This is a genomic window from Micromonospora sp. NPDC051196 (genome assembly GCF_040682415.1).
In the GTDB taxonomy this organism is placed as follows: domain Bacteria; phylum Actinomycetota; class Actinomycetes; order Mycobacteriales; family Micromonosporaceae; genus Micromonospora.
On the sequence record NZ_JBFBAY010000016.1, the window covers coordinates 1 to 56,119 of the forward strand.

Consider the following 56,119-nt stretch of genomic DNA (forward strand, 5'->3'; position numbering starts at 1 on the left):
ACGCGCGGGTTGAGCGGTGCGTGCGGCGTGGGGGGTGGGGGTGGGGGGGTGTTAGGGGCGGGGAGGGTCGGTTAGGCGGTCCAGGTGGGCGGCCAGTTCGTCGGTGAGGAGGAGGTCGGTGCGGATCTCACCGTGCGGGTAGCCGGCCCGACCGACCATGTGGGCGGCGACCGGTGCGGTGGCCAGCTGGAAGACCCCGATCAACACCAGCGTGGTGATGTCCACCCCGGTACGCAGCCGTAGACCGCACCCGACCAGCACCAGCAGCAGCCCGAGGACCTGTGGCTTGGCTGCGGCGTGCATGCGGGTGAGCAGGTCGGGAAAGCGCACCAGGGCCACCCCGGCGGCGAGACTGAGCAGGGCACCGCTGATCAGGCAAACGGCGGCGACGATGTCGAGTACGGCGTCGAGGCTCATTTGCTGTTTCTCCGTGCGGCGAAGCGGGCGACGCTGACCGACCCGACGAAGCCGAGGACGGCGAGCACCACCAGCACCGGCAGCGCGGTGGCGTCCCGGCTGTAGGCGGCCTCGGTGGCGATGGCGGCGACGATGATGGCCAGCAGCACGTCGGTGGCCACGGCCCGGTCCAGAATCGACGGGCCACGGATGATGCGGGTGAGGGTGAGCGCACCGGCCACGGCGAGCAGCGCGGTGACGGTCACGGCGACGATGGTCATGCCGCTGCCCCTTCCAGGTCTAGCGGTGGCGGTGGGGTCTCGCGGACGCGGCGTTGCTCGTCCGGTGAACCGATGGCGGCGACGATGCGCTCCTCCAACTCCAGCACCCCGCGCCGGAACTTCTCCACCTCGGCCAGGCTGTCGACGTTGATGACGTGGATGAACAGGGTGCCGGTGGCGCGGTCGGCCTCCAGGATCAGGCTGCCCGGCACCAGGGACAGCGCCTCCGCGGCGAGGGTCAGGTTGAGGTCGGTGTTCACCCGCAGGCGTACCGCGATGATGGCGCTGCGCGGCACGTGCCGGGGACGCAGCGCCATCCAGGCGATCTGGACGGAGGCGACGACGAGGTCACTCAGGAAGCGCACCAGGAACCGGGCCGCGCCGAGCGGGTGGATGCGCCCCGCGAAGGTGACCGGCGGCAGTGGGAAGACCGCCAGCAGGACGGCGGCCACCACCAGCCCACTGATCACGTTGGCCCAGGACAGCGTGCCCCAGAGCAGCACCCAGACGACCACCAGGAAGATCACTGCGGTGATCCGGTTCCGGCGTCGGGCGGTAGGGCTCAGTGGTGGGTTCGGCGGGTCGGTCGGGTCCGCCGGGGTCATCGAGTCGGGCCTCACGGCGCACCTCCCGGGAAGACTGCGTCGACGTACGGGGTGCGTTGCAGCAGGTCGTTCGCGGCGTCCGTGCTCAGGTCGAACAGCGGACCGGCCACCACCGTCAGCACCAGGCCGAAGACCACCAACGCCACCGTCGGCGCGATCATCAGACCGGGCAGCACGGCACCGGTCTGCGCGGCGGCGCCCGACTGCTGCGGTTGTATCGCTCCGTCGGTACGGGCCGCCTGCTCCGAGTCGTCGGCCGAGGGCATGTCCGGGTGCGGCGCCCGCCAGAAGGCCAGGTTCCACACCCGCGCCACCGCGTACAGGGTGAGCAGGCTGGTGAGCAGGCCACCGGCGACCAGGATCCAGGCCAGCACGCCACCGTCGTCGATGCCGGCCTGCACCAGGCCGAGCTTGCCGAGGAACCCGGAGAACGGTGGGATGCCGGCGAGATTCAACGCCGGTACGAAGAACAGCACGGCGAGGATCGGCGACAGCCGGGCCAGGCCGCCGAGGCGGTCCATGGCGGTGCTGCCACCTCTTCGTTCGACCAGGCCGGCGGCGAGGAACAGGGTGGTCTGGATGGTGATGTGGTGCACCACGTAGAAGATCGCCGCGGACAGCCCGAGTGACGAGGTGAGCCCGACGCCGAAGAGCATGTAGCCGATATGGCTGATCAGCGTGAAGGACAGCAACCGTTTGATGTCGGACTGGGCGACCGCGCCGAGGATGCCGACCACCATGGTCAGCACCGCTGTCACCAGCAGCAGGGTCGCGGTCCGGCCGCCGGGGAACAGCAGCGTCTCGGTACGGATGATGGCGTACACGCCGACCTTGGTCAGCAGGCCGGCGAAGACCGCGGTGACCGGGGCGGGTGCGGTGGGGTAGCTGTCCGGCAACCAGGCCGACAGCGGGAACACCGCGGCCTTGATGCCGAAGGCGAGCAGCAGCATGCCTTGCAGCAGCAGCCGGATGTCGTCGGGGAGGGCGTCGAGCCGGTCGACGAGCTGGGCCAGGTTGAGCGTGCCGGTCGAGGCGTACACCAGACCGATGGCGACCAGGAAGATCACCGACGAGAGCAGGCTGACCACGACGTAGGTGGTGCCCGCCCGGATCCGGGTCTCGGTGCTGCCCAGGGTGAGCAGCACATAGCTGGCGACCAGCAGGATCTCGAAGCCGACGTAGAGGTTGAACAGGTCGCCGGAGAGGAAGGCGTTGCACACGCCGGCGGTCAACACCAGGTAGGTGGGGTGGTAGACCGACAGCGGAGTCTCCTCGTCGCCGTCGGCCATACCCTGCCCGATGGAGTACACCAACACGCAGAGGGTCACCGCGGCGGAGACCACCAGCATCAACGCGGCGAGTTGGTCGGCCACCAGGACGATGCCCAGCGGGGCGGCCCAGCCACCGACCTCCACCACGAGCGGCCCGTTCAGGCTGGACTGGATCAACAGCGTCGCGGCCACCGCCACGGTGGCGGCGAGCACAGTGAGGCTCACCCACCGCTGGGCGCGGGGCCGGCCGAGCAGCAGCAGGGTCAGGGCCGCGCCGAGCAGTGGCATCACCACCGGCAGCGGAACGAGGAACGTCATCCGGCCCTCCCCCCGTTCGCCGTGGCGGACAGCCGCCGCTCGTCCTCTGTCGGTGGATCATCGTCATCGTCGCCGTCGACGTCGTCGTCCGGCACCTCGTCGCGGTCCGCGAGATCCATGATCCGGCGGTCCTCGACGTCGTCCTGGACCTCGTCGTGCCCGTTGAGATGCCAACTGCGGTACGCCAGGGCGAGCAGGAACGCGGTCATGCCAAGGGTGATCACGATGGCGGTGAGGATCATCGCCTGTGGCAGTGGATCGCTCATCTCCTCCTGCGGAGTGGTGCCGACGATCGGCGGGCCACCGGCGCGCCCACCGGTGAGCAGCAGCAGGTTCGCGCCGTTACCGAGCAGGATGACGCCCATCAGGACCCGGGTGAGGCTGCGTTCCAGCAGCAGCGTCACGCCGGCGGCGACGAGCACGCCGACCACGATGACGTAGGTGAGATTGGGGCTCACACCAGCTCCTTTTCCCGTACCTCGTCGTCCTCGGTCTCGTGCTGGCGGTCCATCTCGGCGCCGAGGCTGCGCAGGATGTCCAGCACCAGGCCGACGACGATCAGGTAGACACCGACGTCGAAGAAGGCCGACGTGACGAAGTGGATGTGACCCAGCACCGGTAGGTGGAAGTCGAGCAGGGCGCTCTGGAGGAACTCCCCGCCGAGCAGCATCGCGGCCACGCCGGTGCCGACGGCCACGAACAATCCGGCGCCGAGCACCACACCGGCGTCGACGGGTGCGGCGCCGTTGAGTTCGGTGCGACCGCCGGCCAGGTAACGCACGGCCAGGGCCAGGCCCGCGACCAGACCGGCGGCAAACCCGCCACCAGGGGCGTTGTGACCACTGAACAGCAGGTAGATGGAGAACAGCACGATGGCGTGGAACAGCAGCCGGGTGATCACCTGGAGGATGACCGACTGGGACCGTGCGGTGGCGCCGGTGGTCAACCAGCGGGGCCGGTTGTACTCCGTCCGGCCGCCGCCGGGGATGTCGCCACGCCGGTCGAGGTCGCGGGCATGGCGGAAGATCAAGCTGGCCACGCCGGTGGCGGCCACCACCAGCACCGCGATCTCACCCATCGTGTCCCAGGCCCGGATGTCGACCAGGGTCACGTTGACCACGTTCTTGCCGCCGCCGTAGGACACCGCCTCGTTGGGGAAGTCGACGGAGATCGGGATGGCCTGGCGGGCACCCGCCGCGACGTAGGCCATGCCGGCGGTGACGGCGCCGACGGCCACACCGATCGCGACTCTCCCGCGCCGGCTGGAGCGGATCGGGCGCTCTGAGAACTTCGCCGGCAGTCGACGCAGCACCAGCACGAACATCACGATCGTGACGGTCTCCACCAGGAACTGGGTCAATGCCAGGTCGGGTGCGCCGTGCAGGATGAACATCAGCGCGATGCCGTAACCGGCCACGCCGACCAGGATCATCGCGGTGAGCCGACGCAGGGCGCGGGCGGCCATGACGGCGGCGATCACCACCATTGCTGCGGCGACTCCCTGCAACGGGGTGTCCCACAGATGGAAGCGCTGTGGCCAAGGGCTGCCGGCCAGCAGCGCACCGCCCGGCAAGACGACCATCACCACCAGGATGACGCCGAGGTAGAACGGCAGCGAACCACGCTGGGTCCTACCGGTCAGCTCGACGGCGAGCCGGTCGATGGCGTTGATGCACTTCTTGTACGCCACGGCACCGTCGAACGGCAGCCGCATGGTGGCCCGGACCCGCTCGCGACGCATCAGGGCGAACAGCCCGGCACCGCCGGCCACGGCCAGCACGGAAAGGCCGAGCGCCGGGGTGAGGCCGTGCCACAACGCCAGGTGGTAGCCGGGCTCGGCGGACTGGTAGAGGTCGGCGTACGGGGCAAGCAGGCGATCCACCGCCGGGGCGAGTACGCCGACGGCGACCCCGGCGAGGGCCAGCACGGCGGCCGGGGTGAGGATCGCCCAGGACACCGGGCGGACCGTGGTGACCGCGACACCGGGCTTGTCGGCGAAGGCGCCCCACAGGTACCGCAGCGTGTACGCCACGGTCAGCACCGAGCCGAAGATCACACCGGCCAGCACCACCAGGTCGGCGGTGCCGCCGTGCAGCAGCGCCTCGACCGCGGCCTCTTTGGCGACGAATCCGGCCATCGGCGGCAGACCGGCCATGGAGGCCGCGGCGAGCCCCGCCACCACGGCCAGGGCGGGGGCGCGGCGCCCTACACCGCTGAGTTCACGCAGGTCACGGGTGCCGGTGGCGTGGTCGATGACGCCGACGGTGAGGAAGAGGGCGGCTTTGAACAGCGCGTGGGCGAGCACCATGGCCACGCCGGCCAGCGCGGTGTCCCGGGTCCCGGCGCCGAGGATCACCATGAGCAGGCCGAGCTGGCTTACCGTGCCGTAGGCCAACAGCAGTTTGAGATCGACCTGGCGCAGCGCGGACCAGCCGCCGAGGAACATCGTGATCAGGCCACCGACGAGCAGCACCGGCCGCCACGGGGCGACTTCCGCGACGGCGGGGCCCATCAGGGCGACCAGGAAGACGCCCGCTTTGACCATGGCTGCGGCGTGCAGGTACGCGCTGACCGGCGTGGGCGCCGCCATCGCGCCGGGCAACCAGAAGCTGAACGGGAAGATCGCCGACTTGCTCAACGCGCCCAGCAGGACCAGCACCAGGGCGGTCGCCAGATAGCCGCCGCTGGGCAGGTTCTCGGCGACGGAGGACCAGCGGTAGCTGCCGGCGTGCTGGCCGAGCATGATGAACCCGGCGAGCATCGCCAGGCCGCCCAGCGTGGTCACCAGCAACGCCTGCATGGCGGCCCGTCGACTGGCCCGCTTCGCCGGGTCGTAGCCGATCAGCAGGTAGGAGAAGACGGTGGTCAGCTCCCAGAACACGTACAGCAGCAGCAGGTCGTCGGAGACGACCAGGCCGAGCATCGCACCGGCGAAGGCCACGAACACCGCGGCGAAGCGGCCCAGGCCCGGGTCGTCGGAGCGGAAGTAACGGGCGCTGTAGGCCAGCACCAGTGCACCTACGCCACCGACCAGCACGACCATCAGCCAGGACAGCGTCCCCATCCGCAGCGCGAGCTCCAGGCCGAGCTGCGGCACCCAGGTCACCGTCTCGACAACTGGCTCGCCGGAACGGACTCCGCCGGTGTGTGTCAGCGCCCACGCCAGCGTCGCTCCAGGGACCAACGCGACCACGTAGAGGGCGTGCCGTCCCCAGAGTCGCACCAGCGCCGGGGCGATCACGGCTGTCAGCGCATGGACCGCCACCAGAACCAGCACACACCCTCCTCGGGAGATCATCAGTCGGTGCAACGACCCTATCCGGTAAGGACCGCTGTCTGCATCTGCCGTGATTTGGATCAAAGGTGTGTCCGGCGACAGAGCACTCAGAACGTCGTTCGAGTTCACCGGTGTTTCACAGTTGGAATCACGGCCGAAACCCGCCGTCGATCGGCGAGTCCGCTTCGGTCAAAAACGTTCGTTCAGTCCTTTAACACCCGGCGTCCCCGCCCGTCGTCGCGATCGATCCGCAGCTCCCGCTCAAGCTCGACGATGAGGGTGCGCAGATCGTCGAGGCGCTGGCTGATCGCGATGCGGTCCAGCTCGTCGGGGACCCCGTCGCCATCCTCGTCGTAGCCGGGGGCGAGCCCTTCGGTCATCTCCAACCGGCGCGCCTCCTCCATGGAGTTGACGAAGACGGCGATCAGAATGTTGAGCAGCAGGTTGACCGTGATCACCACGAAGCTGCCGTAGTAGAGCACCGTCCACGGCGACACCGCCATGCCCTGCTCGATGAGGTCGGGCAGGGTCTCCAGGGACAGCAGCACGAACAGGGTCAGCAGGGACCGTCCGATGTCCCCGTACTGCTCCGGGTAGACCTTGCCGAAGATCAGCCATCCGGCCATGCCGTAGACGTAGAGGGTCACCACGGCCAGGGCGAAGAAGCCACCGATGCCCGGCAGACTGCGCCACAGCGCCGCGACGATCGTGCGCAGGCCGGGTGAGAACCGCACCAACCGCACCATTCGCAGCACCCGTACGACGCGCAGCAGCGCCGAGTCGCCGTGCAGGCCCGGGATGAATATCGCCGCGATCACCATGAAATCGAAGACGTTCCAGCCCTGCCGGAAGAAGTCCTGCGGTCGGCGTCCGTAGGCCAGCAGCCGGATGGCGATCTCGATGACGAAGATCACCCGGAAGCCCCACTCGACGGCGTGCAGGGCGGTGCCCGCCGCACCCAGGTCGGGGTAGGTCTCCAGCCCGAGGACCACGCCGTTGGCCAGGATCACCGCGACGATGGCGAGCTCGAACGGACGGGAGGCGGCGATCCGCGCGCACGCGTCGACCAGCCCGGACCGTTGTGAGTCGACCGGCCCGCGTCGCTGGGCCGGTACAGGCGCACCATGACTCACCGGACAGCTGACCTCGGCACGAGCGCTGGGGCCGGCTGCGCCAGCCACCGTGCGTCACTTAGGCATCGACGTACGGCAGTCATGGCCGACAGCCTACGGGGCGACTCCGGCCAACATCACCCGCCCAGCCGACGAACCAGGTTCATGATATTTCGCACACCGCTTCGGAAGTCGCGGTTGCACCTGCCGGCGGCGCCTGCGCAGGTGAGTGGAGCGTCCGGGGTCGGGGGCGTCAGCCGGCCGAGGAGCGGGCGACCGGCAGGTCGAAGTAGGTGTCCGGCCAGGGTTCGTCGCGGTAGCGGAAGTGCCACCACTCCCGGTCGTAGCCGACGAACCCGCCGTCGGTCATCAACTGCCGTAGCAGCTGTCGGTTCGCTCGGGCGGTCGCGCCGACCCCGGTGGCGTCGGTGTGCGCGAGCGGGTCGAAGCAGTCGTAGCCGGTACCCATGTCGACGCTGTTGTCGCCGAACCGCTCCGACTGCCCGGCGGTGCAGGCCACCAGGGGCTGGCCGGGAACGTATTCAGCCTGCCGGGGCGCGGGTAGGTCGACCAGCGTGACGTCGACCGTGCTGCCCCGGCTGTGGGCGGTGGGGGCGCCGAGATAGCCCCGGTCGAACAGGTCCGACTTGGCCACCCTGGGGTAGAACTCGCCCTTCATCTGCTGGTCGTCGAGGCGGCGCGCCCAGGTCAGGAACTCGTCCGCGGCTGACTGGGGGCGGTAGCAGTCGTACACCTTGAGGGTGTGGCCGGTGGCGAGCGCGGCGTCCTGCACCCGACGCAGCGCCTCGGCGGCCCGGGCGGTGAGCAGGCACACCGGCTCGGCGTAGCCGGTGACCGGCCGGCCGACGAAGTTGTGCGGACCGGCGTACCGGATGTCGGTCAGGATGCGGGAGTCCACATCGGACAGCACGACGAAACCCGGCCCCGTCGGTGCCGGCGACGGTTGTGGTGCGGACGGTTGCGGTGCGCTCTGCGGCCGGCTGCACCCGGTCACCGTCACCAGGCCCACCACCAGCGCCGCAACCACCTTCGACCAGCCCAGCTGGCGGCCGACGGGCGGTGCCGGCCGCCGCCGTCTGCCGGTCAACCGCGCGAGGTGGGTACGCGACCCGCGGCACGCAGCCGGCGACGACGCCCGATCAGAGCGCCGACCAGTACGGTGAGGCCGACAGCGAGGAGCAGGTACGAGACCGACCGGAGCTGGTCGGCCAGCGCCTGCCGGCCGGTCGTCTCGCCACCGGACGCGCCACCGGGCAGCGCCTGTGGTGGCATCGTGGTGGGCGGTGCGGAGGCGGTGGTGGCGCCGGGGCGCACCAGCACACCGACCGAGGCGTCGCGGGGCAGGGCGAAGCCCCAGTCGAGCAGCGCGGCGCCCTGTTGCCAACCACGCTGGTCGATCACGTCAGCGCCGAGCAGGGTGACCACGAGCCGACGTCCGTTGCGCTCGGCCGCACCGACGTAGGTGTGCCGGGCGAGGTCGGTGTAGCCGGTCTTGCCGCCCAGCGCACCCGGGTAGCGGTAGAGCAGCTGGTTGTCGTTGTCGATAGTGAAACCCTTGGCGCGCTGCTTCGGCTGGGCCGGGATGTCCGCCTCCTGAGCGGCCACGTACCGCCGGAAGTGGTCGTCAGCGAAGCAGGCCCGGGCGATCAGGGCCAGGTCGTACGCGCTGGTGAACTGCCCCGGACCGTCCAGCCCGGAGGGGGTCGCGGCATGGGTCTGGTACGCGCCGAGCAGCCGGGCCTGCTCGTTCATCGCACGTAGGCCACCGGCCATCCCGTCCGCGCCGCCGCCGAGGCGGGCCAGTGCGTTGGCCACCTCGTTGCCCGAGCGCAGCAGCAGTCCCAGCCAGAGCGTCTCGATCCGGTACCGGCCACCCTCCACCAGTCCCACCGCCGAACTGCCCGGCTCGATGTCGAGGTCGCCTGCGGTGATGGTGACGACCTCGGCCGGGTCCAGCCGGGGCAGCATGGTCGCGGCCAGCAGCAGCTTCTGCACGCTGGCCGGGGTGGCGTACTCGTGTGGACCGCAACCACCCAGCACCTCCCCGGTGTCCAGATCGGCCACCAACCACGAGGTCGCGGCCACCTTCGGCGGCGCCGGCACCTGCGGCGGTACGGCGAGACCGGCGGTCGCCAGTTGGGCACCGCCGACCGCCCGCGCAACCGGGTCCGGAGACGGTGTCGCCGACGGTGTCGGACCGGGTGCGGGAGGCGCTGGGCGCGGGCAGGGCACGGGTGCCGCCGCGGCGGCACCCGTGACGGGCACCAGCGGTGATGTCAGAAGCGCCGCGGTCACCGCCACGGCCAGGCCGGAGACTCTCACAGCCATTGACACTATCGGGTGAATTCCGACGGGTCCGGCGAATCGACCAGCACGGAGGTCTCCCGAACTGTCAGCGCGAGGGCGAGGTACGTCGCGGGGCACCTTCCGACCGGTGAGTCACCGCCGTCGGCGATCGGCGGCGCGACTGCGTCGTGCGGCGAGCACGGCCAGTGCGATCGCGGCCGCACCCACGGCCAACGCCACATACATGCCCGCGCCCGGAGCGTCACCGAGGGCGGCCGAGGTGGTCACGTTCACCGGCGGCACCCGGTCGACCTCCGGCGTCGGCGACGCCGGTCCGGCAGCCAACTCCCCCGGCTCGACCAGGCGGCCCACCGTGGCGTCGCGCGGCAGACCGAATCCCCAGTCGAGCAACGCGGCACCCTGTTCCCAGCCACGCAGCGGCCGGGGCTCGGCACCGAGCAGCGTGACGACCAGGCGGCGGCCGTCACGCTCGGCGGCCCCGACGTAGGTGTGCCGGGCATAGTCGGTGAAGCCGGTCTTCCCGCCGAGCGCGCCGGCATAACGGTAGATCAGCTGGTTGTTGTTCTGGATCTGGAAGCCCTTGGCGTCCAGCGCCTTCTGGGCCGGGATCCGGGTCCGCTCGGTGCGCACGTACTTGCGGAAGGTGGGGTCGGCGAAGCAGGCCCGAGCGATCAGGGCGAGGTCGTACGCGCTGGTGAACTGCCCCGGGGCGTCCAGCCCGGACGCGGTGACCGCGTGGGTCTGGAGAGCGCCGAGTAGGCGGGCCTGCTCGTTCATGGCCCGCACTCCGCCGGCCAGACCGTCCGGCCCGCCGCCGAGGCGGGCCAGCGCGTTGGCCGCCTCGTTGCCCGATTGCAGCAGCAGCCCCAGCCAGAGCTTCTCCACCCGGTACCGACCGCCGGGAAGCAACCCGACCGCTGAACTCCCCGGCGCGATGTCCAGGTCCGCCCGGGTCACCTCGACGACCTCGGTCGGGTCGAGTCGCGGCAGCATGGTCGCGGCCAGCAGCAGCTTCTGCACGCTGGCCGGGGTGGCGTACTCGTGCGGACCGCAACCACCCAGCACCTCCCCGGTGTCCAGATCGGCCACCAACCACGAGGTCGCGGTCACCTTCGGCGGCGCGGGCGCCTGCGGTGGCACGACGAGACCCGGGGTGGCGAGGGCTTCCCCGCCGACGACCCGGTGCTCCGGTACCGCCGCCGGCGGAGTCGGGCGCGGCGACCGTTGCACCTTCGGCGCCTTCGCCTTCGGGCAGGGTGTCGCGGTGGGCACGGGTGCGACACCCTGCGTTGTCGCCGCCGCACCAGGAGTCACGGGAACGAGCACCATCGCGAGGACGGCGAAGACGGTGGCCAGCGCCCGGAGATCCATGAACACGCAGACTAACGGCAAGATCCCGGACGTCCCACCCCGCCGGTGCGGTCCCGACGCCGGCCTTGCGCGGCGAACTGATTGAACCGATCGCTCACGCACCCCGTATCCACGAGCGAACCACACCCAACGCCCGGACCTGCGGCGGGAGCGCTCCCGAAGCACGTCCGGCCATACCCGGAAGCACGACGCGCAGGCGGAGTCATCGCCGTCGTCGGGCTGCCCTCCGGGCAACCACGGCACATCAGCCGGGCGGGTGGCCGACCTCGTCGACCCGTCCGGCCGGTCAATCATGAGGAGAGATGCATGGTCAGGCGTACGCTACGACACCGGAAGCACGCGGCCTTGAAGGTCGGCGGGGTCGGCCTCCTCGCGGTGGCGCTGCTCGGGGCCGGCCTGACGCTGGCTTCGGCCGACGACGGTGCCCGCACCGGCGCGCAGACGGCGAACTGCCCGACGGTACGGGACAAGCTCAGCAACGTACCCGCCGCCGCCATCGCCGGTGTCGAACAGGAACTGGCCAACCTCGACAAGCAGATCGAGGAGGCCAACGCCCGGCTCGCCCAGCAGGCCGCCAACCCACAGGGTGGCGCCAACTTCATCCGCAACGCCATCCTCGGCCCGTTGGCCAGCAAGCGCGTCGCCGCACTCGACCGCATCGGCATCAACATCAACCGTGTCGGAGGGCAGCGGCCCGACCTCAACAGCCTGGCCACCTGTGACCTCAACCCCCCGGGCACTCCCAGCGCCCTCAACCGCGACGCCGGCAACGGCAACGGCAACGGCAACAACGCGGGGAACGGCAACGCGGGCAACAACAACGCCGGGAACGGCAACGCGGGCAACAACGCCGGGAACGGCAACGCGGGCAACAACGCCGGGAACGGCAACGCGGGCAACGGCAACGGCGGGGTCGGCGTCGCACAGACGGTGAGCTGCCCGAGCGTCGCAGACCGGCTGCCGGCCGTACCCGCACGGGCCGCCGCCGAGGTCCAACGCGAACTGGCCAACCTGGACAAGCAGATCGCGGACGCCGACGCCCGCCTGGCCCAGCTGGCGATCCGGCCCGAGGGCGGCCCGAACTTCGTCCGGAACGCCGTGATCGGCCCGCTGGAGGACCGGCGTGTCGCCGCCATCAACCGGATCGCCACCGCGATCGGTCGGGTCAACGGCGACCGGCCGGGCAACCTGGTCAATCTGGCCCGCCCCTGCTCGGCGCGCTGAGCCCGATCGGCCCGGGGTGGGCGGGGTTGCGACCCCCGCACCCCGGGCCGTGCCACGTTCGGCGGCGGGGTCACGGCAGGTCGCGCTCGCGCAGGTAGTCGTGCAGCTGCGGCGGAGGCCGCTCGGCCTCGCCCGTCAGGCCGTGCCGGGCAGGCGGCGCAGCCAGCGACGCTGCCACGGGGTTTCCACCGCACGGGGGCGATAGGCGGCACGGACCCAGTCCACCGCCTGCCCGGCGGGCAGCCCGTCGAGGATCGCCAACGCCGCCAGGGCGGTGCCGGTACGCCCGGTGCCGCCCTTGCAGGCCACCTCCACCCGCTGGCCGGCGTAGCCGCGCCGCAGCGCCTCCCGCAGCGCGTCCAGCGCGTCGGCCCGGTCCGTCGGCACCCAGAAGTCCGGCCACCGTACCCGCCGGTGCGCCCAGGCCGGTGCCGGCCCGGGCGCGAGCAGCAGACTGAAGTCGGCCGGCGAGGCGGCATCGGCGATCCGCCGCCCGCGCACCCGCACCCCGCCGGGTAACTCGACCACCCCGGTGCCGTCGTCCCAACCGGACCCACCAACCATCACCACAGTCTGTCATCGCCGACGAACGGGATCGATGCGGGACCGGGCGGGCGGTGACAGGACCCGCCGTCGCGATCAGCGCGGTGGTTCGCGGTCGGGTCGGTGGCCCTCCGCCCAGGCGCTGCGGTAGATGGTGCCGCGTCCGTGCGGATCGGGGATGCTGGCCGGTTCCGCGTCGGTCAGCCCGGCGCCGGTGTCGTTGGACCGCAGACCGCCGGCACGTCGGGAACGGCGCAGTCGGGTCACCACGAACCAGACCAGCCCGATCACGCAGGCGACGATGACCAGGTTCTGCAGGATGCCCGCGTACGACTCGACCAGATGCCAGTTGTCCCCGAGCAGGTATCCGGCCAGGACGAAGGTGGTGTTCCAGATCAGGCTGCCCAGCGTGGTGTAGACCGCGAAGGTGAGCAGCGGCATGCGTTCCACCCCGGCCGGTATGGAGATCATGCTCCGGAAGATCGGGATCATCCGGCCGAAGAAGACGGCCTTCACCCCGTGCCGGAGGAACCACTCCTCGGTCCGGTCGATGTCGCTGAGCTTCACCAGCGGCAGCTTGGCGGCGATCGCGCGTACCCGCTCCCGCCCCAACGTGGCGCCGATCCAGTAGAGCGCCAGGGCGCCCAGCAGCGACCCGAGCGTGGTCCAGAAGATCGCGCCGACCACGCTCATCCGGCCCTGGGCCGCGACGAACCCGGCCAGCGGCAGGATCACCTCGCTGGGAATGGGTGGGAACAGGTTCTCCAACGCGACGGCGAGGCCCGCGCCCGGTCCACCGAGACGCTCCACCAGGTCGGTGACGAAGCCGACCAGCCCGTCCTCGGGTGGCGCGGACTGACTGAGCACGTCGGCAGCGGAAGGGGTTCGCGGGAAGTGAATCACCCGTACCACCCTACGAACCTCGTCGGGAGCGCGCTGCGCGGGTATCGACTCGGGACTGCATGAGATCGTAGGCTCGCGCACAGTGGAGACTGCATTCGCTGCCCGGGGTCCGCTGCGGATCGCCGTGGCCCAGCCGGCGTGCCGCGCGTACGACGTCGGCGCGAACGTGGCGGCGCACGCGGCGCTGGTCGGTACGGCGGCGGCCCGGGTGGTGGTCTTCCCGGAACTCTCCCTGACCGGCTACGAGCTAGACGCCGCACCGGTCGACCCGGCCGACCCGTTGCTGGCGCCGCTGATCGACGCCTGCGCGGCGGCGGGATCGCTGGCCCTGGTCGGCGCGCCGGTTGCCGGCGAGCACATCGCCACCCTCGCGGTCGACGGTACCGGCGTCCGGGTGGTGTATCGCAAGATGTGGCTCGGCGGACCCGAGCCACGCCGGTTCGTGCCCGGTCCGGAGCCGGTCGTGCTCACCGTGGACGGCTGGCGGCTCGGGCTGGCGATCTGCAAGGACACCGGGATCCCGGAACACGCGGCCCGTACCTGCGCCCTGGGCGTCGACGTCTATCTCGCCTCCGTGGTGGAGTCGGCGACCGACGCGGCGGTACCCGACGAGCGGGCCCTGCGGATAGCCAGCACGCACCGCGTCCACGTAGCGGTGGCCAGCTTCGCCGGCCCGACCGGCGGCGGCTACCGGGAGACGGCGGGCCGCTCGGCGGTCTGGGCGCCGGACGGCTCGGTGCTGGCTCGGGCGGGCAGCGACCCCGGCGAGTACGCGCGGGTGTCGCTGACCTGAGGCCGGTCAGTCCTCCTCGGGCAGGGCCGCCTCGATCCGGTCGAGCAGGTCGTCCAGACGGACGGCGAAGTCGGCGGTGATCCGGCCGTGCTCCGCCTCGTCCTCGATGCGTTCGCGCAGGTCCTCGATCCGCTTCTCGCGGTCCTTGGGCTTGCCGGCAGCGAGCTTGGCGAGGTCCTTACGCAGCCGGTCGGCCACCTTGCGGTCGATGCCGTCGGTGAACTGCGCCTCGGTGAGCATCGCGATGAACTCGGTGGCGAACCCACGCAGGTTCACCGGATCGGCGGCCTGCGACGGGGTGGGGCTGGGCCGGGGTGCCGCAGGCGTGGCCGAGGTCGGCGGGGCCGCCGGAGAGCTGGCGGGCGCGGCCGTGGGCTGCTCGTCGTCCTTGTCGCCGGGGGCCAGCACCACACCGAGCCCCACCAGCAGAACCAGGGCGGCGGCGACCAGTGCGCCAGCCCGAGGACGTAGGCGCCCCGACCGGCCCGCCGCCCGGGCAGCCCGGACCGCGCCGGGTGGCGGGTCGCCGGGACGGAACGCGTCAGGGAATGTGCCCCCGAACCCTGGGGGACGTGGCGGCGGTCCAGGGGTCGAACGGGCGAACCGGGAAACGTCGGCGGATCGGGTGTCGGTGTGGTCCACGAGGGTCGGCGGATGCGCCGGGGTCGGTCCGGTGCCGGACGTGGTGGCCGCGTCGTGATCGGCGCCGGCCGGGGTGGCGACGATCGGCAGCACGGCGGTGGCCGGACCGGCCGGGTCGGTGGCAGCGGCGCGGAACCGGGCGGCGAGTTGGCCGGCCGTGGGTCGCCGCCCCGGGTCAGGGTCCAGGCAGGCCAGCACCAGAGCGGCGATGTCGGCGGGTAGCCCGGTCACCCGCAGTGGCGGCACCGGCCGGCGGTTGGCGTGCACCACCAGGGCGTCTTCCCAGCTGTCGACGGGCAGCGGCACGTCACCGGTGAGCGCGCGGTAGAGCAGCACGCCGAGTGCGTACACGTCGCTGGCCGGGTCCGGTGCCGCGGCCTGCAACCGCTCGGGAGCGGTGTACGCGGGCGTACCCATCATGGGTTCGACGGCGGCCCGTCCGGTGCCGGCGGGCAGCGGCCCGGCGAGCGCGGCGATACCGAAGTCCAGCACCTTGGCGCCGGTCTCGGTGAGCATCACGTTGCCGGGTTTGATGTCGCGGTGCACCACGCCGATCCGGTGTGCGGCGGCCAGCGCGGCGGCCACCTGGGCGGCCATCCGTAGCGCCGACGGCCACGGCAGCGGCCCGTCCGCCAGCCGGTCGGCGAGATTCCGCCCGTCGACCAGTTCCATCACCAGGTACGGCACGACCGTCCCGTCGAGGCTGGCCTCACCGTAGTCGTACACCTGGGTCACGTGCGGGTGGGCGAGCCGGGCCGCGGCGCGGGCTTCGCGGCGGATGGTGGCCCGCAGATCCGGGTCGGCGGCGAAGGTGGCGGCGAGCACCTTCACCGCGACGGGTCGGCCGAGGACCTCGTCGTCGGCGCGCCACACCTCGGACATGCCGCCGAGGCCGATGCGGTCCCGCACCGCATAGCGGTCGTGCAGGCGGAGGTTGGGGGTGAACGGCGACATCAGCGCCCAGTCTGCCTGGTCACCGAACCGACGCACCACCCGGCGGTGCGGGTGGTGCGTCGGTTCGGTGCGTGCGGTGCGCAGTTCCTCACGGTTGTCGCGTTCGCCGCTACCGGGTGCAGTGGGGCGTGACGGGCCGTGAGACGGGCTGGATCTGGTCGGCCAGCCGGCGCAGGGCCACGGCGGCGAGTTGGCGGGCCCCCGTCAGGCGCGGGGTACGCGGCGGCTCGGGACGCACGGGTGCGTCCGGTCGAGCGGAGTTGACGTGCCGGGTGACCGCGTCGATGGCGAAGATGAAGCCGGTGGGCTGTTCCATGGTCAACTCCTCGGGGCTGGTCCGGTGCTGGTCCGGACGACGAGCGTGGTGGGCAGCAGGATCTGCTGTGCGTCAGGGGCCACGGGCGGGTCGAGCAGGAGTTCGGCGGCGCGGCGCCCCTTTTCCACACCGGGCTGGAGAACGGTGGTCAGGCCGGCGGGAGCCGCCTCGGCGATGTCGTCGAAGCCGGTCACCGAGAGCCGCCGACCGGCGCCGCGCAGCGCGTCGAGCACGCCGAGGGCGAGCACGTCGGAGCAGGCCAGCACGGCGGTGGTCGGCTCGGGCAGGGCGTCCGGCGGGAGTACGGCTGCGGCGCCGGCGGCGCGGCTGTTGTCGGCCGCCGAGAGGACCGTCAGCTCGGACCAGGCGACCCCGACCGCCGCGAAGGCGTCGGCGAAGCCGGCAAGACGTTCCCGGGTGGTGGGGTGCGGCACGTCGGCCACGTCGGGGACCCGCACCCGCCCGGCTGCGGTGTCGGGCAGCACGCTGTCCGCGAGCAGGGCGACCCGCCGGTGACCGAGACCGGTCAGATGCTCGGCCGCCGACCGGGCGGCGGCCCGCTCGTCGATGCCCACCCACCGATCCTGCGCGCGGGGGCGCGACGAGGTGGTGACGAAGGGCAGCCCTCGGCCACGGATCGTGTCGATGATCTCCCCCTCCTCGTCGCCGCCGCAGTAGACGCAGAATCCGTCGACGGCGGCGTTCTCCACGGCCTTGCGGGCGCCGGCCGCGTCGGCCGGCAGTGGCACGAGCAGCAGGCTGCTGCCGTGAAGCTCGGCAGACTCCGCAACGCCGGTGAGGAACTGCACGGCGAAGGGGTCGGTGAAGGCGTAGGACAGGCGCGAGGTGAACAGCACCCCGATGGCGCCGACGAAGCCGCGTCGCAGTGACCGGGCGGTCGGGTTCGGGCCGGGATAGCCCATCTTCCGGGCGGTGTCGAGGATGCGTTGGCGCAGCTCGGTGGAGAGCTGGTCCGGACGGCCGTAGGCGTTGGAGACGGTACTGCGGGAGACACCGACGGCCTCGGCCACCGCGCGCAGGGTCGGTTTCATCGGCCCTCCCTTCTGGATCGATTCAGACTGGATCGATCCAGAGATTAGTCGCCGGACCGAAGGGTGTCAATCGAATGACCGAACGTGACGGTGTCCGCGCGGAAGTCGGGCACGCCGACGAGGCGCACCGCGCCTCGTCGGCAGGCTGACTGTCGGGTCAGGCGGCGGCGAGCTCGGCGATGAGCCGTTCGAGGATCTCCGGCGTACGCTCCGGCGGCTCGGCCTCGACGCAGAGCCGCTCCATGGCCACCGCGTAGAAGTCGAGGTCTTCCCGCTTGTCGAGGTAGAGCGCGCTGGTCAACTGCTCGATGTAGACGATGTCGGGCAGATCCTGGTCGCCGAAACGGAGAATGGTGAAGGCGCCGCCTGCGGCGGCATGCCCACCGGCGGCGAACGGAATGACCTGCAACCGGACGTTCGGCGTGCGGGTGGCCTCGAGCATCGCCTCCAACTGGCCACGCATCACCTTCGGCCCGCCGATCGGTCGGCGCAGCGCCGCCTCGTCGACCACGGCCCAGAGGCGGGGCGGACGCGGTCGGCGCAACAACTCCTGGCGACGCATCCGCAGGTCCACCCGACGGTCGATCTCCGCAGGCCCGGCCTGACCGTGGCCGAGCAGCACCACGGCGCGGGCGTACTCCGGTGTCTGCAAAAGTCCCGGTACGAACTGGACCTCGTAGCTGCGGATGAGCGCCGCGGCCGCCTCCAGGCCGAGGTACGACTGGAACCACGACGGCAGGACGTCGCCGTACCGGTGCCACCATCCTGGATTGTTGGCGTCACGGGCCAGCTTGAGCATCGCGGCACGTTCCTGCTCGGCGGTGACACCGTAGAGGGTGAGCAGGTCGGCGACGTCGCGCTCCTTGAAGCCGACCCGACCGAGCTCCATCCGGCTGATCTTCGACTCAGACGAGCGAATCTCCCAGCCGGCACTCTCCCGGGTCACCCCACGCGACTCCCGCAGCCGCCGTAGCTGTGCGCCCAGCAGCATCCGCAACACGGTCGGGCCTGCCGCCGGGCCCTCCTCGGCGGAAACCATGGTCACCTGCCGTCCTCCGCATGCCGTCGTCGGTCGCGCCGGTGGACCGGTCCGACCGACGTGTAAGCATGCCATGAACCTGTAGTGAGGTGAACATCCATCCCGTGTGCGGCGAATCCCGCCGATGGGATGTCGGGTCAGCCGATCAGGTGATCGAAGTCGCCGTCACGGGCACCGAGCACGAATGCCGCGATCTCGTCGACGGTATAGATCAGCGCCGGCCCCTCGGGGTGCCGGGAGTTGCGCATCGCGATGCCCGCTCCCCCGGGCAACTCCGCCAGCTCGACGCAGTTCCCACTGGGATTGCTGCGCCGGCTCTTCTGCCAGGCGAGGGGAGGCAACTGGTCGGCGGGAACACCGTTGGGCGGCTGCTGCTGCATGGGGGTTCTGTTCTCTCCGATAGGCGCCGGCGCCGTGGGAGGAGCGGTAGCGGCACGAGGGTGTGGGTTTCTCGTTCATTTGCACGTGCATCTGCTATTGCATCTGCAATGGACAGCGAGCATGATAGCGCATGTGTGTGGTGCCCATCCGCTCACAATCTGTTACACAAACCTGGTCGTCACCAGGGGAAACGAGGTTGTCTGGCGACGCTCGTCGGCCAGGGGGTGGGCGCGTGTTGCGGCGAGGGGAGGATTTGGTGCCGGATCCGCTGACCGTCGCGTCCGGCATCTGTGCGGTGGGCGCCCTGCTCTCCTCCTGGCAGCTGGGCCGCCGAGCCGTACGTGCCGAGGCCGAGATCGGCCGTCTCCAGGCCGAACTCACCGCCGAGCGGCACGCCGCCAGCCATGACCCGTTGACCGGCCTGCCGAACCGACGCGCCTTCTACCGGCTCGCCGCGGCGCTGCTCACCGACTGCGCCGGCCGACCGCTGGTCGCCGTGGTGCTCGACCTGAACGACTTCAAACAGATCAACGACCGATACGGCCACGCTGCCGGAGACACCGTCCTGATCAGTGTCGCCGAGCGGCTGGCCACCTTCGCCGGCGACAACCTGGTGGCCCGGCTCGGCGGTGACGAGTTCGCGGGGCTGCTGGCCACCCCGACCGTCGACCGCCGATGGATCGAGCACGCCACCGACCGGCTGTACGACATGCTCGCCGCGCCGATTCCGCTGGGCGTGGCGACCGTCCGGGTGACCGCCTCCGTCGGGCTGGCACCGGTGCACGGGAACCAGCTCACCGAGGCGCTCAACCGCGCCGACGCGGCGATGTACGAAGCCAAGGGCATCGCCGCGGCCCGCTCCCGTCGAGCGTTGCACGACGCCCCGTATCTCGCCGAGTGCTGAGCCGCTCCCGGGCCGCCGCCCGGGAGCGCGACCGTCACCTGGGCCATCTCAAGGGCGGTACGCACGAGTCCAGCACCGGCCGGAGCCGGCACGCAGAAGCTCAATGCCGGGCCGGAGCCCGGCACACAGAAGCTCAGTGCCAGCCGTAGCCGGCGCGCAGGGCCGCGCCGACCCGGTCGAAGCGGGCCCGGTCCAGCACCGCGCCCTCGCGCCGGATGCCGTCCTCCCGCATGGTCAGCACCCGATCGAGCCGCACCCAGCTGGGCCGGTTGTCCCGGTCCCACTCGCCCGGCCCGAGGGCCAGCCAGTGCCGCTCCCCATCGCGGTCACGGCTGGAGAGCATCAGCCCGAACAGCGTCCGGCTGTGTCGGCCCACCACCAGCACCGGCCGGTCCTTGCCCTGGCGGGGGTCGTCCTCGTAGGACACCCAGGTCCAGACGATCTCCCCCGGGTCGGCCTGGCCGTCGGGCTCCGGGGCGTAAGACAGTTGCCGGCGCTGAAGCGCGGTGACCTGACGGGGCCGCGCGACCTTGGCCGGGCTCGGCCCCGGACGCCGGGGAACCGGGATCACGGCACCGACACGGGCCGCCATACTCCTCAACAGACCTGCCACGGCGGCAGCCTATCGGCTGTCGCCGACCGCCCCTGCGGCAGGGATGCCTGCCGGGCCTACCTTGCGCAGGTGACCGGCGGGCGTGGTGCCCGGGGTGCCCGCTCAGGGCCAGGTCTCGTCCGGCCCGGTGGTCGGGTCGATGATGCCGTCGCCGCCGGTGGGCAACCCGGCGACCAACGCCCGGAACTCGTCGACGGTGACCGCCTCGCGCAGCGTCGCGAAGACCGCAGCCGCACCGAGGCCCGCCGTCCGCTCGTCCACCCCGGCCCGCTCGCCGACGCGGCTGAGGAAGTCCCCCGGCCCGGCCGTGAACGGCTCACTCAGCTCGTCCGGCAGGTACCCGGTGGGATCGGTCGTCGGCTCGTCGGTCATCCGTTCCGCCAGGGTACGCAGCACCGCACGCGCCATGCTGGCGGAGAGGTCCGGCGACAGCCCGGACCGACGCGACACCGCGTCGACGAATAGGGGAAACCGCACGGCACCCTCCCGTCGTCAGGCGCCGCGCTGGTTACCCCCGCCCGTGCCGGATAAACGACGACCGTCCGGTGAGGCAGCGGCGGTCTCCGGCGGGGTTCCGGCCGTACGCGACAACCGAGCCGTACGCCAGTCGGCCGCCCGGTGCCGGTCCACGCTGTAGCACAGCTCGCGGGGCGCCTCCGGCCGCCCCGGTGTCCGATCGAACGGAAGGCCACGCCCTGCGTAGTCGTGGTGTGCCTTCAACAGCCGGGTCAGTCCCGCCATCGCCCCGATGATCTTCTGCCGGGGTCGACCGGTGGTCTGACTCAACTCCTGCACGGTGAACTGCCGGCCCGGCTCGGCGGCCAGCGCGTCGAGCATCGCCGCGACCGTCCGGTGGGTGGCGCTGGCGCCCAGGCTGAGCCGCCGCAGCTCATCGACCGTCCAGTCGCTGGCCGGTGCGTCCGGCACCGACGTGGACCGGCCTCGCGGCACCGGGGCGGTCCGCTGCCGGGCGTCGAGGTCGGCCAGCAGGCGGGCGACGTGCGGCATGTACGCCAGCGGCACCGCCACCAGCACCATGCCCGCCGGGGCACCTCCCGCCGTCGGGCCGGACGAATCCCGGTGCGGCGTGGTCACGAGGCCGACGGCGTGATCGTGGTGGGCACGAAGCGGTAACCGAGGCCGCGTACGGTCACGATCATCGGCGCCTGGTCACCGTTGAGGGCGAGCCGCCGACGTAGCCGCTTGATGTGCACCGTCAACGTGTTGGAGGTGTCGTCGGAGATCCCGCCCCACCCGGCGACGAGCAGTTGCTCGCGGGTGACGGTCCGCTCGGCGTGGCTCATGAAGAAGTACAACAGCCGGAACTCCTTCAGCGGCAGGGCCACCACCCGACCGTGTTGGCTCACCTCGAACGTCGCCGGGTCCACCCGCAACCCGCCGAGCTCGATCGGCGGGTCGAGGGCACCGGCGGTCTCCGGGCGGATCGCGCGCAGGATCGGCAGCACCTCCGCTGCCCGGTAGGGGCGCCGGACACCGGCCGTCGCGCCCGCCTTCAGCGCGGCGGCGGCCACCCCACCGTCGTCGTCGCCCACGCCCACCACGGTCGGGATGCCGGCCCGGCGGGCGAGCAGCCGCACCACCTCGGTGCTGCTCATGCTGGTCAGCCCAGCAGCGACGACGGCGGCGTCGGGTTGCAGGGCACCGGCGTCCAGCAGCGCCTCGGCGGCGTGCGGGTAGTGGTGTCCGCGTACCCGATGGTCGGCCAGTTCGGCGACCAGCGCGGCGCCGACGCTCTCGTCGTCGTCCACCACGAGCAGCACGAAACGCCCGTCGGATCGATGGTCACCTCTGGTGGCCTCGACGAGATTGTTCATCGCACCCCGGCTCCGGTTCAGGTTCAGGCAGACGGCCACCGCCGCTTTCGGACTCAGCCGAAGCGACCGGTGATGTAGTCCTCCGTACGCTTGTCGGCGGGGTTGGTGAACAGCTTGCCGGTCTGGCTGAACTCGACCAGCCGGCCGTGGCGCACCTGCTTGTCGTCCACCTCGGCGGTGAAGAAGGCGGTGTAGTGGCTGACCCGGGCCGCCTGCTGCATGTTGTGCGTGACGATCACGATCGTGTAGTCGCTGGTCAGCTCGAACATCAGGTCCTCGATCTTCGCCGTGGCGATCGGGTCGAGCGCCGAGCAGGGCTCGTCCATGAGGATGACCTCGGGCTTGACGGCGATCGTCCGGGCGATGCACAGCCGCTGCTGCTGGCCGCCGGAGAGCGCCAGGGCGCTCTTGCGGAGCTTGTCCTTGACCTCGTCCCAGAGTGCGGCCTTGGTCAGCGCCTCCTCGACGTGGTCGTCGAGCCGGCCCTTGATGCCGTTGATCCGCAGGCCGTACGCGACGTTGTCGAAGATGGACTTCGGGAACGGGTTCGGCTTCTGGAACACCATGCCGATGCGACGGCGGACCTGGATCGGGTCCACGTCCTTGGCGTACAGGTCCTGGCCGTGGAAGGAGACCTCGCCGCTGACCCGGGCGCCGGGGATCGGGTCGTTCATCCGGTTGAGCGCCCGCAGCACGGTGGACTTGCCGCAGCCCGACGGCCCGATCATCGCGGTGACCTGGTTCTGCTGGATAGGCATGGTGGTGCCCCGAACCGCCTCGTAGCTGCCGTAGTAGACGCTGACGTCACGCAGTTGCATCACCGGCGCGTCGGTGGGCTCGACCCTGGAGGCGGTGCTGCCGGGGGCGTGCACCGCGACGGAGGGGCGGGTGGTGAGATCGTTGCTGGCCATGTCAGCGCTCCTTGATGGCGAACCGGCTGGAGATGAAGCGGGCGATGATCGTGAAACCGAGCACGATCACGATGAGCGTCAGTGCCGCACCCCAGGCCCGGTCCTGGGCGGCCGGGAACGAGGTGCTGGCGTTGCGGAAGATCTGTGCCGGCAGGGCGGTGTTGGAGCCGTCGAAGAGGTTCCAGTTCGGCGTGAAGACGATGCCGGTGACGATGATGATCGGCGCGGTCTCGCCGGCCGCGCGGGCCACGGCCAGCAGTGAGCCGCTGGTGATGCCGGAGATCGCCGCCGGCAGCACCACGGTGAGGGTGGTCTTCCACTTGCGGGCACCCAGCGCCATGCTCGCCTGGCGCAACTCCTCCGGGACGAGCCGGAGCATCTCCTCGCTGCTGCGGATGACCACCGGCAGCATCAGGCAGGCCAGCGCCAGCGCGCCGGCGAAGCCGGTCTGCTGGCCGACGAGCAGCACCCAGCTGATGTAGACGAACAGACCCATCACGATCGACGGCACGCCGGTCATCACGTCGGCCATCAGCCGGATCACCCGGGCCAGCGGCTTCTGCTTGCCGTACTCGTTGAGGTAGATCGCACCGAAGACGCCCAGCGGGATGGCCATCAGGGCGGCAGCACCGGTGATGACCAGCGTGCCGATGATGGCCGGCGCCATGCCGCCGCCTTCCCGGCGGTACGAGTTCGGGATGTCCTCGGTCAGGAAGGACAGGCTCATCACCCCGCCGCCCTTGCCGATGACCGTGTAGGTCACCAGGGCCAGCGGGATGACGGCGAGCAGCACGGCCCCCCAGATGGCGGCCGTGGCGAGGTGGTTGGTGAACCGGCGACGGCCCGACAGGGCAGCCCGGGTCAGGTCGGGTCCGCCGGCGGCCGGGCGGGTGGCGGGTGGTGCGGTGACGCTCACGCGACGCTTCCCTTCATCCGGGCCTCGGCCCGACGGACGACCGTCTGGGCGAGCACGTTGATCAGCACCGTCATCGCGAAGAGCACGACGCCGAGGCCGATCAGGGCCGCGGTGAAGGTGCCGGTGGACTCGCCGAACTGCTGCACGATCACGGCGGCCATCGAGTTGCCGGGGGCGAACAGGTTGGCCGTGATGTTGGTGGCACCGCCGATCACCAGGGCCACCGCGATCGTCTCGCCCATCGCCCGGCCGAGGCCGAGCATCACCGCGCCGACGACGCCACCGAAGCTGTGCGGGAACACCGCGCCCCGGATCATCTCCCAGCGGGTGGCGCCGAGCGCGAGCGCGGCGTCCTTGTCGGCGCGCGGCACGGTGCTGAACACCTCGCGGGTGATCGAGGTGATGATCGGCGTGACCATGATCGCCAGGATGAGACCGGCGGTCATGAAGTTGCGGCCGCTGCTGACCGGGCCGAAGATGCTGCCCAGCACCGGAATGCCGCCGAAGACGTCGTGCAGCCACTGGTAGACCGGAACCATGGCGGGCGCGACGACCAGGATGCCCCAGAGGCCGAACACCACCGACGGCACGGCAGCCAGCAGGTCGATCACGGTCACCGCCGGCCCGCGCAGTCGGCGCGGCGCCAACTCGGTGAGGAACAACGCGATGCCGACCGAGACCGGCACCGCGAACAACAGGGCGATCAGCGAGGAGATCGCCGTGCCGAACGCGAACGACAGCGCGCCGAAGATCGCGTCACCGGCGGCCGGGTTCGGATCCCAGGTCCGTTCGGTGAGGAACCGCAGGCCCATCGCGTCGAACGCCGGCCAGGCCTCGCGGACGGTGGTGATCAGGATCAGCCCGAGAATCGCCAGCACCAGCAGGCCGGTGCCGAGCGTCCACCAGGAGAAGACGCGGTCGCCGAGGGCGCTGCTGCCGCGTTGGGACAGCGTCGACCGGGCGGTGGGGGTCTTGTTCGTCAAGGTCATCTTCACTCCAGCTCAGGTACCCGGCTGGGGACGGGATCGAAGCGATCCCGTCCCCAGCTGGCGATCTTGATCCTGATCAGCCCTGGATCTTGTCGACCTGGGCCAGCGCCTTCTCCTTGAGGGAGGCGGGCAGCGGCGCGAAGTCGATCTCCTTGGCCAGATCCTGGCCGTCGTTGAGCAGGTACGTGAGGAAGCCCTTGACCAGCTCCGCCTTGGCGGCGTCGCCGTACGAGGTCTTCACGATGATGAAGGTCGGAGCGGTGATCGGGTACGAGGTGGCACCGGCGGCGTTGAGCGGGTTGTAGCTCAGGTCCGCGGCGATCTCGGCGCCCTCCAGGCCGGCGGTGGTGCCCTCGATCGTCGGCTCGACGAACTGGCCGTCCTTGTTCTTGATGGCGGCGAACTTCAGGCCGGTGGCCTTGGCGTCGCTGAGGTCCACGTAGCCGACGGCGCCGTTGGTCTGCTGCACGATCTGGGCGACACCGGTGTTCTTCTCGCCGCCCTGGGTGCTGGCCGGCCAGTTCACGGTGTCACCGCTGCCGAGCTTCCAGGTGCCCGCCGCGGCGGCGTCGAGGTATTTGGTGAAGTTGCTGGTGGTGCCCGAGCCGTCCGAGCGGTGCGCGACGACGATCGGGGTGCTGGGCAGCGTCACGCCCGGGTTGTCCGCCTTGATCGCGGCGTCGTCCCAGGTCTTGATGTCGGTCTGGAAGATCTTGGCGAGCGTCTCCGGGCTGAGCTGGAGCTTGTCCACGCCCTGCAGGTTGTAGGAGACCGTGATCGGGGCCGCCACCGTCGGGACGTAGAGGAACGAGCCGGCGGCCACGCCGTCGGTGTCCTTGACCAGGCTGTCGGTGCCGGCGAAGTCGACCAGACCCTCACCGAACTGCTTCTTGCCGGTGCCCGAACCGGTCGCGTTGTAGGTGACCGTCACCTTGCCGGCCTCACCCTTGAAGGCCTCGATGACCTCTTGGTAGTACGCGTCGGGGAAGCTCGCGCCGGACGCCTTCAACTCGCCGGACAGGTTCGCGTAAGCGCCGTCGCCGCCGCTGTTGCTGCCGGGCTCCGTGCTGTTGTCGTTGCTTGCGCAGCCGGTAAGCGCGAGCGCGGCAAGCGCGACGCCGGCGAGGACGCGCCGCGAAAGCACGTTGCGGTTCACCAGGTAAGCCTCTCTATCGGGGTGCATCAGCCCGTCCGGGCCGTACGGGAGTCAAGCTGCCAGGCCCAGGTAGCCGGACTCCCGGCGCCAGGTGAACGAAAAATGAACTTGGCGGCTCCGGTGATGGCCGACCGGCAACGGGATGTGACGTTCTCCGCATCGACGCGTCAGATGCCCGCAATGGGCACCGGGTTCAGAGCCGGATCGTCCCGGTCACCAGGTAGACGACCTGCCGGGCGACGTTCACCGCCTGGTCGGCGTACCGCTCGTAGTAGCGGCCGACCAGTGCCAGGTCGATCGCCGACTCCACCCCGTACGGCCAACCGGCGACCAGCATCGACAGCAGGCGTTCCTGTGCGGCGTCGACCTCGTCGTCGTCGAGCCCGAGCTGCATCGCGTCCAGCGGGTCGCGGGTGGCCAGCACGACCGTCGTCTTGTCGGCGATGCGGGCGGCGGCGTCCGCCATCGCGGTCAGCACCGGCACCGCCGACTCCGGGACGACACCCACCGGGTGCCGCATCAGGACGACCTTCGCCACGTGTACGGCGAGGTCACCCATCCGTTCCAGGGCGCCGGCGATCCGCAGCGCGCACACCACCAGACGCAGGTCGGAGGCGACCGGCTGATGCCGGACCAGCACCTCGGGAATCATCGCCTCGGCCTCGGCACGGCACCGGTCGAGTACGACGTCACCGGCGATCACCGCCTCCGCCGCCGGCCGGTCGACGTCGAGCAGGGCGGCGCTGGCTCCCCGGATCGCCGCACCCGCGTCGCGGCTCATCGTCGCCAGCACGCCGGTGAGCCGGTCGAGCTGCTCGTCGTAGCTGCCCCGACCCATCGTCCCTCCGTCCGACAGGGCCATGGTCCGTCCTGCCGCCACACCGGCAACGGTGCCGTCACGCGGACCCGGTCCCGGCCAGCAACCTACCCGCCGGACTCATCCCGCGCCCGCGGCCCGACACGGAGGACGGCTTTTGTTAAGAGGGGGCCCCTGCTATACACGAGGCGTTAACAAGGGGCCCTTCCTTACCCCTCGGCGAGGATGTCGAGCAGGAGGGCGGCGGTCCAGCTGAAGGCCGGGGAGCCGAGGCCGACGCCGGTGTCCGGATGGAAGTACTCGTGACATCCGGCCGTCGCCGCCAGTGCGATCATCGACCTGCCCAGACCGGCGGCCAGCCCAGGGTGCCCGTGGATGCGCAGTCCGTACCGGACCAACCAGTTGATGTTCATCCAACTGGGGCCGCGCCAGTAGCGCAGCGGTTCGAAGTCGGCGGCGGTGCGGTCGTGGCTGGGCAGCGGCCGGGTCATCCGGGTGGCGAGCCCGAAGCGCGGCGAGCCGGCCTCGACGAGGATCGCCCCGGCCTGCTCCGCCGGCAGGTCGGGCAGGATCAGCGGAGTCAGCCCGAGCACCGTCCGGGCCGGGGTGAGCCGGCCGGTACACAGGTCGCGTGGGTGGAAGGTGCCGGTCACCGGGTCGTACAACCGGTCCACCAACGCCGTGGTGATCCGGGCCGCGCGCTGCCGGTGCGGGCCGGGATCCGCGCCGATCTCCTGCGCGATGTGCGCGAGCGCCGACTCGGCCGCGCCCAGCGCCGCGTTGAACAGCGGACACTCCACCAGGAACGGGTGCCGGTCGGCCAGGTCGGCGTCCCGGTAGCCCGCCGCACGGTAGGCGGTGACGATCGCGACGTACCGCGCGTAGTCCAGGTCGGTGGGGCGGTGCGCGGCCGCGGCGTGCACGATGTCGCGCCGACGGTACGCACCCGGCACCGCCGCCTCGGTCGGCACGGCGGCCATCGGTTCGTCCCACGCCGGACTGTTGTCCAGGCCGGACTCCCACGGGTGCACGATGCTGGCCAGCCCGGCACCGCCGACGTCCCGGTGGGTGCTCAGGTAACGCTGCTGGGCCACCAGGCGTGGATAGAGCCGGCCCAACGCGGCGCGTGCCTGCTCCGACGGTGCGAGGCGGTAGGCCTGCCAGGCGGCCAGGGCGTGCACCGGCGGCTGGACCAGGCCCGAGGTGGCCCTCGACGGTGCCCCCTCGACGGTCGCCGAGGCCCAGAACCGCGGCCCCGGGAAGTACGCGTCGTCGGACACCGTGGGGTTGAAGACGATGTGCGGCACCCGGCCGTCGTGCCACTGTGCGTCGAACAGACTGGTCAGTTCCGACCAGGCGCGGTCGGGGCGCAGGTGGGCCCAGCCGATCGCGATGAACGCCGAATCCCAGCTCCACTGGTGCGGATACAGGGAGCGCGACGGGACAGTGTGGTCGTGCTCCCAGTTGCCGTCGAGAGTGGCGCGGGCCGACGCGAGGAGCGCGGCGCGCTCCTCGGGCGCGGTGTCACCGGCCGGCGTCACGCCCGACCCGGCCGACGTCGCGGCCCAATTCACCATGTGTCACATCCCGGTAGCGCGGGGCTCCAGGATAGGCCGCGACCGGGACGGCGCCCGGCGGGCCACCCTGCCCGTCGGGGTAAGGTGTCGCCTCCCGATGGCGCCGGATCCCGGGATAGGCTGGGCACCGACGCATATCGGTAGAAGATGTTCGATTGCTGACGGCCAAGTTGCTGACGGCCAAGGAGCCCCGGATGAAGCAGTCGCGGCAGGGTCCCACCGGCACCCAGGGTGCCGACTACACCGAACGCTTGCAGCAGCTCAGTGGTGCCCGCTGGAAGCGGATCCTGGACGTGCAGGCACCCTACCGATGGAACCTGCGACGGCTGCGCCTGGGCCGAACCCTCGACGTCGGGTCGGGGCTGGGCCGCAACCTGATCAATCTCGGCGAGGGCGCGGTCGGGGTGGACCACAATCCGACGTCGGTGGCGCACAGCCGGGCGCTCGGTCTCAAGGCGTACACCACCGAGGAGTTCTTCGCCTCCGAGCATGCCCGGCCGGGCGCCTTCGACTCCCTGCTCGCCGCGCATCTGCTGGAGCACATGCCGGCCGAGCAGGCCCGCGAGGTGGTCGCCTCGTACCTGCCGTTCGTCCGCTCCGGCGGCCGGGCGGTCTTCATCACCCCGCAGGAGCGCGGCTACCACAGCGACTCGTCGCACGTCCGGTTCGTCGGCTTCGCCGAGGCGGCCGAGGACTGCCGGGCACTCGGCCTGAGCGTGCAGCGGCAGTACTCCTTCCCGTTCCCGCGTGCCGCCGGTCGGGTGTTCACCTACAACGAGTTCGTGACGGTGGCCCGACTGCCCTGACCACCGCTGGATACGGTGGTCCGATGAGCAAGCGCAGCGCCGCCCCGGGCAACCCGACCCGCTGGGCCACCGACACCGGACCGGAACACTCGCAGTGGTACGTCGACCGGTTCCGGCAACTGGCCGCCGAGGGTGCCGACCTGGCCGGTGAGGCCCGGCTGGTCGACGCGCTGGTGCCGCCGCGCTCGCGGATCCTCGACGCCGGCTGCGGCACCGGCCGGGTCGGCGCCGAACTGGCCGCCCGGGGCCACACGGTGCTCGGCGTGGACGCCGACCCGGTGCTGGTCGAGGCGGCCCGCGCCGACCATCCGGGCCCCCGCTGGCTGGTCGCCGACCTGGCGGAGTTGGATCTCGCGGCGGCCGGCGAGTCGGCGCCGTTCGACGCGGCGGTGCTGGCCGGTAACGTGATGACCTTCGTGGCCGCCGGCACCGAGGTGGCGGTGCTGCGTCGGGTGGCCGCGCACGTACGCCCCGACGGGGTGATCGCCATCGGCTTCGGCACCGACCGGGGCTATCCGCTGCGCGACTTCGACGAGCATGTGGCCGCCGCCGGGCTGCTGCCCGAGCACCGCTTCGCCACCTGGGACCTGCGCCCGTGGCGCGACGACGCGGACTTCGCGGTGAGCGTGCTACGCCGCCCGGCCTGACCCGCAGCGTCACGAGTCGCTGACATCGGCCTGGGACGCGGCCCGGGGACTGGTTCCACGGGGGCAGCCGACCCGGCAGCGGCCCGACGCCGACACGGCGCCGAGAGCCACGACCGGGTCGGCTGGGCGTCAGCGGTCAGTCCGCCGAGTCGAGCCGAGCCAGGTGTTCCTCGTCGAGGGCGAGGGTGACGCCGTCCAGGGCGGCGTCGAGTTGGTGGAGTTTGCTGCCGCCGAGGATGGGCCGGATGCCCTGACTGATCAGCCAGGCCAGGACCACCTGACCGCGCGTCGCGCCGGTGTCGCGGGCCACCGCGTCCAACGCCGCCAGCCGTCGGGTGTTGCCCGGGTGGTCGTACACCTCCGGAATCGACTTCGCGGGATTGTCGTACGCGCCGCTGAGCAGCGGCGTGTAGGCCCAGACCTCGAACCGGTGCTCGCGGGCGAAGTCGATCTGCTCGTCGCTGAGCACACCGTGCGGATGGACTACGCCGTCCGGGCGGGTGCCGGGGCGCACCCGCAGATAGGTCGCGTTCAACTGGAAGGCGTCGATCGGCGTGGTGCCCCGGGCGGTCGCGTACGCGCGGGCACGTTCGATCCGCCAGGCCGGGTGGTTGGACGCCCCCACCCGACGTACGGTGCCGGCGGCGACCTGCTCGGCGATCGCGTCCACGCTCTCCTCGATGGGTGTGGCGCGATCCTCCTGGTGCAGCCAGAGCAGGTCGACGTGGTCGACACCCAGCCGTTGCAGGCTGCCGGCGAAGGCATCGCTGATCGCCCGACGACTCAGCCCCGCCCGGTGCTCGGGCCAGGAGCCCTTCCACAGCGGTTCCGCGCCGACCTTGGTCGAGATGCGGACCCGCTCACGCACGCCGGGACGGGCGGCGAGCCAACGGCCGAGGACCCGTTCGCTGGCGCCGCCCCGCCCGTCGGCGCTGAGCCAGAACGCGTAGCAGTCGGCGGTGTCGATCCACTCGCCGCCACGTTCCACGAACCGGTCGAGCAGTTCGAACGACGTCTTCTCGTCGACCAGGGTGCCGAACGTCATCGCGCCGAGTACCAGAGGGGACACCGCCGGGCGCTCCGCCTCATCGAGGTAGTCCGAAGTCATGCCACCACGATTCAACCTGGAGTGCGCTCCAGGTCAACCGGTACGGTCAGCTGGGTGAGGACGTACACACCCGCCGAGGCCGCGCAGCGCAGCGGCTTTTCCATCGACACGTTGCGATACTACGAGCGGGAGGGAATACTCGCGCCGGTCGCGCGTACGTCCGGTGGCCGCCGGGTCTACAGCGACAGCGACCTGTGCACCCTGGACTTCCTGCGGTGCCTACGCGACGCGGGCATGCCCATCGAACGGTTGCGCCGCTACGGCGAACTGTGCCGCGACCCCGACACCATCGCCGAACGCGTCGAACTGCTGCGGGAGCACGCCGTCGCGGTCCAGGAGCAGATCGACCAGCTCCGACGCTGGCAGGCCCGCGTCGGCGAGAAGCTCTCCTGGTACGAGAGGCACCTCGACCAGACGTGACGGGTGTTGCCCACCGGCGACCACGTCGACGAGCGTGAACAGACCGAAGCGTCATCGCCTGCTTGTCACCGGGCCCGTCGGGTAGTTGGCTGGTCGGCATGGCACGCATCGCATACAACAACGTCGACGCGGCGGCGTTCGAGGCCAACCGACACCTCACCGACGACGCCCTCGCCGCCTGGCGGGCCGCCACGATCCGGCACCTCGGCCCGCACCCGGGGATCCGGCTGCTCGACCTGGGCTCCGGCACCGGAACCTGGGCGCGGGCCTTCACCGACTGGTTGCCCGACGCCGAGGTCGTCGCCGTCGAACCGTCGGCGGCGATGCGGGCCCGCAGCGTGTTCGAGCCCGTGCTTGCCGGCGACGCGGAGCACATCCCGCTGCCCACTGGCAGCGTCGATGCCGCCTGGATCTCCACCGTCATCCATCACGTTCCCGACCTGACCGCCGCCGCACACGAACTCCGCCGGGTGCTACGTCCCGACGCACCGGTGCTCATCCGGTCGGCGTTCGCCGGACGGCACGAGGGGATCACCCTGTTCCGTTATTTCCCGGAGGCCGTCCAGGTACTCGACACCTATCCGAGCATCGCCGACGTCGAAGCCGCCTTCGCCGACGCGGGCTTCGCCACCGTGGCCGTCGAGCAGGTCCCCGAACTCACCGCCGCATCGCTACGGCAGGCCGCCGCCGGCCTGCGCCGGGAGGCGCACACCCTCCTGCAACTGATCGACGACGACGCGTACGCCGCAGGGGTGACGCGTCTGCACCAGGCCGCACAGCTGGACAGTGCGCCGGTGATCGACGCGCTGGACCTGCTCGTCCTGCGCTGACCCGAGGATCAACCGCAGCGCCGGTCACGAATCCGGTCCGGTGTGTCCGGCAACCGATGACGGGCGTCTGCACTACCGTCATCGACGGCCAGCGGTAAGTCGTCATCGTCGGGAGCGCGTGGTGCCGGGTCGGTTCGTGTACTGGATGAATGTCTCCGTCGATCTGCGGATCGAGCACCACCCGGGCGAGGCGGGCGGCGGCAAGTGGATGCGCATCGGTGAGCCGCTGCACCGCGTGTTCAACGAGCGGGCGCGGGCGATGTCCCTCATGGTCCAGGGACGCACGTTCTACGAGACGATGGAGTCCTTCTGGCCGGCTGCCCGCCACGACGAGTCGCTGCCGGGCTTCCTCCGCGAGTACGGCGAGATCTGGACCTCGACACCCAAGGTGCTGGTGTCGCGCACCCGCGACAGCGCCGACCACAACACCCGGATCATCGGCGGGGCCGACGCGATCGAGCAACTGGCGGAGCTGCGTGCGGAGGGCGACGGTGACATCGGTGTCGGCGGCGCCACCCTCGCCACCGGGCTGCTGCGGGCCGGACTGCTCGACGAACTGCTGCTGTTCACCCATCCGGTCGTCCTCGGCACCGGCCGACCGCTGTTCGACACGTACGATGAGCCACTCGAACTGCACCTGCTCGAACAGGCGTCATTCGACGAGGGTGTGACGATGCACCGGTACGCCGTCTGGGGCGCCCGCGCCACGGCGTGAGAGCCGACCGAGCGAGAGGACCGGCGAGTTCCTCGGCTTCGCCGCGCTCGACGGCGACGTGCTGGCGCACCTTCCTGACCCGGCCGCTGCCGTTCAGGTCACGTCGGGCAGGTTGGCGGCGGCGCCGCGAAGGGCGGCTACGCTCGCCAGCACCGCAGGATGATCGGCGGAACCCTGCCGGTACGCGACGCGGGTACGTCGCCGGATGGCCAGCGGAACCAGCCGAGTGCCGGCGGGTGGCCCGTCGGCGGCGAGTTGCGGCACCAGCCCGACGCCCTGACCGGCGGCGACCAGGGCGAGCACGGCGGTGAAGTCGTCGGCGTGGTGACGTACGGTGGGGCGGTACCCGGCCAGCTCGCAGGCGTGCAGGGTCACCGCGTGACACAGCGTGCCCGGGCTGCCGATGATCCAGTCGGCGTCGCGTACCGATCGCATCGGGTCGTTCCGCGCCCGGTGTGCCATCGCGGCAGGCAGCGCGAGGAACACCGTCTCGTCCAGCAGCGGCGTCGAGTCCAGCGCCGGATCGGGCTCCACCGGCACGATATCGTAGTCGTGTACGAGGGCGACGTCGAGACGACGCTCGCGCAAGGCAGCGGGCACCGCGACCGGGTCCAGTTCGGTGACCATCAGGTCCAGCGCTGGGTGGTCGCGGGCCAGTTCGACCAGGGCGGGTAGCAGCAGGGGACGCACCGCGCTGGGGTACGCCCCGATCCGTACCGTGCCGAGCAGCCCGCCACGGGCGGCGGCCAGGGTGGCCTCGGCGGCCTCCAGCGCGGCGAGGACGACCTCGGTGTGCCGTACCAGTGCCGTCGCGGTGGCGGTGAGGTGGACCCCTCGGCCGACATGTTCCAGGAGCACGACGCCGGTTTCCCGTTGCAGCGCGGCCAGTTGCTGGGAGACGGCGGACGGCGAGTAGGTGTGCGCGTCGGCGACGGCGGCGATGGTGCCGAGTCGGGCCAGGTCACGCAGCAGACGCAGGCGACGGACGTCAAGCATCAGCTCAGCTTACGGTTTCGTTGAGCGATCGGAACTGGTGCTTCAGTGTCGACCGCCGCAGGCTGGGGGCATGACACCGACCGGACTGTACGTACCGCTGATCACGCCGTTCGACGAGCGCGGCGAGGTCGACCACGACGCACTGACCAGCCTCGCCGACGAGGTACTGGCCGGTGGCGCCGACGGCCTGGTTGCCCTGGGCACCACCGCCGAGCCGCACGCGCTGCGCACCACCGAGCGACAAACGGTGATCGACATCGTCGGCGCGGCTTGTCGGCGGCATCGCGCCGGTTTCATGGTCGGCGCGCACACCGCCGACGACCTGCAGGCCCTGACCGGGCAGAACGACCTGCAGGCCCTGACCGGGCAGAACGAGGCCCTGACCGGGCAGAACGAGGTCACGGCGGCGCTGTGCCTGGTGCCTCCGTTCCTGCGACCCGGCGAGGAGGCGGTGCTCGCGCACTACGCCCGGCTGGCGGAGGCCTCCCCGGTGCCGCTGGTCGCCTACCACGTGCCGTACCGCACCGGGCAGCCGCTCTCCGGCGAGACGCTGCGCCGCCTCGCCGGACTGCCCGCAGTGGTGGGCGTCAAGCACGCGGTCGGCGGCATCGACGCGGACACCATCGCCCTGCTCGCCGACCTGCCAGCGAACTTCTCGGTGCTCGGCGGCGAGGACGCGTACATCTCGCCGCTGCTCGCGCTCGGTGCACACGGCGGCATCCTCGCCTCCGCACACCTGGCCACCGCCGACTTCGCCACCCTGGTCGCGGCCTGGCGCAGCGGGGACGTCGCCCGCGCCCGGCCACTCGGGCACCGACTCGCCGCCCTCTCGACGGCGCTGTTCGCCGAACCCAACCCGTCCGTGATCAAAGCGGTGCTGCACGCCCAGGGACGCATCCCGACACCGGCGCTGCGTCCACCACTACTGCCCGCCACGGCGGAGGCGACGGCCCGAGCGCTGGCGTGTGCCGAGCAGTTGATCGGCACGCCAGGCGTCAACGGCCGGCCAGCGCCCGCCGGGCCGCCTGCGGGTCCAGGCTCGCCCCGGCGGGAACCAGGCTGACCAGACCGGCCGGCAACCGGACGGGGCGGGTCTGCCCGTAACCGAGCATGGCGGAGACCTCGGCGTCGGCGAGGACGTATCGCCGGCCCAGATCGGTGACCACACTGAGCGCACCACCGGTCGCGCCCGCAGCGGCCACGGACTCGACCAGGGCGCCACGTCCCGGCTGCACCAGGACGTGATCGGCCACCGTCCGGCCGTCCGCGCCAACCGCGGGCGTGGCGGCGCTCAGGTCGGGCAGGGTCGCGTCGAGACGCAGGTCGACGGTTGCCGTGTCGTCACCGACGATGGCGCAGAGCACCGGCGAGCTGGCGGTGGCCAGCCGGGGTGGCCCGCTCGGTGGCGCGTCCGGGCCGGTGGGCGCGAGGTCGGGCAGCTGGGGCAGTGCGGCGAACCGGCCGAGACTGATCTGCTCGGGTTCGCGCTGGCCGGTGCGGGCGAGTTGCAGACCGGCCTGCAACTCGGTGATGCCGGCGAGACCGTCGCGCAGCACGACAGCGTACTGCCGTCCGCCGCCGGTGTTGCTGACCACCAGCACGTCCCCGATCCGTGCGTCGGCGACCCGCTCGGAGGGTGTACCGAGGCCGGGCAGGTCCAGTGGTGCGAGGTCGAGCCCGGCGGGCACGGTGTTGAGCACGGCCGCGGCGACCGGAACGGCCCGGGCGCGGGTGGTCGCCAGCGCGGCCAGCACCCGGTCGGCGTCGCGGATCAGGTGCCGCCGCTGCTGCCGCACCAGGTGCAGCCGACCGTCGGGGTCACGCAGGATCAACGCCTCGTCACGCAGGGGTCGGCCGCCGATGTCGCCGGTGCCGATCAACAACACCGACCGGGGTGCCCGCCGGGTACTCGGCGGGCTGGTCGAGCAGACCGTCCAGGGCGCGGCGGAGAGCCGGTCGGCCGCCGGCAACGAGTCGGGTGCGTCGGCGATGCCCAGCGGCAGACCACGGGGTACGCCGTCGATCGAGCGCCGCGACACGAGCACGGTCTTCGGCTGTTCGGCGCCGATGACCAGTAGCGCCGAGGTGTAGTTGGGCACCGGATGCAGCCGCTCCTCGCGGTAGACGAACCGCGCGCCCGACTCCTTCTCCACGATGACCGCCGCGGTGTCGCGCCACTTCGCACCGCCGCCGGTGAACAGACCGTAGAGGGCGAAACCACCCAGCCCGATGAGCGCCACCAGGACGCTGGCCATCCCCGCACCCGCGAGCCGGCGGAACGGTGACTGCGCCGGATCGGTCTCGCGCATCACCAGCGCGGCGACCACCCGCTGGAGGGTGAACTGGTACGAGTGCAGCTGGTCCTGCCGCGACGGCATGGGTTCCCTCCCGGCGAGCGGATCGGCGCACAGAATATGCGTTGCGTCGATGTCTCGCCGACCGCCGGGACGACGACGATCCGGGCCCACCGGAGGTCGACCGGCATGAGCTGGGCCTTACCGGGTAGCTGACCCGGCAAGCCGTCCGGATCGACCAGGCGGCCGGTTCGGGAGGTGGCAGATGCGCGCGCTGCTCTGGGTCGTCGGGGTGGTCGGGGGAATAGTCGTCCTGCTCGGACTACTCCTCGAAGCGGTCCGCTGGCTGGTGATCATCGGGCTGATCGCGCTCGCCGTGGTGATCATCCTGGCCTTCGTCCGGGGTCGCCAGTCGGCCCACAACTACCCCAACCGCCGCTGAGCACTGCGGCGGCTGCGCGCCCAGGCGGGTCGAGCCCGTCCGAGCGCCGTGCCACCGCAGGCCGTACGCGGGATCAGGTGCCGGCCGGGACGAGGGCCGGGGTCGGATTCTCCTCGATGACGCCGCGCCGACGACGGTTCGGCAGGGAGAGCCGGAAGATCTTCTTCCAGGCGGAGAAGACCTGGCGGGGCAGCGAGCCGGTGACGTACTTGAGCCCGTACCGGTCGAACAGCGCCCGCACCTCGGGGGCGATCTCCTGGTAGCGGTTGCTGGGCAGGTCCGGGAAGAGGTGGTGCTCGATCTGGTACGACAGGTTGCCGGTCATGATGTGCATCAGCCGGCTGCCGCTGATGTTGGCCGAGCCGAGCATCTGCCGCAGGTACCACTCGCCGCGGGTCTCGCCCTCGATCGAGGTCTTCTCGAAGGTCTCCACCCCTTCCGGGAAGTGCCCGCACATGATCACCGCGTGGCTCCACAGGTTGCGGATCAGGTTCGCGGTGAAGTTGGCGGCCATGGTGTGGAAGAACGACGGACCGGACAGCACCGGGAAGAGCACGTAGTCCTTGAGCACCTGGCGGCGCAGCTTGCGGCCGGTAGCCTTCAGGTTGGCACGGAACTCCGGGTTGTTCTTGTAGCTGCCGTCCTTCAGCTTCGTGCCCAGATCCAGGTCGTACGCGGCGATGCCGTACTCGAAGAAGCAGGCGTTGACGAAGTTGTAGAACGGCTGGCCCAGGTGGGCCGGGTGCCACGGCTGGTCCTCGTCCACGCGCATGATGCCGTAGCCGAGGTCGTTGTCCTTGCCGACGACGTTGGTGTAGCGGTGGTGCAGTTCGTTGTGCGACTGCTTCCACTGCTCGGCGGGGCTGACGTGGTCCCATTCCCAGGTCGTCGAGTGGATCTTCGGATCGCGCATCCAGTCCCACTGACCGTGCAGGATGTTGTGCCCGATCTCCATGTTCTCCAGGATCTTCGCCAGCGACAGCCCGGCGGTGCCGACGACCCAGGCCGGCGGGAACAGCGAGAACAGCAGCACGACCCGGCTGCCGACCTCCAGCTTGCGCTGGGTCGAGATGACCTTGCGGATGTAGGCGGCGTCCCGCTCACCCCGGTCGGCGATCACCCGTTCCCGGATGGCGTCGAGTTCCTTGCCGAGGGTTTCGATGTCCTCGGCGCTGAGGTGCGCGATCGGGTTGACGGCTTTCTTCTGGATTACGGTCACGTCGACGTTCTCCGATCAAATTTCGAGTTCACAGGCGCCGGCCGCGGCCGACACGCAGGTCTGCACGCGTACGCCGTCGCCCGGCAGGGCGGTGGTGAGCTGGCCGTTGCGCAGGTCACGGACGGCGCCTTGGCGCATCGGCAGCACACAGCCGAAACAGATACCCATCCGGCAACCCGAGGGCATCAGGACACCGGCGTTTTCTCCGGCGTCGAGCAGTGGCGTCGCACCGTCGGCCTCGACGGTGACCGACGAGCGGGTGAAGGTGACCGTGCCGCCGTCACCGGCGGTGATGATGGTCGGCCGGAATCGTTCGGTGTGCAGCCGGTCGGTGGCGCCCCGCGCGGCCCAGTGCTGCTCGACGGCGTCCAGCAGACCGACCGGGCCACACGCCCAGGTCTCGCGCTCGGCGTGGTCGGGCACCAGGGTGTCGAGTTCGGCCACGTCCAGCAGACCGTCGACGGCGGTGTGCCGCTCCACCAGCCGGATGACCCCGCGCGCGGCGAGGTCGCGCAGTTCCGCGCCGAACACCACGTCGGCCGAGGTCGGCGCGGAATGGATCAGCACCACGTCGCTGCCGGTGAGCAGGCCGCTGCGCAGCATCCCGGCGACCGGGGTGATGCCGCTGCCGGCGGTGAGGAACAACACCCGCGACGGCGCCGGCTGGGGCAGGACGAAGTCACCGATCGCCTGGTCGAGCTGCACGATGGTGCCGGGGCGTACCCGTCGCACCAGGTAGTTGCTGACCACCCCGTCGGGGATCGCCTTGACCGTCACCGAGATCGGCTCGGTCCGCCCGCCCGGCGCGGACGTCACCGAATAGGCCCGCCACAGACGTACGCCGTCGACGTCGACGCCGAGCCGGATGTACTGTCCCGGCACATGGCCACGCCAACTGCGGCCGGGCTGGATCACCACGGTCGCCGCGTCCGGGGTTTCCGGGTGCACGGCGACGATGCGCCCGCGCAGGTCGGCGCCGGCCCGCAGCGGGGCGACCAGGTCGAGGTAGTCCCCGGGCAGGACCGGCGTGGTCACGGTCTCGGCGAGCCGCCACAGGCGGCGCCGGAGGGACCCTTTCGTGCTCGCTGGCGGAACGGTGGCGGCCATACAACGATCGTCCCGGCGCGCTGGCATAAAATCTTGGCCAGCGAAGGTAAAGCGATCCATCCCTTTTGTGCGGGGAGAACAACGTGGCGGAAAACTCCGGAACAACTGATCGGGTGGCCCGCCTCGAGCTTGAGCGGCGGGTGGCCCGCGAACTGGTTGACCGGCTACCGCTGGTCGCCGCGCGGACGGTCAGCGCGATCACGGCCGAGGTGCCCAGCTACTCCGGCACCCTGACCGGACAGATGCGGGACAAGATAGAGAACGCGGTGCAGATCGCGTTGGGCACGTTCCTGCAACTGCTCGAACGTCCGCACGCCAGCACCGCCAGCACCCCGCTGGTGCCGGCGTTGGAGGCTGCGTACGCCCTCGGCAGCGGTGAGGCCCGGTCCGGTCGCAGCGTGGACGCGTTGCTGGCCGCCTACCGGATCGGCGCCCGGGTCTCCTGGCGGGAGATGGCCGCGGCCACCGTGGCGCTCGGGCTGCCCGCAGCCACCGTCGCGGAGTTCGCCGAACTGATGTTCGCCTACATCGACGAGCTCTCCGCGGCCAGCGTGGCGGGGCACGCCGACGAGTTGGCCAGCGCCGGCCGGGCCCAGCGACGCAACCTGGAACGGCTCACCCAGCAACTGCTCGCCGGTGAGCCGGAGGAGGTGCTGCTGCGCAGCGCCGAGCGGGCGGACTGGCCGGTCCCGGAGACGCTCACCGTCGCGTTGCTGCCGCAGGCGAAGCTGCGCGGCGCGCTCGCGCTGCTCGACGAGCACACCCTGGAAAGCAGCGAGGAGCTGCCCGCCGGTGAGCCCGGCGAGGAGACGGTCGTGCTGCTGGTGCCGGACATGCACGGTGACCGGCGACGCCAACTCGCCCGGGTGCTGCACGGCCGCCGCGCGGTGCTCGGCCCGGCCCGACCGTGGGCGCAGGTCTGCTCGTCGTACCGGCGGGTGGTGCGGGTGGTCGGCCTGGGCATCGCCCAACCCGCCGACGGTGAGCCGCTGGACACCGACCGGCACCTGGCCGAACTGCTGCTCAGCGCCGACATGGAGGCCCTGTCGGATCTGCGCGCCCGGGTCCTGCAACCGCTTGCCGAGTTGCCCGCGGCCACCGCGGAACGGCTCACCGAGACATTGCGCTCCTGGCTGCTGCACCAGGGACGGCGCGACGACGTCGCCGCCGACCTGTTCGTACACCCGCAGACGGTGCGCTACCGGATGGGGCAACTGCGCCAGCTCTACGGCGAACGGCTCACCGATCCACGCAACCTGCTCGATCTCACGGTCGCGCTGGCGCTGCCGGCCGGGACAGCCCCGGCGAGCTGACCGGACCGAGGTCACTCCAGGGTCCGGGGCCCGAGCAGGCGGATCTCCTCGACGTCCAGCCGGGCCTCCAACTCACGCTGGACGGCAGCGTCGATCTGCCGGCGGTCCCGCAGCCGGGTGATCTCGCGCCGCTTGTGGTCGAGCACCGCCAGGCGCAGCTGACGCTCGGCCTCCCGGGCAGCCGCCGTCTCGTCCTGCGGCTCGGACCGGAGCACGTCGAGGTGGCTCTCGTACTCGTCCTGGATCCGCCGTACCGTGTCCGGGTCGGCGCCGACCCGGTCGGCGATGTCCGGCAGGGCGTGCAGGGTCTGCCGGATGGCGTGGGTCTGTGCCTGCCGCTTCTCGTCGGCACGTTCCGGGTCTCCGGACAGCTTGGCCCAACTCATCAGCAGCGGCAGGGTGGTGCCCTGCACGAGCATGGTCACCAGGATCACCGCGGCGACACAGAAGATGATCAGGTCCCGGTCCGGAACCGGGTCACCGTTGACGGTCAGTGGGACCGCGAGCACCGCCGCGAGGGAGACCGCGCCACGGAACCCGGCCCAGCCGGCGACCGTACGGACCCGCCAGTTGACCCGCCGCTCCCGACCGATCTTGCGTCGGTCCACCAGCCGGGCGACCAAGGCCGTCAGGTGCAGGCAGAGCATCCGGACCACCACCAGAACCACGGCCACCACCAGCGCGATGACGATCGCGCGGGTCAACGCCAGACTGGTGACCCCGCGCGTCACCCGGGGAATCTGCATTCCCACCAGCACGAAGAGTCCGCCGTTGATGAGGAAGGTGGTCAGGTCCCAGAAGGACAGGGCCAGCACGCGGGAGCGGGCCCGGATCACCCGAGGACTGGCGTAGGCGAGAAGCAGCCCGGAGACCACCACCGCGAGGACCCCGCTCTCGTGGATGGCGTCGGCGAGGAAGAAGGCGGCGAACGGGGTGAGCACGCTGACCGCGCCCTCCCGCAGGGGATCGTCCAGGCGCTTGCGGATTGCGATCACCACGATGCCGACCAGCAGGCCCGCCGCGATGCCACCGAGGAAGGACAGCCCGATCCGCTCGACCAACTCGAAGGCATTCGGTGCCGCACCGCCGCCGAGCAGGCCGAGCGCCACGGCGAACAGCACCAGAGCCGTACCGTCGTTGATCAGGCTCTCGGTGTGCAGGGTGGTGAGCAGCCGCCGGGGCATCCGCTTGGCCAGCCCGGCCACCGCCGCCGCGTCGGTCGGGGCGAGCACGGCGCCAAGCACCCAGGCCACCGCCGGGTCGATGCCGAACCGCTGCACGACCAGGGACACCGCCACCATCGTGATGCCGACCAACCCGATCGCCAACAGGGCGATGACCACGATGTTCGCCCGAACCTCCCGCAGGCTGGTGGTCAGGCTCTCCCGGTAGAGGATGGCCGGCAGGAACAGCAGCAGCACCACCTCCGGGGCGAGCACCACGTGGGAGAACGGCGGTAGCAACGCCAGCAGGGCACCGAGACAGATCAGCAGCACCGGCGGCGCGACCCGGTACCGGCCGCCGAGGGTCGTACCGATCAGTACGGTGACACCAAGAGTGATGACCAGCAGCAGTTCGCGCACGTCGCCCCCCGTTCGTCGCCCACCACATGGTGGTACGCCGAACGCCCGCCCCGGGTCGATTCACCCGATGGTCGCGGTCCCCGCAGACCGGCTATCGGCCAGCGGTCAGGTCCTCCTCGATCCGCCGGGCGGTGGCCAGCAACGGTGGCAGCAACTCCCGGCGGATCGCCTCGAAGGTGCCGCGGCTGGCGTGGGCGGAGACGTTGACCGCGGCGATCACCGTGCCGTCGTCGGCGTGGATCGGGGCGGCCAGCGAGCGCAGCCCCTCCTCCAACTCCTGGTCGACGATCGCGTATCCCTGGTTGGCGATCCGGTTCAGGGTGGTACGCAGCTTCGCCGGGTCGGTGATGGTGCGCCGGGTCAGCGGTCGAAACTGCGCCGTGGCGAGGTAGTCGTCCAGCCAGTCGGCCGGCTGGGCGGCGAGCAGCACCCGCCCCATCGAGGTGGCGTACGCGGGGAACCGGGTGCCGACACTGATCCCGACCGTCATGATCCGCTTGGTGGGCACCCGGGCGACGTAGACCACCTCGTCACCGTCGAGGACGGACACCGAGCAGGACTCGTGCACCTGCGCGACCAGCGCCTCCATGTGCGGCTGGGCCACCTCCGGCAGGCTCAGGCTGGACAGGTAGGCGTAGCCGAGGTCGAGGATGCGTGGGCGCAGGGCGAACAGTCGCCCGTCGGTGTGCACGTAGCCCAACTCGACCAGGGTGAGCAGGAAGCGGCGGGCGGCGGCCCGGGTCAGCCCGGTGGCCCGGGCCACCTCGCTGAGGGTGAGTTGGGGATGCTCGGCGTCGAACGCGCGGATCACGGCCAGGCCACGCTCCAGTGACTGGACGAACTCCCCCGATCGCGCCGCGTCGGTCACTGGGCCTCCTGCCGCAGGGTCTCCTGAGCCACCTTGAACGCCCGGTTCGCGGCCGGTACGCCAGCGTAGACGGCGACCTGGAGCAGCACCTCGCCGACCTCCTGCGGGGTCACTCCGTTGCGCAGCGCGGCCCGTACGTGCATCGCCAGTTCCTCGTCATGGTGCAGGGTGGCCAGCACGGCGAGAGTGATGCAGCTGCGGGTACGCCGGTCCAGGCCGTCCCGGGTCCAGATCTCGCCCCAGGCGTACCGGGTGATCAGATCCTGGAAGTCGGCGGTGAACTCGTCGGTGTTGGCCACGGCCCGGTCGACGTGCGCGTCGCCGAGCACCTGCCGCCGGACCGCCATGCCGGCGGCGTGTCGCTGCTGGTCGGTCACGGGTTCGTCCCGCCTTCCGGTTCGAAGTGGGCGCGCAGCAGCCGGGCCACGGCGGCGGGCTGTTCGACGTTGGCCAGGTGTGCGGCGTCGTCGACGATGGCCAGCCGCGCGGACGGGATCCGTTCGGCGATGTCGGCGGCGTGCGCGGGCGGGGTGGCCGGGTCGTCGGCGGCGCCGATCACCAGGGTCGGTGCGCGTACGGCCGCCAGGTCGGCGCGCAGGTCCATGGCGGCGATCGCCTCGCAGCAGGCGGCGTAGCCGGCCGGCGGGGTGGCGGTCAGCATGTCCCGGTAGCCGGCGACCGTGTCGGGGCGGGCGGCGGCGAAGCCCGGGGTGAACCAGCGGGTCACCACGGTGTCGGCGATGGCATCCAACTGGCCGGCGCGGACGCTGGCCGCCCGGGCCCGCCAACCGTCGGCCGGGCCCAGGTAGGCCGAGGTGCACAGCAGGGCGAGCCGGTCGATCCGCTCGGGGGCGTGCGCGGCCAGCCACATGCCGACCATGCCGCCGAGGGAGAGCCCGGCATAGTGCGCGGACCCGACCGCCAGGTCGTCGAGCAGCCGCAGCACCTCCCGGCCGAGCAGGTCGATGCGGTACGGCCCGGCCGGCACCGGCGAGCCACCGTGACCGAGATGGTCGTAGCGGACCACCCGGAACCGGGTGGCCAGGGCGGCCACCTGTGGCTGCCACATGGCGCCGGTGGTGCCCAGGGAGCTGCCCAGCACCAGCACTGGCGCATCGGGCGGCCCGTCGACGGTGGCGTGCAACCTCACCCGGTCCCCCGATCGTGTACGTCCAGGGCGCGGTCGACGAGGGCGGTCGCGCTGCCGAGCCACCCGGCCGGATCCAGCGCCGCGTCGATGTCGGCCTCCGACAGGTGCGCCCGGATCTCGGAATCGGCCAGCAGGGCGTCGCGGAAGCAGGCGCCGGTGGCGGCCCGGGCGACCAGGTCGTGGGCGGCGGCGCGACCCAACGCCGGGGCCAGCCGGGCGGCAACGGCCTCGGCGAGCAGCAGGCCACCGCTGGCGTCGAGGTTGGCCCGCATCCGCTGCGGGTGTACGCGCAGGTCGGTCAGCATCCGGGCGGTACGGGCGGCGGCTCCGCCGGCCAGGTGTACCAGTTCGAGCAGGGGTTCCCATTCGGCGTGCCAGCCGCCGGTGGCCCGTTCGTGTTCCTGCCCGGCTGCGGCGAACAGGGTGCCGACGAGTCCGGGGCTACGCCGGGCGGCGGCGGTGACCAGGACCGAGTCGACCGGGTTGCGTTTGTGTGGCATGGCCGACGAGCCGCCGCGTCCCGTACCGCCCTCGCCGACCTCGCCGACCTCGGTCTGGGCGAGCAGGCCGACGTCGAGGGCGACCTTGCCGGTGGCGGCGAGCAGCCCGCCGAGCGCCGCGGCCAGATCGAGCACCGGCTGGCGGCGGGTGTGCCAGGGCAGTGGGCTGGTCGCCAGGCCCAGGTGGGCGGCGAACCGTTGCGCCACCGCCAGGCCGGCCGGCCCGTACCCGGCGAGGGTGCCCACCGCACCGCCGAGCTGCGCGGGCAGCGCGTCGCACGCCCGCGCCAGCCTGGTCCGTGCCTCGTGCAGGCCGAGCAGCCAGCCGGCCGCCTTGAGCCCGAAGGTGGTGGGAGCGGCCTGCTGGCCGAGGGTGCGGGCCACCATGACGGTGTCGCGGTGGGCGCGGGCGAGCCCGGCGGCGGCGTCGGCGGCGACCTCGACGTGGCGCAGCAGCGGCACGGCGGCCCGGGTGACCACCAGGGCCAGGGCGCTGTCGAGGACGTCCTGGCTGGTGGCGCCGTGGTGCACCCAGGCGCGGGCCGGTTGCGCGACGGCGGCGGTCAGCTCGCGCACCAGCGGGACGACCGGGTTGCCGGCGGCTTCGGCGGCTGCGCCGAGCGCCGCCGGATCGTACCGGTCGGCGTGGCAGTGCCGGGCGATCTCGTCGGCGACCGTCGCGGGCAGCAGGCCGGCGTCGGCGGTGGCCCGGGCGAGCGCGGCCTCGGTGTCCAGCATCGCCTGCAACAGGCGACGGTCGTCGAGTTCGACGTCGACGTCGGCCGCGCCGGACAGCCCGCGCAGCAACGCCTCAGACGGCGAAGAAGACGGTTTCATGCTCTCCCTGCAGACGGATGTCGAACTGGTAGCCGTCCGCGGACGGCCGGGCCAGGAGCGTGTCGCGGCGGCTGGGGTCGACGGTACGCAGCACCGGGTCGGCGGGGTTGGCCGGCTCGTCCGGGAAGTAGATCCGGGTCACCAGGCGGTGCAGCAGCCCACGGCCGAACACCGACAGGTTCAGGTGCGGCGCCTCGGTCTCGCCCTCGGAGGTGGGCAGTGGTCCTGGCCGGACGGTGTGCAGCGCGTACCAGCCCTCGGCGTCGGTGTCGACGCGGCCGAAACCACGGAAGCCGGGCACGGTGGTGGGGTGGGCGCCGCGCGGGTCGTCGGGGTGGTCGAAGCGCCCGTCCGGATCGGCCTGCCAGCTCTCCACCATCGCGTCGGCCACCGGGCTGCCGGTGCCGTCGAAGATCCGGCCACGGATCCAGAACGCGCCCGGGGTGCCCTCGGGCACCACGTACGGGCCGTCGGGCCAGTGCAGGCCGATGTGCAGGTACGGCCCGACGGTCTGGGCGGGCGTGACGCCCAGGCGCTCACTCATCGTCCTCGTCCTCGTCCTCGAAGGGGGTGGCCTCCCGGCCCCGCAGCACGATGTCGAACCGGTAGGCCAGCGCCCATTCCGGTCGGGTGGCGGCGTGGTCGTAGCGGGCCACCATCCGCTCACGGGCCTGCGGGTCGCGGACCGAGTTGAAGATCGGGTCCTGGGAGAACAGCGGGTCGCCGGGGAAGTACATCTGGGTCACCAGACGCTGCGTGAACGCCCGGCCGAACAGCGAGAAGTGGATGTGTGCGGGCCGCCAGGCGTTGTCGTGGTTGCGCCACGGGTAGGCGCCGGGCTGCACGGTGACGAACTCGTAGCGTCCCTGGTCGTCGGTGAGGGCACGGCCGACGCCGGTGAAGTTGGGGTCCAGCGGTGCCGGCCAGTTGTCGATGGCGTGCCGGTAGCGGCCGGCGGCGTTGGCCTGCCAGATCTCCACCAGGGTGTGCGGCACGGCCCGGCCGTCGCCGTCGACCACCCGGCCGTGCACGATGATCCGCTGCCCGAGGGGCTCGCCGTCGTGCTGCCGGGTCAGGTCGTGGTCGAGTTCACCGAGACGTCCCTCGCCGAGCAGCGGGCCGGTGATCTCGGTGAGCCGCTGCGGCAGATAGCTGAGCGGCTGCTGCGGGGCGCGCGTGACGGTGGAGCCGTAGCCGGGGCTGAGCAGCGGCGGGTGGGCCTCGACGTCGTCGCGCCGGTAACCGGGCAGCACCAGCTTCCGGGTGGTCTCGCTCATTGGTTCCCCTTCAGGCTTGCCGTACGACAGCTCATCAGTGCGCGGCCTGCTTGGTGGCTTCCAGGGCGCGCAGCACGGTGAGTTCGTCGGTGGTGGGTGGTTCGCCGGTGGTCAGGTCGTCGGCGACGGCCAACGGCCAGCCGGTGGCGGCGCGGACCTGTTCCACGGTGACGCCGGGATGCAGCCGGGTGAGGGTGAGTTCGCAGGTCACCGGGTCGGCCGCCAGCACACCCAGGTCGGTGATGACGGTCTTCGGGCCGCCGCCGCGCAACCCGAGCCGGGCCCGGTCGCCCGGACCGGCGCCGTAGCCGACCGAGGTGACGAAGTCGACCCGGTCGATGAACGTACGCAGGCTCTGCCGGACGACGACCACCACCTCGCCGCAGGAGGCGGCGATCTCCGGCGCGCCGCCGGCACCGGGCAGGCGTACCTTCGGGTCGGTGTAGTCGCCGCCGATGACCGTGGTGTTGATGTTGCCGTACCGGTCGAGTTGCGCGGCGCCGAGGAACCCGACGTCGATGCGGCCGGGTTGCAGCCAGTAGTTGAAGACCTCGGGAACGGAGACCACCGCGTCGGCGGTGTCGGCGAGCACCCCGTCGCCGATGGACAGCGGCAGCCGGTCGGGCTTGGCACCGAGGCAGCCCGACTCGTAGATGAGCACGAGGTTCGGGGCGTGGGTGACCCGGGCCAGATTCGCCGCCGTGCTGGGCAGCCCGATGCCGACGAAGCAGGCGGTGCCGTCGCGCAACTGTCGGGCGGCGGCGACGGTCATCATCTCGTCGGCGCTGTAGTCGGCGCTCACGCCGGTACCTCCGTGTCGAGCACGTGCCGGGCGATCCAGTCCTCGAAGCTGCCCCGCTCCCGGCTGATCGCGTCCCAGGCCAGGTAGAAGTCGTTGTCCCGCACCGAGTAGCCCTGGGTGTACGACGGGTGCGCGCCGTCGGGTACGTGCGCGACGGCGGTGACGGCCCAGCCCGGCAGGAGCACCTGGCCGGGTACCGGCGTCAACTCGTCGACGATCTCCTCGACGGTGACCAGCGACCGCTGCGCGGCCAGCACCGCCTCCTTCTGCACGCCGGTGATGCCCCACATCTGCACGTTGCCGGCGCGGTCGGCGCGTTGGGCGTGCACCACGGTCACGTCGGGTCGCAACGCCGCCACAGCGGTCAGGGTCTCCCCGGTGAACGGACACTCGACGGGGCGGATGTTGGTGGTGTGCCTGGGCAGGTCGGTGCCGGTGTAGCCGCGCAGCACGGCGAACGGTAGGCCGCTGGCACCGGCGACGTACCGGTTGGCCATTCCCGCGTGGCTGTGTTCCTCCAGTTGCAGCGGGACCGGCCAGGAGTTCTGCACGGCGTCACGGAAGCGGTGCAGGGAACCGACACCGGGGTTGCCGCCCCAGGAGAAGACCAGCCGACGGGCGCAGCCGGCGCCGATCAGCTGGTCGTAGATGACGTCGGGGGTCATCCGGACCAGGGTCAGGTCGCGCCGTCGCTGTCGGATGATCTCGTGGCCGGCGGCGAACGGGATGAGGTGGGTGAATCCCTCCAACGCCACCGTGTCCCCGTCACGGACCAGTTCCGCGACGCCGTCGGCCAGCGAGACGAGCTTCGCCATCAGCTTCCGCCCTCCGGGGTCCAGGACCGCCGCCGATGTTCGGCATGCGGACTCGCGTACACATCTCGAACGTAGTGGCCCGGGCCGAGGTCCGTCAACGCGTCGGATTCCGGTGCGCGGAATGTCCAGGGCATCCGTTGACGGGCCCGACGAGCCCGTGCCATGTTCTGAACGAGAACGATTGTTCGGCTTCCGAACAGCCTGTGGAGCGCTCCTCTCGGACCAGCCCACCCCCGGCAAGGAGGATGACCATGTCCCTGCTCGACACCGGCATCTGGCACGGCACGCTCTACAGCGACGGCTGGGTGGAGGCGTTCACCGAGACGCAGTGGCTGACCGTGCAGGGTGACATCACCCGCTACCCGTTCTGAGCCGGGCGCAGCGATGGCGGGTGGCAGCCGCTCCCCCGGCGCCTCGGTGACCTCACGGGTGCTGGCCGTGCTCGGCGCGTTCGACGCGGCCCATCCGGCGTTGACGCTCAGCGACATCGCCCGGCGCAGTGGGCTGCCGCTGGCCACCACGCACCGGCTGGTCACCGAGTTGGTGAGCGGCCGGGCGTTGTCGCGCGCCGTCGACGGGACCTACCGCATCGGCGTACGGCTGTGGGAGATCGGGCTGCTCTCGCCGCTGCACGGCCAACTGCGTGAGGTGGCGCTGCCCTACCTCCAGGAGTTGCACACCACGGTCCAGGAGAACGCGCACCTGGCGGTCCGGGACGGCGACGAGGCGCTCTACGTGGAGAAGGTCACCGGTCACCGCTCGGTGCCGACCGTCTCCCGGGCCGGGGGTCGCCTGCCGCTGCACGCCACCGGGGTCGGCAAGGCGCTGCTGGCGTACGCCCCACCTGAGGTGATCGCCGCGCACCTGCGAGGGCCGTTGCGCCGCTGCACCCCGTACACCATCACCGAGCCGGGCCGGCTGGCCCGTGAGCTGGCCACGATCCGCGAGCGCGGTTGGGCGCGTACCCATGAGGAGATGTCCCTCGGCTCCTGCTCGATCGCCGTCGCGGTCCGTGGGCCCGACGGCGCGGCACTGGCCGCGATCGGCGTCGTCGGGCACAGCCTGGGCACCGCACCGCAGCGGCTGGTCCCGGCGCTGCGGGCGGCGGCCGACCAGGTGGCGGCCCGGCTGGCCGACGCGCAGCAGCCGTACCCCGCGCACCGGACGAGCGCCTGACACGACGGGCGGACTCCTGAAGCGGCAGGTGGGCTTGACGGGACGAGCGGCCGGCGGGTGAAGCAGCGGCGGGCGCGTCGGCGGCGTGACGTCTGGACGGCGGAGGTCGGCTTTCCACTGAGTGGAAACCGACAGCGGCGCCCCGGGTCGGCAGCGGGCAGGCTGAGGACGGGCGACGGGGTTGCCGGCGCACGGATCGAGGAGGCACGGATGCGTACCCAGGTCGGCATCGTCGGAGCGGGACCGGCCGGTCTCATGCTGTCGCACCTGCTGCACCGGCACGGCATCTCCTCGGTGGTGCTGGAGAGCCGCAGCCGGGAGTACGTGGAACACCGGGTGCGCGCCGGAGTGCTCGAACAAGGCTCGGTCGACCTGCTGCGCGACACCGGCCTGGGGGCCCGGCTGGACCGCGAGGGCCTGCGGCACGAGGGCATCGAGCTGCGCTTCGACGGCGAGTCCCACCGGGTGGCGATGACCGAGCTGACCGGCCGGGCGATCACCGTGTACGGGCAGCAGGAGGTGGTCAAGGACCTGATCGCCGCGCGGCTGGCCGCCGGTGGCACGATCCTGTTCTCCGCCGAGGCCACGCGCCTGTCCGGCCTGGAGTCGCCGTCGCCGGTGGTGCACTACCGGCACGAGGGACGCGACGAGGAACTGCACTGCGACTTCGTGGTCGGCTGCGACGGCTTCCACGGGGTGAGCCGCTCGGCGGTCCCCGACGGGGTGCTGCACACCTACGAACGCACCTACCCGTTCGCCTGGCTGGGCGTCCTGGCCGCCGCCGCACCGGCGGTCGAGGAACTCATCTACGCCCACCACGAACGGGGCTTCGCCCTCTACAGCATGCGCTCGCCGGAGATCTCCCGGCTGTATCTCCAGGTCCCCGCCGACGAGGACATCGCCGACTGGCCCGACGAGCGGATCTGGGCCGAGCTGCGGACCCGGTTGGAGACCGTGCCAGGCTGGACCCTCAACGAGGGACCGATCCTGGAGAAGGCGATCACCCCGCTGCGCAGCTTCGTGGTGGAGCCGATGCAGTGGCAGCGGCTCTACCTGGCCGGCGACGCCGTGCACATCGTGCCGCCCACCGGCGCGAAGGGCATGAACCTGGCACTGGCCGACGTGGCGCTGCTCGGGGACGCCTTCGCCGCCTGGTACGCCGACGGTCGCACCGACCTGCTCGACGACTACTCGCGTACCGCCCTGCGTCGGGTCTGGCGGGCTCAGCAGTTCTCCTGGTGGATGACCTCGATGCTGCACCGCCTCGACGCCGACGACCCGTACGAGGCGAAACTCCAGTCGGCGACGTTGCGCTACCTGACCACCTCCCCCGCGTACGCCACCAGCCTCGCCGAGAACTACGTCGGGCTGCCGCTGGTGTGAAGGAAGGGCACCTTATTAACGCCTCGGGTAGAGGAAGGGCCCCTTTTTAACGGCAGTCGGGCTGGCCGGGTGAGCGGCGGCGTGCCGGACACAGGTGGCGGGAACCGGAGTCTCCTGCTGTCCGACTAGGTACGCGAAGCGGCGGGCATCCGGGCGAGGCGCAGCATCACTGACCCGAAGGGCACGGGCCAGGTCCGCAAAAAGGCCCCTACTCCGATCGGAAAAGTGTATGTCTCTGACCGACGTTTCCGGCCCACCGACGCCGGAGCCCTCCCCCGCACCGTCCACTGTCGAGCCGCTGCCGGGTCGGCCGCAGCGGCGCCCGTCCCCGCTGGCGGCGCTGCTGGTCCGGCTGCACTTCTACGCCGGCATCCTGGTCGCCCCGTTCCTGGTGGTCGCCGCGCTGACCGGCCTGGCGTACACCGTCACGCCGCAGGTGGATCGGGCGCTCTACGGCGACCGGCTGACCGTGACCGTGCGCGGCGAGCAGCCGCGACCGCTGGCCGAGCAGGTCACCGCGGCGCGGGCCGCCCACCCGGACGGCAGCCTCGTCGCCGTGTCGCCCGGCACCGGGGACCGTACGACGCGGGTGGTCTTCGCGCTGCCGGAGTTGGGCGACAAGCAGCACACCGTCTACGTCGACCCGTACACCGGCGCGGTGACCGGGCAGCTGACCACCTGGTTCGGCTCCACCCCCGTCACCACCTGGCTGGACGACCTGCACCGCAACCTGCACCTCGGCGACCTCGGCCGGCACTACTCGGAGATCGCCGCGAGTTGGCTGTGGGTGCTGACGCTCGGCGGCCTCGTCCTGTGGTGGCGCCGCCGCAACGCCGGACGGGGTCGGGTCAAGCACCTGCTGGTACCGGACCTGGCGACCGGGCGGGGAGTACGACGGACCCGGGGCTGGCACGCCACCCTCGGTGTCTGGCTCACCGTGGGGTTGCTCGTGCTCTCGGCGACCGGGCTGACCTGGTCCCGGTTCGCCGGGGGGAACTTCTCCGCCGGCCTGACCGCGCTCGACGCCGCTCGCCCGGCCCTGTCGACCAGCCTGACCGTGACACCCGCCGACGGTGGCGGGGAGCATCACCACGGCGGGGCACCCTCGGCGGCGGCCGATCCGGCGACCTTCGACCGGGTTCTAGCGGTGGCCCGGGACGCCGGTTTGGACGGGCCGGTCGAGATCAGCCCGGGCGAGGCCGGGAACGCCTGGACGGTCGCCCAGACCGACAACACCTGGCCGGTCGGACTGGACCGGGCCGCGGTGGATCCTGAGGCCGGTACGGTGACCGCGCGTAGCGACTTCGCCGACTGGCCACTGTTGGCCAAGCTCAGCGCGCTCGGCGTACAGGCGCACATGGGTGTGCTCTTCGGCCTGGTCAACCAGATCCTGCTCGCCGCCCTCGCCGTCGGCCTGTGCTGCGTGATCGTCTGGGGCTATCGGATGTGGTGGCAACGCCGCCCCACCCGGGCCGACCGGCGGGCCCTCGTCGGCGCCCCACCTGCCCGGGGTGCCCTGGGCGGGCTGCCCCGGTGGGCCCTGCTGCTCGGCGTACCGGTGGTCGGCGCGGTCGGCTGGGCCCTGCCGTGGTTCGGTGTGACGCTGCTCGGCTTCCTGGCCGTCGACATGGTCCTGGGCCTGGTGGCCCGACGACGCGCCGACCGGCCCGCGCCCGTCGGCAGGTAAGGCGGGTGATCGACTCCGTTTCGGCGCAGTGGCGGTAACTGGGTTCCCCTGACCCCGCCATCGCGCCGGAACGGAGCCGATCACCACGGTCGATTCGGCGCGGGGCATGGCGCGCGACGGCGTCAGCGGGTAGAAAGACCTTCATCCATCGACCTGCACACCGCGACACCGTTCCGCTCGGCGGGAGAGCGCTCTCACACCGAGATCCACCAGGTCGTCGGGCGCGGTACGCACCCGACGGGAAGGACACGTTCATGCCGACCCACGCACACCGTCCACGGCTCCGGCGGGCACTGGCCTTCGGGCTCGTGCTGGCCACCGCCGCCGTGGCCACCAACACCCCGGTCAGCGCCGGTCCACCCCGACCGGTCACCCCCGACTTCGGGCCTAACGTCACGATCTTCGACCCGGCCATGCCGGTCAGCCGGATCCAGGCCATCCTGGACGCCGCCCACGCGGCTCAGGTCGACAACGAGATGGGCACCGCCCGGCACGCGTACCTGTTCCGGCCCGGCAGGTACGGCACCGCCGAGCAGCCGTTGCAGATCAAGGTCGGCTACTACACGGAGATCTCCGGGCTGGGCGCCTCCCCCACCGACGTGGTGATCAACGGCAAGATCGAGGCGTACAACCGGTGCCTGACCGAGGGCGGCACCGGCAACTGCATCGCGCTGGTCAACTTCTGGCGTACGCTGTCCAACCTGTCGCTGCACGTCAACGCCGCCGGTCAGGACGACTGCCGTGCCTCGGCCAACTTCTGGGCGGTGTCCCAGGCGGTGTCGATGCGCCGGCTCGACATCAGCGGCGGCGGCCTGTCGCTGATGGACTACTGCACCAACGGGCCGCAGTACGCCAGCGGCGGCTTCATCGCCGACTCCCGGCTGCCGGCCACCACCAACGGTTCCCAGCAGCAGTGGCTGACCCGCAACAGCGAGGTCGAGAGCTGGTCGAACGGTGTGTGGAACCAGGTGTTCGCCGGGGTCGTGGGCGCGCCCGACGACGCCGGTTTCCCCGACCCGCCGTACACCACCCTCGACACCACCCCGGTCAGCCGGGAGAAGCCGTACCTGTTCGTCGACGCCAAGGGGAAGTACCAGGTCCGGGTACCCGCCGCCCGGCGCGACACCCGGGGTATCACCTGGGCCGAGGGTCTGACGCTGGGGCGGACGATCCCGATCGGCGACTTCTTCGTCGCGAAGCCGTCCGACCCGGTGCACGTGATCAACTCGCAGCTCGCCCGGGGCAAGCACCTGCTGCTCACCCCCGGGGTGTACGACGTGGCCCGCAGCATCGAGGTCCGTCGACCGGACACGGTCGTGCTCGGCATCGGTCACGCGACCCTCACCGCCGTCAACGGGGCGGTGCCGCTGGACGTAGCCGGCGTGCCCGGCGTGGTGATCGCCGGAATCACCGTCGACGCCGGCCTGAAGGAGTCACCGGTGCTGCTGCGGGTCGGCCGCAAGCACGGCCGTGACCACAGCACGCCGAAGAACCCGACCACGCTGTCCGACGTGTACTTCCGCATCGGCGGCCCGCACATCGGCAAGACCGACACCGCGTTGGAGGTCAACAGCGATCACGTCCTGATCGACCACACCTGGGTGTGGCGGGGTGACCACGGCGTCGAAGGATTCACCGAGGGCGTCAACGGCGACACCGACCGCTGGCGCACCAACACCGGACGCTACGGCGTGATCGTCAACGGCGACCACGTCACCGCCACCGGCCTGTTCGTCGAGCACTTCCAGCGGTACAACACCGTCTGGAACGGCGAGCACGGCACCACGATCCTCTACCAGAACGAGCTGCCGTACGACCCGCCGACCCAGGCCGACTGGCGCAACGGCAAGGTCAACGGGTGGGCCGGCTACAAGGTCGGCGACCGGGTCCGCCACCACAGCCTGCACGGCGGCGGGGTGTACGTGTTCAACCAGAACAACCCGTCGATCCGGACCGAGAACGGCTTCGAGGTGCCGGTACGTCCCGGTGTCCGGCTGCGGCACATCATGACGGTCAACCTCAGTGCCGGCACCATCGACCACGTGGTCAACGGCGTCGGTGAAGCCGCCGACATGACCCGCGTCGGCGCACCCGTGTACATCAAGCAGTACCCGTTAGGGCGGTAAGGAAGGGCCCCTTCTTAACGCCTCCGGTAGAGGAAGGGGCCCCTCTTAACACGTCTCAGTTGACGACGGGGCTGCGCCGTTCCAGCAGCACGACGTCGCGCCAGCGGCCGTGATGACGGGCCACCCGCTCGCGGACGCCGACCACCCGGAACCCCGTCCGGCGGTGCAGCGCCAGGCTGGCGGCGTTCTCCGGGAAGACAGCGGACTGGATGGTCCAGATGCCCGCCGCCTCGGTCGAGGCGATCAGGCCGTCGAGCAGCAGCCGGGCCACACCCCGACCCTGCGCCGCCGGGTCGACGTAGACGGAGTGCTCCACCACACCGGCGTACACCGGCCGGGTCGAGGTCGGCGACACGGCGATCCAACCGAGCAGCGTCCCCGTGTCGTCGACCGCGACCAGGCGGTGCGCCGGCAACCGTCCGGCGTCGAAGGACGCCCAACTGGGTGCGACGGTCTCGAAGCTGGCCTGTCCACCGTCCAACCCTGCCTGGTACACAGCCAGCACCCGGTCGGCGTCGGCGGCCGTCATCGGCCGCAGCAGCACGTCGGCCATCGACCCCACTCCGTTCGACGCGTCCCTGGTCAGGGACGGTTTGGGCACCTCGCCACTGACAACCGGGCGCCGGGCCTCACCGTACTCCGGCACGTCGCCGGCTTGATCGTCGGCACCCGGTCGGACCAGCACGAGCCGTCGACGCCGCGCCGATGGAGGTCGGCCCGTGCCGGCCCGCCGCCGAGGGCTGCATCGTCGGGGCCGGGTCGGCCCGCCGCCGAGGACTCCTCGGAAGCGGGCCGACCCGGGATCCCGGCGCGGGCCTCGGGCGTCCGGTGGCCCGTCGCGTCAGGGTCAGCGTTCGGTGAGGAAGCTCTGCACCGCGTCCGCCGCCTTGGTCGTGCCGCCGTTGGCCCGGACCTCGGACCGGGTCCCGGCCAGCCGGTCGCGCAGCGGCGCATCGTCGGCGACCGCGTCGACCGCCGCCCGCAACGTCTCGGCGGTCACCTCCTCGGCGGGCAGCAGCCGGCCGACACCGGCGTCGACCAGTTGCTGCGCGTTGCCGAACTGGTCTACCGCCTGCGGGATAGCGACCGTGGGCACACCGAACCAGAGCGCCTCGGTGCAGCCACCCATGCCGGCGTGGGTGACGAAGGCCGAGGCGTGGGCCAGCACCACCAACTGCGGCACCCGGCGATGCACCTCGACGTTGCCCGGCAGCTGCCCCAGCTCAGCCGAATCCACCTTGTCGCCGATGGCGATCACCACGTGCCACCGCGAGTCGGCGAACCCTTCCAGGCAGGCCCGGTAGACCGGCAGTTGGTCGTTGTACGCCGTACCGAAGGAGACCAGCAGGACCGGCCGTCCGTCGGTGGGTGGCGTCCAACCCGGCTCGGTGAGCCGGGCCGGATCCAGACACGGGCCGACGAACCGGACCGTGTCCGGCACCCGGTCGGCGTTCGGCTGCATCACCCGTGGAATGAGCGACAGCACCCGCTTCG

Annotated in this window: 58 protein-coding genes (1 of these 58 cut by a window edge); 15 read left to right on the forward strand and 43 right to left on the reverse strand. The window is 71.5% G+C overall.

Annotation, left to right across the window (positions count from 1 at the left end):
- Positions 1-51: 51 nt before the first annotated feature.
- The 10 genes from mnhG to AB0M35_RS24515 form a co-directional block, all read right to left on the reverse strand.
- The gene (gene mnhG, locus AB0M35_RS24470; RefSeq protein ID WP_363748135.1) at positions 52-417 is read right to left on the reverse strand and encodes a monovalent cation/H(+) antiporter subunit G; all 366 of its coding nucleotides are present in this window, start codon (positions 415-417) and stop codon (positions 52-54) included.
- Positions 414-677 (reverse strand): monovalent cation/H+ antiporter complex subunit F, encoded by a 264-nt coding sequence (locus tag AB0M35_RS24475; protein WP_363748136.1) that lies wholly within the window; start codon positions 675-677, stop codon positions 414-416. The genes mnhG and AB0M35_RS24475 overlap by 4 nt, the downstream gene beginning before the upstream one ends.
- The gene (locus tag AB0M35_RS24480; protein ID WP_363748138.1) at positions 674-1,297 is read right to left on the reverse strand and encodes a Na+/H+ antiporter subunit E; all 624 of its coding nucleotides are present in this window, start codon (positions 1,295-1,297) and stop codon (positions 674-676) included. The genes AB0M35_RS24475 and AB0M35_RS24480 overlap by 4 nt, the downstream gene beginning before the upstream one ends.
- Positions 1,294-2,871, reverse strand: a complete 1,578-nt coding sequence (locus AB0M35_RS24485) for a Na+/H+ antiporter subunit D (protein WP_363748139.1) — start codon at positions 2,869-2,871, stop codon at positions 1,294-1,296. Before AB0M35_RS24485 ends, AB0M35_RS24480 begins: the two co-directional genes overlap by 4 nt.
- On the reverse strand, positions 2,868-3,329 hold the full coding sequence (locus tag AB0M35_RS24490; RefSeq protein WP_363748141.1) for a Na(+)/H(+) antiporter subunit C: 462 nt from the start codon (positions 3,327-3,329) through the stop codon (positions 2,868-2,870). Before AB0M35_RS24490 ends, AB0M35_RS24485 begins: the two co-directional genes overlap by 4 nt.
- Entirely contained in the window at positions 3,326-6,148 is a 2,823-nt protein-coding gene (locus tag AB0M35_RS24495) for a Na+/H+ antiporter subunit A (protein ID WP_363748142.1), read from the reverse strand. The genes AB0M35_RS24490 and AB0M35_RS24495 overlap by 4 nt, the downstream gene beginning before the upstream one ends.
- Positions 6,149-6,351: 203 nt before the next feature.
- Entirely contained in the window at positions 6,352-7,281 is a 930-nt protein-coding gene (locus tag AB0M35_RS24500; protein ID WP_363748144.1) for an ion transporter, read from the reverse strand.
- 232 nt (positions 7,282-7,513) lie between these two features.
- Positions 7,514-8,368: a M15 family metallopeptidase gene (locus tag AB0M35_RS24505; RefSeq protein WP_363748145.1), complete on the reverse strand. Its 855-nt coding sequence runs from the start codon at positions 8,366-8,368 to the stop codon at positions 7,514-7,516.
- Positions 8,365-9,603 (reverse strand): D-alanyl-D-alanine carboxypeptidase, encoded by a 1,239-nt coding sequence (locus AB0M35_RS24510; RefSeq protein ID WP_363748146.1) that lies wholly within the window; start codon positions 9,601-9,603, stop codon positions 8,365-8,367. Before AB0M35_RS24510 ends, AB0M35_RS24505 begins: the two co-directional genes overlap by 4 nt.
- 117 nt (positions 9,604-9,720) lie before the next feature.
- Entirely contained in the window at positions 9,721-10,959 is a 1,239-nt protein-coding gene (locus AB0M35_RS24515) for a serine hydrolase (protein ID WP_363748147.1), read from the reverse strand.
- A gap of 306 nt (positions 10,960-11,265) precedes the next feature.
- On the opposite strand from AB0M35_RS24515, the gene AB0M35_RS24520 reads away from it, so the two are divergent.
- Positions 11,266-12,183, forward strand: coding sequence for a hypothetical protein (locus AB0M35_RS24520; protein ID WP_363748148.1), 918 nt, complete (start codon positions 11,266-11,268; stop codon positions 12,181-12,183).
- A 135-nt stretch (positions 12,184-12,318) separates the two neighbouring features.
- On the opposite strand, the gene AB0M35_RS24525 is transcribed toward AB0M35_RS24520, so the two are convergent.
- Both AB0M35_RS24525 and AB0M35_RS24530 read right to left on the reverse strand, forming a co-directional pair.
- Positions 12,319-12,747, reverse strand: coding sequence for a protein-tyrosine phosphatase family protein (locus tag AB0M35_RS24525; protein WP_363748149.1), 429 nt, complete (start codon positions 12,745-12,747; stop codon positions 12,319-12,321).
- A 75-nt stretch (positions 12,748-12,822) separates the two neighbouring features.
- Positions 12,823-13,629 (reverse strand): DedA family protein, encoded by an 807-nt coding sequence (locus AB0M35_RS24530; protein ID WP_363748150.1) that lies wholly within the window; start codon positions 13,627-13,629, stop codon positions 12,823-12,825.
- 82 nt (positions 13,630-13,711) lie between these two features.
- Between AB0M35_RS24530 and AB0M35_RS24535 the strand changes: the two genes are divergently transcribed.
- Positions 13,712-14,422, forward strand: coding sequence for a carbon-nitrogen hydrolase family protein (locus AB0M35_RS24535; RefSeq protein ID WP_363748151.1), 711 nt, complete (start codon positions 13,712-13,714; stop codon positions 14,420-14,422).
- Positions 14,423-14,428: 6 nt separating this feature from the next.
- Here AB0M35_RS24535 and AB0M35_RS24540 read toward each other — a convergent pair whose 3' ends face one another.
- The 5 genes from AB0M35_RS24540 to AB0M35_RS24560 form a co-directional block, all read right to left on the reverse strand.
- Positions 14,429-16,018, reverse strand: coding sequence for a serine/threonine-protein kinase (locus AB0M35_RS24540; protein ID WP_363748153.1), 1,590 nt, complete (start codon positions 16,016-16,018; stop codon positions 14,429-14,431).
- 109 nt (positions 16,019-16,127) lie between these two features.
- Complete coding sequence (locus tag AB0M35_RS24545; RefSeq protein WP_363748154.1) at positions 16,128-16,334, reverse strand: hypothetical protein; 207 nt, start codon at positions 16,332-16,334, stop codon at positions 16,128-16,130.
- A gap of 2 nt (positions 16,335-16,336) precedes the next feature.
- Entirely contained in the window at positions 16,337-17,386 is a 1,050-nt protein-coding gene (locus tag AB0M35_RS24550) for a LacI family DNA-binding transcriptional regulator (protein ID WP_363748155.1), read from the reverse strand.
- 157 nt (positions 17,387-17,543) lie between these two features.
- On the reverse strand, positions 17,544-18,431 hold the full coding sequence (locus AB0M35_RS24555; RefSeq protein ID WP_363748156.1) for a helix-turn-helix transcriptional regulator: 888 nt from the start codon (positions 18,429-18,431) through the stop codon (positions 17,544-17,546).
- A gap of 131 nt (positions 18,432-18,562) precedes the next feature.
- Positions 18,563-18,805 (reverse strand): DUF397 domain-containing protein, encoded by a 243-nt coding sequence (locus tag AB0M35_RS24560; RefSeq protein ID WP_363748157.1) that lies wholly within the window; start codon positions 18,803-18,805, stop codon positions 18,563-18,565.
- A gap of 257 nt (positions 18,806-19,062) precedes the next feature.
- Here AB0M35_RS24560 and AB0M35_RS24565 point away from each other — a divergent pair, with 257 nt between their 5' ends.
- Positions 19,063-19,710 (forward strand): GGDEF domain-containing protein, encoded by a 648-nt coding sequence (locus AB0M35_RS24565; RefSeq protein ID WP_363748158.1) that lies wholly within the window; start codon positions 19,063-19,065, stop codon positions 19,708-19,710.
- A gap of 133 nt (positions 19,711-19,843) precedes the next feature.
- Here AB0M35_RS24565 and AB0M35_RS24570 read toward each other — a convergent pair whose 3' ends face one another.
- The 10 genes from AB0M35_RS24570 to AB0M35_RS24615 form a co-directional block, all read right to left on the reverse strand.
- Positions 19,844-20,323, reverse strand: a complete 480-nt coding sequence (locus tag AB0M35_RS24570; RefSeq protein WP_363748159.1) for a type II toxin-antitoxin system PemK/MazF family toxin — start codon at positions 20,321-20,323, stop codon at positions 19,844-19,846.
- A 102-nt stretch (positions 20,324-20,425) separates the two neighbouring features.
- Entirely contained in the window at positions 20,426-20,800 is a 375-nt protein-coding gene (locus AB0M35_RS24575; RefSeq protein WP_363748160.1) for a DUF2267 domain-containing protein, read from the reverse strand.
- A gap of 15 nt (positions 20,801-20,815) precedes the next feature.
- Entirely contained in the window at positions 20,816-21,418 is a 603-nt protein-coding gene (locus AB0M35_RS24580; protein ID WP_363748162.1) for a hypothetical protein, read from the reverse strand.
- Positions 21,415-22,158, reverse strand: a complete 744-nt coding sequence (locus AB0M35_RS24585) for a response regulator transcription factor (protein ID WP_363748163.1) — start codon at positions 22,156-22,158, stop codon at positions 21,415-21,417. The genes AB0M35_RS24580 and AB0M35_RS24585 overlap by 4 nt, the downstream gene beginning before the upstream one ends.
- Before the next feature lie 53 nt (positions 22,159-22,211).
- Positions 22,212-23,069: a phosphate ABC transporter ATP-binding protein PstB gene (gene pstB / locus AB0M35_RS24590; RefSeq protein ID WP_363748165.1), complete on the reverse strand. Its 858-nt coding sequence runs from the start codon at positions 23,067-23,069 to the stop codon at positions 22,212-22,214.
- A gap of 1 nt (position 23,070) precedes the next feature.
- Positions 23,071-23,985 carry a phosphate ABC transporter permease PstA gene (gene pstA, locus AB0M35_RS24595; protein WP_363748166.1) on the reverse strand — a complete coding sequence of 305 codons (915 nt, stop codon included), beginning with the start codon at positions 23,983-23,985 and terminating at the stop codon, positions 23,071-23,073.
- Positions 23,982-24,974 carry a phosphate ABC transporter permease subunit PstC gene (gene pstC / locus AB0M35_RS24600; RefSeq protein ID WP_043724358.1) on the reverse strand — a complete coding sequence of 331 codons (993 nt, stop codon included), beginning with the start codon at positions 24,972-24,974 and terminating at the stop codon, positions 23,982-23,984. Before pstC ends, pstA begins: the two co-directional genes overlap by 4 nt.
- Positions 24,975-25,050: 76 nt before the next feature.
- Entirely contained in the window at positions 25,051-26,130 is a 1,080-nt protein-coding gene (gene pstS, locus AB0M35_RS24605) for a phosphate ABC transporter substrate-binding protein PstS (protein ID WP_363748167.1), read from the reverse strand.
- 193 nt (positions 26,131-26,323) lie between these two features.
- Positions 26,324-26,968, reverse strand: a complete 645-nt coding sequence (phoU, locus tag AB0M35_RS24610; RefSeq protein ID WP_363748258.1) for a phosphate signaling complex protein PhoU — start codon at positions 26,966-26,968, stop codon at positions 26,324-26,326.
- A 188-nt stretch (positions 26,969-27,156) separates the two neighbouring features.
- On the reverse strand, positions 27,157-28,524 hold the full coding sequence (locus AB0M35_RS24615; protein WP_363748168.1) for a hypothetical protein: 1,368 nt from the start codon (positions 28,522-28,524) through the stop codon (positions 27,157-27,159).
- A 194-nt stretch (positions 28,525-28,718) separates the two neighbouring features.
- On the opposite strand from AB0M35_RS24615, the gene AB0M35_RS24620 reads away from it, so the two are divergent.
- Together AB0M35_RS24620 and AB0M35_RS24625 are read left to right on the forward strand one after the other, a co-directional pair.
- Positions 28,719-29,330 carry a class I SAM-dependent methyltransferase gene (locus AB0M35_RS24620; protein WP_363748169.1) on the forward strand — a complete coding sequence of 204 codons (612 nt, stop codon included), beginning with the start codon at positions 28,719-28,721 and terminating at the stop codon, positions 29,328-29,330.
- 23 nt (positions 29,331-29,353) lie between these two features.
- Positions 29,354-29,977, forward strand: coding sequence for a class I SAM-dependent methyltransferase (locus AB0M35_RS24625; protein ID WP_363748170.1), 624 nt, complete (start codon positions 29,354-29,356; stop codon positions 29,975-29,977).
- A gap of 136 nt (positions 29,978-30,113) precedes the next feature.
- On the opposite strand, the gene AB0M35_RS24630 is transcribed toward AB0M35_RS24625, so the two are convergent.
- A complete protein-coding gene (locus AB0M35_RS24630; RefSeq protein ID WP_363748171.1) occupies positions 30,114-31,085 on the reverse strand; it encodes an aldo/keto reductase in 972 nt (323 codons plus the stop codon).
- Between the two features lie 54 nt (positions 31,086-31,139).
- Here AB0M35_RS24630 and AB0M35_RS24635 point away from each other — a divergent pair, with 54 nt between their 5' ends.
- From AB0M35_RS24635 to AB0M35_RS24645, 3 genes are all read left to right on the forward strand, one after another.
- The gene (locus AB0M35_RS24635; RefSeq protein WP_363748173.1) at positions 31,140-31,505 is read left to right on the forward strand and encodes a MerR family transcriptional regulator; all 366 of its coding nucleotides are present in this window, start codon (positions 31,140-31,142) and stop codon (positions 31,503-31,505) included.
- 98 nt (positions 31,506-31,603) lie between these two features.
- On the forward strand, positions 31,604-32,335 hold the full coding sequence (locus tag AB0M35_RS24640) for a methyltransferase domain-containing protein (protein WP_363748175.1): 732 nt from the start codon (positions 31,604-31,606) through the stop codon (positions 32,333-32,335).
- A 121-nt stretch (positions 32,336-32,456) separates the two neighbouring features.
- Positions 32,457-33,050 carry a dihydrofolate reductase family protein gene (locus AB0M35_RS24645; RefSeq protein WP_363748177.1) on the forward strand — a complete coding sequence of 198 codons (594 nt, stop codon included), beginning with the start codon at positions 32,457-32,459 and terminating at the stop codon, positions 33,048-33,050.
- A 93-nt stretch (positions 33,051-33,143) separates the two neighbouring features.
- Here AB0M35_RS24645 and AB0M35_RS24650 read toward each other — a convergent pair whose 3' ends face one another.
- Positions 33,144-34,046 (reverse strand): LysR family transcriptional regulator, encoded by a 903-nt coding sequence (locus tag AB0M35_RS24650; RefSeq protein WP_363748179.1) that lies wholly within the window; start codon positions 34,044-34,046, stop codon positions 33,144-33,146.
- Between the two features lie 70 nt (positions 34,047-34,116).
- On the opposite strand from AB0M35_RS24650, the gene AB0M35_RS24655 reads away from it, so the two are divergent.
- Complete coding sequence (locus tag AB0M35_RS24655; RefSeq protein WP_363748181.1) at positions 34,117-35,109, forward strand: dihydrodipicolinate synthase family protein; 993 nt, start codon at positions 34,117-34,119, stop codon at positions 35,107-35,109.
- On the opposite strand, the gene eccB is transcribed toward AB0M35_RS24655, so the two are convergent.
- Entirely contained in the window at positions 35,042-36,424 is a 1,383-nt protein-coding gene (gene eccB / locus AB0M35_RS24660; protein WP_363748183.1) for a type VII secretion protein EccB, read from the reverse strand. The two genes, AB0M35_RS24655 and eccB, sit on opposite strands and share 68 nt — an antisense overlap.
- A 181-nt stretch (positions 36,425-36,605) precedes the next feature.
- On the opposite strand from eccB, the gene AB0M35_RS24665 reads away from it, so the two are divergent.
- On the forward strand, positions 36,606-36,782 hold the full coding sequence (locus tag AB0M35_RS24665) for a hypothetical protein (protein WP_363748185.1): 177 nt from the start codon (positions 36,606-36,608) through the stop codon (positions 36,780-36,782).
- Between the two features lie 73 nt (positions 36,783-36,855).
- Here AB0M35_RS24665 and AB0M35_RS24670 read toward each other — a convergent pair whose 3' ends face one another.
- Both AB0M35_RS24670 and AB0M35_RS24675 read right to left on the reverse strand, forming a co-directional pair.
- Positions 36,856-38,001, reverse strand: coding sequence for an acyl-CoA desaturase (locus AB0M35_RS24670; RefSeq protein WP_363748187.1), 1,146 nt, complete (start codon positions 37,999-38,001; stop codon positions 36,856-36,858).
- Positions 38,002-38,016: 15 nt separating this feature from the next.
- Positions 38,017-39,108 carry a ferredoxin reductase gene (locus tag AB0M35_RS24675; RefSeq protein ID WP_363748189.1) on the reverse strand — a complete coding sequence of 364 codons (1,092 nt, stop codon included), beginning with the start codon at positions 39,106-39,108 and terminating at the stop codon, positions 38,017-38,019.
- A gap of 83 nt (positions 39,109-39,191) precedes the next feature.
- On the opposite strand from AB0M35_RS24675, the gene AB0M35_RS24680 reads away from it, so the two are divergent.
- Positions 39,192-40,421, forward strand: coding sequence for a helix-turn-helix domain-containing protein (locus AB0M35_RS24680; protein ID WP_363748190.1), 1,230 nt, complete (start codon positions 39,192-39,194; stop codon positions 40,419-40,421).
- 11 nt (positions 40,422-40,432) lie between these two features.
- Here the strand turns inward: AB0M35_RS24680 and AB0M35_RS24685 are convergent, their stop codons facing one another.
- From AB0M35_RS24685 to AB0M35_RS24725, 9 genes are all read right to left on the reverse strand, one after another.
- On the reverse strand, positions 40,433-42,004 hold the full coding sequence (locus AB0M35_RS24685; protein ID WP_363748192.1) for a Na+/H+ antiporter: 1,572 nt from the start codon (positions 42,002-42,004) through the stop codon (positions 40,433-40,435).
- A gap of 91 nt (positions 42,005-42,095) precedes the next feature.
- Entirely contained in the window at positions 42,096-42,872 is a 777-nt protein-coding gene (locus tag AB0M35_RS24690) for an IclR family transcriptional regulator (RefSeq protein ID WP_363748194.1), read from the reverse strand.
- Complete coding sequence (gene pcaC, locus AB0M35_RS24695; RefSeq protein ID WP_363748196.1) at positions 42,869-43,249, reverse strand: 4-carboxymuconolactone decarboxylase; 381 nt, start codon at positions 43,247-43,249, stop codon at positions 42,869-42,871. The genes AB0M35_RS24690 and pcaC overlap by 4 nt, the downstream gene beginning before the upstream one ends.
- A complete protein-coding gene (gene pcaD, locus AB0M35_RS24700) occupies positions 43,246-44,022 on the reverse strand; it encodes a 3-oxoadipate enol-lactonase (RefSeq protein WP_363748198.1) in 777 nt (258 codons plus the stop codon). The genes pcaC and pcaD overlap by 4 nt, the downstream gene beginning before the upstream one ends.
- Complete coding sequence (gene pcaB / locus AB0M35_RS24705) at positions 44,019-45,359, reverse strand: 3-carboxy-cis,cis-muconate cycloisomerase (protein WP_363748200.1); 1,341 nt, start codon at positions 45,357-45,359, stop codon at positions 44,019-44,021. Before pcaB ends, pcaD begins: the two co-directional genes overlap by 4 nt.
- Positions 45,334-45,903, reverse strand: a complete 570-nt coding sequence (gene pcaG / locus AB0M35_RS24710) for a protocatechuate 3,4-dioxygenase subunit alpha (protein ID WP_363748202.1) — start codon at positions 45,901-45,903, stop codon at positions 45,334-45,336. Before pcaG ends, pcaB begins: the two co-directional genes overlap by 26 nt.
- Complete coding sequence (gene pcaH, locus AB0M35_RS24715) at positions 45,896-46,636, reverse strand: protocatechuate 3,4-dioxygenase subunit beta (RefSeq protein WP_363748204.1); 741 nt, start codon at positions 46,634-46,636, stop codon at positions 45,896-45,898. The genes pcaG and pcaH overlap by 8 nt, the downstream gene beginning before the upstream one ends.
- 34 nt (positions 46,637-46,670) lie before the next feature.
- The gene (locus AB0M35_RS24720; RefSeq protein ID WP_363748259.1) at positions 46,671-47,411 is read right to left on the reverse strand and encodes a CoA-transferase; all 741 of its coding nucleotides are present in this window, start codon (positions 47,409-47,411) and stop codon (positions 46,671-46,673) included.
- Positions 47,412-47,434: 23 nt separating this feature from the next.
- Positions 47,435-48,253, reverse strand: coding sequence for a CoA-transferase (locus AB0M35_RS24725; protein ID WP_363748206.1), 819 nt, complete (start codon positions 48,251-48,253; stop codon positions 47,435-47,437).
- 384 nt (positions 48,254-48,637) lie between these two features.
- On the opposite strand from AB0M35_RS24725, the gene AB0M35_RS24730 reads away from it, so the two are divergent.
- The 4 genes from AB0M35_RS24730 (at position 48,638) to AB0M35_RS24745 (ending at position 54,625) form a co-directional block, all read left to right on the forward strand.
- Positions 48,638-49,429, forward strand: a complete 792-nt coding sequence (locus AB0M35_RS24730; protein WP_363748208.1) for an IclR family transcriptional regulator — start codon at positions 48,638-48,640, stop codon at positions 49,427-49,429.
- A gap of 210 nt (positions 49,430-49,639) precedes the next feature.
- Entirely contained in the window at positions 49,640-50,812 is a 1,173-nt protein-coding gene (locus AB0M35_RS24735) for a 4-hydroxybenzoate 3-monooxygenase (RefSeq protein ID WP_363748210.1), read from the forward strand.
- A 229-nt stretch (positions 50,813-51,041) separates the two neighbouring features.
- Complete coding sequence (locus AB0M35_RS24740) at positions 51,042-52,499, forward strand: PepSY-associated TM helix domain-containing protein (protein ID WP_363748212.1); 1,458 nt, start codon at positions 51,042-51,044, stop codon at positions 52,497-52,499.
- 254 nt (positions 52,500-52,753) lie between these two features.
- Entirely contained in the window at positions 52,754-54,625 is a 1,872-nt protein-coding gene (locus tag AB0M35_RS24745; protein WP_363748213.1) for an adenylyl cyclase, read from the forward strand.
- Between the two features lie 55 nt (positions 54,626-54,680).
- Here the strand turns inward: AB0M35_RS24745 and AB0M35_RS24750 are convergent, their stop codons facing one another.
- Together AB0M35_RS24750 and AB0M35_RS24755 are read right to left on the reverse strand one after the other, a co-directional pair.
- A complete protein-coding gene (locus AB0M35_RS24750) occupies positions 54,681-55,178 on the reverse strand; it encodes an N-acetyltransferase family protein (protein ID WP_363748214.1) in 498 nt (165 codons plus the stop codon).
- 294 nt (positions 55,179-55,472) lie between these two features.
- Positions 55,473-56,119 carry the 3' portion of a macrolide family glycosyltransferase gene (locus AB0M35_RS24755; protein WP_363748215.1) on the reverse strand. 535 nt of this gene lie beyond the right edge of the window, so only the last 647 of its 1,182 coding nucleotides appear in the window; the start codon falls outside the window, past its right edge; its stop codon occupies positions 55,473-55,475.

Excerpts from the sequence above, each read along its gene's own strand:
- mnhG (WP_363748135.1), bottom strand. The coding sequence starts at position 417 with ATGAGCCTCGACGCCGTACTCGACATCGTCGCCGCCGTTTGCCTGATC.
- AB0M35_RS24475 (WP_363748136.1), bottom strand. The coding sequence starts at position 677 with ATGACCATCGTCGCCGTGACCGTCACCGCGCTGCTCGCCGTGGCCGGT.
- AB0M35_RS24485 (WP_363748139.1), bottom strand. The coding sequence starts at position 2,871 with ATGACGTTCCTCGTTCCGCTGCCGGTGGTGATGCCACTGCTCGGCGCG.
- AB0M35_RS24515 (WP_363748147.1), bottom strand. The coding sequence starts at position 10,959 with ATGGATCTCCGGGCGCTGGCCACCGTCTTCGCCGTCCTCGCGATGGTG.
- AB0M35_RS24520 (WP_363748148.1), top strand. The coding sequence starts at position 11,266 with ATGGTCAGGCGTACGCTACGACACCGGAAGCACGCGGCCTTGAAGGTC.
- AB0M35_RS24525 (WP_363748149.1), bottom strand. The coding sequence starts at position 12,747 with ATGGTTGGTGGGTCCGGTTGGGACGACGGCACCGGGGTGGTCGAGTTA.
- AB0M35_RS24540 (WP_363748153.1), bottom strand. The coding sequence starts at position 16,018 with ATGTCGCCGTTCACCCCCAACCTCCGCCTGCACGACCGCTATGCGGTG.
- AB0M35_RS24545 (WP_363748154.1), bottom strand. The coding sequence starts at position 16,334 with ATGGAACAGCCCACCGGCTTCATCTTCGCCATCGACGCGGTCACCCGG.
- AB0M35_RS24550 (WP_363748155.1), bottom strand. The coding sequence starts at position 17,386 with ATGAAACCGACCCTGCGCGCGGTGGCCGAGGCCGTCGGTGTCTCCCGC.
- AB0M35_RS24560 (WP_363748157.1), bottom strand. The coding sequence starts at position 18,805 with ATGCAGCAGCAGCCGCCCAACGGTGTTCCCGCCGACCAGTTGCCTCCC.
- AB0M35_RS24585 (WP_363748163.1), bottom strand. The coding sequence starts at position 22,158 with ATGAACAATCTCGTCGAGGCCACCAGAGGTGACCATCGATCCGACGGG.
- pstB (WP_363748165.1), bottom strand. The coding sequence starts at position 23,069 with ATGGCCAGCAACGATCTCACCACCCGCCCCTCCGTCGCGGTGCACGCC.
- pstC (WP_043724358.1), bottom strand. The coding sequence starts at position 24,974 with ATGACCTTGACGAACAAGACCCCCACCGCCCGGTCGACGCTGTCCCAA.
- phoU (WP_363748258.1), bottom strand. The coding sequence starts at position 26,968 with ATGGGTCGGGGCAGCTACGACGAGCAGCTCGACCGGCTCACCGGCGTG.
- AB0M35_RS24615 (WP_363748168.1), bottom strand. The coding sequence starts at position 28,524 with ATGGTGAATTGGGCCGCGACGTCGGCCGGGTCGGGCGTGACGCCGGCC.
- AB0M35_RS24620 (WP_363748169.1), top strand. The coding sequence starts at position 28,719 with ATGAAGCAGTCGCGGCAGGGTCCCACCGGCACCCAGGGTGCCGACTAC.
- AB0M35_RS24625 (WP_363748170.1), top strand. The coding sequence starts at position 29,354 with ATGAGCAAGCGCAGCGCCGCCCCGGGCAACCCGACCCGCTGGGCCACC.
- AB0M35_RS24630 (WP_363748171.1), bottom strand. The coding sequence starts at position 31,085 with ATGACTTCGGACTACCTCGATGAGGCGGAGCGCCCGGCGGTGTCCCCT.
- AB0M35_RS24640 (WP_363748175.1), top strand. The coding sequence starts at position 31,604 with ATGGCACGCATCGCATACAACAACGTCGACGCGGCGGCGTTCGAGGCC.
- AB0M35_RS24650 (WP_363748179.1), bottom strand. The coding sequence starts at position 34,046 with ATGCTTGACGTCCGTCGCCTGCGTCTGCTGCGTGACCTGGCCCGACTC.
- AB0M35_RS24655 (WP_363748181.1), top strand. The coding sequence starts at position 34,117 with ATGACACCGACCGGACTGTACGTACCGCTGATCACGCCGTTCGACGAG.
- eccB (WP_363748183.1), bottom strand. The coding sequence starts at position 36,424 with ATGCCGTCGCGGCAGGACCAGCTGCACTCGTACCAGTTCACCCTCCAG.
- AB0M35_RS24665 (WP_363748185.1), top strand. The coding sequence starts at position 36,606 with ATGCGCGCGCTGCTCTGGGTCGTCGGGGTGGTCGGGGGAATAGTCGTC.
- AB0M35_RS24675 (WP_363748189.1), bottom strand. The coding sequence starts at position 39,108 with ATGGCCGCCACCGTTCCGCCAGCGAGCACGAAAGGGTCCCTCCGGCGC.
- pcaB (WP_363748200.1), bottom strand. The coding sequence starts at position 45,359 with ATGAAACCGTCTTCTTCGCCGTCTGAGGCGTTGCTGCGCGGGCTGTCC.
- pcaG (WP_363748202.1), bottom strand. The coding sequence starts at position 45,903 with ATGAGTGAGCGCCTGGGCGTCACGCCCGCCCAGACCGTCGGGCCGTAC.
- pcaH (WP_363748204.1), bottom strand. The coding sequence starts at position 46,636 with ATGAGCGAGACCACCCGGAAGCTGGTGCTGCCCGGTTACCGGCGCGAC.
- AB0M35_RS24720 (WP_363748259.1), bottom strand. The coding sequence starts at position 47,411 with ATGATGACCGTCGCCGCCGCCCGACAGTTGCGCGACGGCACCGCCTGC.
- AB0M35_RS24725 (WP_363748206.1), bottom strand. The coding sequence starts at position 48,253 with ATGGCGAAGCTCGTCTCGCTGGCCGACGGCGTCGCGGAACTGGTCCGT.
- AB0M35_RS24730 (WP_363748208.1), top strand. The coding sequence starts at position 48,638 with ATGGCGGGTGGCAGCCGCTCCCCCGGCGCCTCGGTGACCTCACGGGTG.
- AB0M35_RS24735 (WP_363748210.1), top strand. The coding sequence starts at position 49,640 with ATGCGTACCCAGGTCGGCATCGTCGGAGCGGGACCGGCCGGTCTCATG.
- AB0M35_RS24740 (WP_363748212.1), top strand. The coding sequence starts at position 51,042 with ATGTCTCTGACCGACGTTTCCGGCCCACCGACGCCGGAGCCCTCCCCC.
- AB0M35_RS24745 (WP_363748213.1), top strand. The coding sequence starts at position 52,754 with ATGCCGACCCACGCACACCGTCCACGGCTCCGGCGGGCACTGGCCTTC.
- AB0M35_RS24750 (WP_363748214.1), bottom strand. The coding sequence starts at position 55,178 with ATGGCCGACGTGCTGCTGCGGCCGATGACGGCCGCCGACGCCGACCGG.